The 57,671-nt window shown below is 47.0% G+C and carries 43 protein-coding genes (2 of these 43 cut by a window edge); 10 read left to right on the forward strand and 33 right to left on the reverse strand.

Going from position 1 to position 57,671, the window contains the following annotated elements; genetic code table 11:
• The 13 genes from acsB to VST71_11105 all read right to left on the reverse strand — a co-directional run.
• Positions 1-269: the 5' portion of an acetyl-CoA decarbonylase/synthase complex subunit alpha/beta gene (acsB, locus tag VST71_11045; GenBank protein ID MEC4686255.1), read on the reverse strand. 1,930 nt of this gene lie to the left of the window's left edge; the window shows 269 of its 2,199 coding nt (coding positions 1-269); its start codon is at positions 267-269; its stop codon lies off the left edge, out of view.
• Positions 270-388: 119 nt separating this feature from the next.
• A complete protein-coding gene (gene acsC / locus VST71_11050) occupies positions 389-1,732 on the reverse strand; it encodes an acetyl-CoA decarbonylase/synthase complex subunit gamma (protein ID MEC4686256.1) in 1,344 nt (447 codons plus the stop codon).
• A gap of 82 nt (positions 1,733-1,814) precedes the next feature.
• On the reverse strand, positions 1,815-2,753 hold the full coding sequence (locus VST71_11055; protein MEC4686257.1) for an acetyl-CoA decarbonylase/synthase complex subunit delta: 939 nt from the start codon (positions 2,751-2,753) through the stop codon (positions 1,815-1,817).
• Between the two features lie 94 nt (positions 2,754-2,847).
• A complete protein-coding gene (locus VST71_11060; protein ID MEC4686258.1) occupies positions 2,848-3,630 on the reverse strand; it encodes a dihydropteroate synthase in 783 nt (260 codons plus the stop codon).
• Between the two features lie 365 nt (positions 3,631-3,995).
• Positions 3,996-4,763: a carbon monoxide dehydrogenase gene (locus VST71_11065; protein ID MEC4686259.1), complete on the reverse strand. Its 768-nt coding sequence runs from the start codon at positions 4,761-4,763 to the stop codon at positions 3,996-3,998.
• A gap of 29 nt (positions 4,764-4,792) precedes the next feature.
• On the reverse strand, positions 4,793-7,789 hold the full coding sequence (locus VST71_11070; protein ID MEC4686260.1) for a ChaN family lipoprotein: 2,997 nt from the start codon (positions 7,787-7,789) through the stop codon (positions 4,793-4,795).
• A 161-nt stretch (positions 7,790-7,950) separates the two neighbouring features.
• Positions 7,951-8,967 carry a Holliday junction branch migration DNA helicase RuvB gene (ruvB, locus tag VST71_11075; protein ID MEC4686261.1) on the reverse strand — a complete coding sequence of 339 codons (1,017 nt, stop codon included), beginning with the start codon at positions 8,965-8,967 and terminating at the stop codon, positions 7,951-7,953.
• Between the two features lie 123 nt (positions 8,968-9,090).
• On the reverse strand, positions 9,091-9,657 hold the full coding sequence (gene ruvA / locus VST71_11080; GenBank protein MEC4686262.1) for a Holliday junction branch migration protein RuvA: 567 nt from the start codon (positions 9,655-9,657) through the stop codon (positions 9,091-9,093).
• 225 nt (positions 9,658-9,882) lie between these two features.
• The gene (locus tag VST71_11085) at positions 9,883-12,492 is read right to left on the reverse strand and encodes a M6 family metalloprotease domain-containing protein (protein ID MEC4686263.1); all 2,610 of its coding nucleotides are present in this window, start codon (positions 12,490-12,492) and stop codon (positions 9,883-9,885) included.
• A 100-nt stretch (positions 12,493-12,592) separates the two neighbouring features.
• A complete protein-coding gene (locus tag VST71_11090; protein MEC4686264.1) occupies positions 12,593-15,370 on the reverse strand; it encodes a choice-of-anchor D domain-containing protein in 2,778 nt (925 codons plus the stop codon).
• A 276-nt stretch (positions 15,371-15,646) separates the two neighbouring features.
• Positions 15,647-18,409 (reverse strand): choice-of-anchor D domain-containing protein, encoded by a 2,763-nt coding sequence (locus VST71_11095; protein MEC4686265.1) that lies wholly within the window; start codon positions 18,407-18,409, stop codon positions 15,647-15,649.
• A gap of 519 nt (positions 18,410-18,928) precedes the next feature.
• A complete protein-coding gene (locus VST71_11100) occupies positions 18,929-21,700 on the reverse strand; it encodes a choice-of-anchor D domain-containing protein (GenBank protein MEC4686266.1) in 2,772 nt (923 codons plus the stop codon).
• A 523-nt stretch (positions 21,701-22,223) separates the two neighbouring features.
• Entirely contained in the window at positions 22,224-22,727 is a 504-nt protein-coding gene (locus VST71_11105; GenBank protein MEC4686267.1) for an NUDIX domain-containing protein, read from the reverse strand.
• A 111-nt stretch (positions 22,728-22,838) separates the two neighbouring features.
• Here VST71_11105 and VST71_11110 point away from each other — a divergent pair, with 111 nt between their 5' ends.
• Positions 22,839-24,533 carry a proline--tRNA ligase gene (locus VST71_11110; GenBank protein ID MEC4686268.1) on the forward strand — a complete coding sequence of 565 codons (1,695 nt, stop codon included), beginning with the start codon at positions 22,839-22,841 and terminating at the stop codon, positions 24,531-24,533.
• Between the two features lie 609 nt (positions 24,534-25,142).
• Here the strand turns inward: VST71_11110 and VST71_11115 are convergent.
• The 3 genes from VST71_11115 to VST71_11125 form a co-directional block, all read right to left on the reverse strand.
• Positions 25,143-25,688 (reverse strand): DUF4416 family protein, encoded by a 546-nt coding sequence (locus VST71_11115; GenBank protein MEC4686269.1) that lies wholly within the window; start codon positions 25,686-25,688, stop codon positions 25,143-25,145.
• A gap of 64 nt (positions 25,689-25,752) precedes the next feature.
• The gene (locus VST71_11120; GenBank protein ID MEC4686270.1) at positions 25,753-26,244 is read right to left on the reverse strand and encodes a TlpA disulfide reductase family protein; all 492 of its coding nucleotides are present in this window, start codon (positions 26,242-26,244) and stop codon (positions 25,753-25,755) included.
• A 9-nt stretch (positions 26,245-26,253) separates the two neighbouring features.
• Complete coding sequence (locus tag VST71_11125; protein ID MEC4686271.1) at positions 26,254-28,698, reverse strand: ATP-dependent Clp protease ATP-binding subunit; 2,445 nt, start codon at positions 28,696-28,698, stop codon at positions 26,254-26,256.
• Positions 28,699-29,129: 431 nt separating this feature from the next.
• Between VST71_11125 and guaB the strand changes: the two genes are divergently transcribed.
• The 8 genes from guaB to speE all read left to right on the forward strand — a co-directional run bounded on the left by guaB (position 29,130) and on the right by speE (position 38,605).
• A complete protein-coding gene (gene guaB / locus VST71_11130; GenBank protein ID MEC4686272.1) occupies positions 29,130-30,590 on the forward strand; it encodes an IMP dehydrogenase in 1,461 nt (486 codons plus the stop codon).
• Between the two features lie 17 nt (positions 30,591-30,607).
• A complete protein-coding gene (gene guaA / locus VST71_11135) occupies positions 30,608-32,149 on the forward strand; it encodes a glutamine-hydrolyzing GMP synthase (protein MEC4686273.1) in 1,542 nt (513 codons plus the stop codon).
• 47 nt (positions 32,150-32,196) lie between these two features.
• Complete coding sequence (locus tag VST71_11140) at positions 32,197-33,075, forward strand: farnesyl diphosphate synthase (protein MEC4686274.1); 879 nt, start codon at positions 32,197-32,199, stop codon at positions 33,073-33,075.
• Between the two features lies 1 nt (position 33,076).
• Complete coding sequence (dxs, locus tag VST71_11145) at positions 33,077-34,963, forward strand: 1-deoxy-D-xylulose-5-phosphate synthase (protein ID MEC4686275.1); 1,887 nt, start codon at positions 33,077-33,079, stop codon at positions 34,961-34,963.
• Positions 34,960-35,715, forward strand: coding sequence for a TlyA family RNA methyltransferase (locus VST71_11150; protein ID MEC4686276.1), 756 nt, complete (start codon positions 34,960-34,962; stop codon positions 35,713-35,715). The genes dxs and VST71_11150 overlap by 4 nt, the downstream gene beginning before the upstream one ends.
• 47 nt (positions 35,716-35,762) lie before the next feature.
• Positions 35,763-36,446 (forward strand): hypothetical protein, encoded by a 684-nt coding sequence (locus VST71_11155; protein ID MEC4686277.1) that lies wholly within the window; start codon positions 35,763-35,765, stop codon positions 36,444-36,446.
• 35 nt (positions 36,447-36,481) lie between these two features.
• Complete coding sequence (locus tag VST71_11160; protein MEC4686278.1) at positions 36,482-37,615, forward strand: type III PLP-dependent enzyme; 1,134 nt, start codon at positions 36,482-36,484, stop codon at positions 37,613-37,615.
• Positions 37,616-37,768: 153 nt separating this feature from the next.
• Positions 37,769-38,605 carry a polyamine aminopropyltransferase gene (speE, locus tag VST71_11165; protein MEC4686279.1) on the forward strand — a complete coding sequence of 279 codons (837 nt, stop codon included), beginning with the start codon at positions 37,769-37,771 and terminating at the stop codon, positions 38,603-38,605.
• A 14-nt stretch (positions 38,606-38,619) separates the two neighbouring features.
• Here speE and VST71_11170 read toward each other — a convergent pair whose 3' ends face one another.
• The 10 genes from VST71_11170 to VST71_11215 all read right to left on the reverse strand — a co-directional run bounded on the left by VST71_11170 (position 38,620) and on the right by VST71_11215 (position 47,869).
• The gene (locus VST71_11170) at positions 38,620-39,372 is read right to left on the reverse strand and encodes a uracil-DNA glycosylase (protein ID MEC4686280.1); all 753 of its coding nucleotides are present in this window, start codon (positions 39,370-39,372) and stop codon (positions 38,620-38,622) included.
• Positions 39,357-40,208 carry an NAD(+)/NADH kinase gene (locus VST71_11175; protein ID MEC4686281.1) on the reverse strand — a complete coding sequence of 284 codons (852 nt, stop codon included), beginning with the start codon at positions 40,206-40,208 and terminating at the stop codon, positions 39,357-39,359. The genes VST71_11170 and VST71_11175 overlap by 16 nt, the downstream gene beginning before the upstream one ends.
• Before the next feature lie 33 nt (positions 40,209-40,241).
• Positions 40,242-40,718, reverse strand: a complete 477-nt coding sequence (tsaE, locus tag VST71_11180) for a tRNA (adenosine(37)-N6)-threonylcarbamoyltransferase complex ATPase subunit type 1 TsaE (GenBank protein ID MEC4686282.1) — start codon at positions 40,716-40,718, stop codon at positions 40,242-40,244.
• Between the two features lie 332 nt (positions 40,719-41,050).
• The gene (locus tag VST71_11185; GenBank protein ID MEC4686283.1) at positions 41,051-41,527 is read right to left on the reverse strand and encodes a CBS domain-containing protein; all 477 of its coding nucleotides are present in this window, start codon (positions 41,525-41,527) and stop codon (positions 41,051-41,053) included.
• An 86-nt stretch (positions 41,528-41,613) separates the two neighbouring features.
• Positions 41,614-42,309: a peptidoglycan editing factor PgeF gene (gene pgeF, locus VST71_11190; GenBank protein ID MEC4686284.1), complete on the reverse strand. Its 696-nt coding sequence runs from the start codon at positions 42,307-42,309 to the stop codon at positions 41,614-41,616.
• A gap of 35 nt (positions 42,310-42,344) precedes the next feature.
• Positions 42,345-43,907 (reverse strand): NAD(P)H-hydrate dehydratase, encoded by a 1,563-nt coding sequence (locus tag VST71_11195; protein MEC4686285.1) that lies wholly within the window; start codon positions 43,905-43,907, stop codon positions 42,345-42,347.
• 286 nt (positions 43,908-44,193) lie between these two features.
• Positions 44,194-44,577: a holo-ACP synthase gene (acpS, locus tag VST71_11200; protein ID MEC4686286.1), complete on the reverse strand. Its 384-nt coding sequence runs from the start codon at positions 44,575-44,577 to the stop codon at positions 44,194-44,196.
• Between the two features lie 11 nt (positions 44,578-44,588).
• Positions 44,589-45,302, reverse strand: a complete 714-nt coding sequence (locus VST71_11205) for a pyridoxine 5'-phosphate synthase (GenBank protein ID MEC4686287.1) — start codon at positions 45,300-45,302, stop codon at positions 44,589-44,591.
• A gap of 28 nt (positions 45,303-45,330) precedes the next feature.
• Entirely contained in the window at positions 45,331-47,055 is a 1,725-nt protein-coding gene (locus VST71_11210) for an adenosylcobalamin-dependent ribonucleoside-diphosphate reductase (protein ID MEC4686288.1), read from the reverse strand.
• A 100-nt stretch (positions 47,056-47,155) separates the two neighbouring features.
• Positions 47,156-47,869: a RodZ domain-containing protein gene (locus VST71_11215; GenBank protein ID MEC4686289.1), complete on the reverse strand. Its 714-nt coding sequence runs from the start codon at positions 47,867-47,869 to the stop codon at positions 47,156-47,158.
• A gap of 575 nt (positions 47,870-48,444) precedes the next feature.
• Here VST71_11215 and VST71_11220 point away from each other — a divergent pair.
• Positions 48,445-50,781, forward strand: a complete 2,337-nt coding sequence (locus tag VST71_11220; GenBank protein ID MEC4686290.1) for a GAF domain-containing protein — start codon at positions 48,445-48,447, stop codon at positions 50,779-50,781.
• On the opposite strand, the gene prsR is transcribed toward VST71_11220, so the two are convergent.
• From prsR to VST71_11255, 7 genes are all read right to left on the reverse strand, one after another.
• A complete protein-coding gene (gene prsR, locus VST71_11225) occupies positions 50,766-52,136 on the reverse strand; it encodes a PEP-CTERM-box response regulator transcription factor (GenBank protein MEC4686291.1) in 1,371 nt (456 codons plus the stop codon). The genes VST71_11220 and prsR overlap by 16 nt on opposite strands.
• Positions 52,137-52,170: 34 nt before the next feature.
• The gene (locus VST71_11230) at positions 52,171-53,502 is read right to left on the reverse strand and encodes an alkaline phosphatase family protein (GenBank protein MEC4686292.1); all 1,332 of its coding nucleotides are present in this window, start codon (positions 53,500-53,502) and stop codon (positions 52,171-52,173) included.
• Positions 53,503-53,558: 56 nt separating this feature from the next.
• Complete coding sequence (locus VST71_11235) at positions 53,559-54,233, reverse strand: sulfotransferase domain-containing protein (protein MEC4686293.1); 675 nt, start codon at positions 54,231-54,233, stop codon at positions 53,559-53,561.
• 399 nt (positions 54,234-54,632) lie between these two features.
• A complete protein-coding gene (locus VST71_11240) occupies positions 54,633-55,268 on the reverse strand; it encodes a PEP-CTERM sorting domain-containing protein (protein ID MEC4686294.1) in 636 nt (211 codons plus the stop codon).
• Between the two features lie 192 nt (positions 55,269-55,460).
• Positions 55,461-56,105 (reverse strand): EpsI family protein, encoded by a 645-nt coding sequence (locus VST71_11245; protein MEC4686295.1) that lies wholly within the window; start codon positions 56,103-56,105, stop codon positions 55,461-55,463.
• Positions 56,078-56,929 carry an exosortase/archaeosortase family protein gene (locus VST71_11250; protein ID MEC4686296.1) on the reverse strand — a complete coding sequence of 284 codons (852 nt, stop codon included), beginning with the start codon at positions 56,927-56,929 and terminating at the stop codon, positions 56,078-56,080. The genes VST71_11245 and VST71_11250 overlap by 28 nt, the downstream gene beginning before the upstream one ends.
• Before the next feature lie 31 nt (positions 56,930-56,960).
• Positions 56,961-57,671 carry the 3' portion of a GNAT family N-acetyltransferase gene (locus tag VST71_11255; protein ID MEC4686297.1) on the reverse strand. It continues 342 nt past the right edge of the window, so only the last 711 of its 1,053 coding nucleotides appear in the window; its start codon lies beyond the right edge, outside the window — the gene reads right to left on this strand; the stop codon is at positions 56,961-56,963.

A 57,671-nucleotide genomic window follows, 5' to 3' on the forward strand; every position in this document is an offset into this window, starting at 1 on the left:
GCCTCTCCCAGATAAGGCGTCCATATCTTCTCCTCAGGCTCATCATGAAGAAGATCCTGGGTCATCCTCAGTGCGGTCTTCATGTCCTTAATCGTCTTTACCTCAAAACCCGTAATACCATAAATCAACGGCAGGGCATAGGCAGTGTCTGGAAACTCGAAATGGTAATCCTCACCCTTTTCAGCAATAACCTTCTGTAGTAAATCCTCAGCCTGCCTGAAGACTTTATGTGACCCTCTTATAGCAGCCGAGGCTATTATCTTTGACATCCCTTACCTCCTTAAATTCGTTATACGTTATACGTTAGCTGACAAGCCTGCAAGCTGACAAGCCTTTTGTTCGTATATTTACCTGAAAACAACCTTTTTCTGTTGCCATCCGCCACTCTTTACGCTGCAGCAGAGCGAAGAAAAGTGGGAAGGGCATTCGCCTCCCTTGGTCCGACCGTGACCTTCCAGCCCTCAAGCTTGTCCTCAATAGCACCGCTGAGGATCGCCACATAACCCGGAATTATTAATTCCCGGTGATTAACCTCGTTCTCGATCCCGCTCTCCTTTATGAAATTTGCTATTTTTGAACCTGTGAATTTACCGGCTGCCCAGGCAGTAAGCACTGACAGGCCCTCACAATCCATAATGGCAAGATGTGCAGGAACCTTTGAATTCTCCACCTCACCCGATACTATAAAGTAGGTAAGCGAGAAATTAGTGGTGATAAGAAGGGGTGAGTCAGGGGTTGCTTCTCCGATCTTGTATATCTTCTGCTCAACCTGCATAGGCACCTGCGGGTCTGTGTAAACATTCTGCCTCAGAGTAAAGAGTGCGAGATTCTTCCATTTCTCCGCAGAACTGATAACTATTGTGGATGCATACTTTGCAATACCAAGCCCTGCAATTAGGGATTCAAAGAGTGCGTCGCTGCGCTGTGCAAAGTTTATTACAGGATATCCAAGGGGCTTGAAGTTCTTTTTTATAGCCGCCCTCCTGATAAAAGTGTTGTACTCAAGCATCTCTTTTGCAGAGCCTGCTCCGGGGTCTATTAACATATCCTCAACCCCTAAGGACTTTATCTTCTCCGTAAGAGATGAAAGGGCTTCAAGGCCGTCTGCCTTCACACCCAATGCAGCCTTGGCAGACCTGGCAATCTCTGCCATTTTTTCGGCATTTGCCTCTGTAGCCCCATAGAGAACCGCATTCTTTCCATTAAAGGGTTTTATGGCGGCGGCAGCAGCATCTGTATTTTCCGTACCAACAATTACTGCTACATCCGGGGCCTTTTGAGCAACCTTTTCCGCCAGGGTCCCGAGCCTTCCTGCATCTCCGGAGTCATTACTCAAATATACGGCATCTATCCTCAGAAGCTGCCCTACCCTGTTGATCTCGGAGCCAAGGACATCCTGGATCTTTGCCTCAACCACATCATCGCTGTCCGTGTCCTTAATCTCAAGTGCAAGGGCCGGAGGATTGACAAACTTCTTTTCGTGCCTGAAAAGCACAGTCTCCTCTCCCATCTTTACAGCCCTCTCACCAGCGCCAAGTGTTACCGGCCTTACAGGTGGAGCCGAGGCCTCACCAAGTGTTGCCTTTGCCTCATCAGAGACATCAGGACAGGCATCCAGAGAGACTTGTCTCTGGGCAAGCTTCATTGCAAAGGCAAGGCATGTGGGAAAACCGCACTTCTTGCAATTTGTCTTTGGTAGTAATTTAAATATCTGAACCCCGGTTAATGCCATCTCTTACCTCCGTTATGTCTAATTCATTCGTTATGTCTAATTCATTTATATCAAACTGATTAAACCTGACTCATTTACCTCATTACATAAGTTCATCCATAAGCTGCTCCACTGCCTCTACTGCCTTCGGATGACGCATTATCAACAACTCCGAGCCTGCCATCAGAAGTGATGAAGCTGTCATGGCCTCCCAGGCAATGCCCCTCTCCTCAAGACTGCCCCACTCGGGAAGCACGTCCTCCGGGGCCTGTGTCTCCTTTATCTTCCATACATACATCCCCACATCTGCAAGCATCGGCGGCTGCATGACCGCATCATTCTGCGCCAATGCGGCAAGCCTTATCCGCTCCATAACTGAATATGTATACTCAAGCCCGTAACCAAGTGCGGAACACATCGGGTCTGTAATAAGCTTTTCCTTGTCAAAGCCCATCTGCGTAAGCAGGATGTTGAGCTGTTTTGACAGGTTAATGTCCAGTTCACTCATGGCAATAAGTTTATGCCCGTTTGCCATTGCCGCTGCTGCAATGGTCTTGTAGTTTGCCTCCTGGGCCTTGCCGATTATACAGTTATGCCCTTTTGCCGCCTCAGCCGCCTTCACCAGAACCTCCGAGTCCTTCTCCACATGATTGCTGCCGAGGACAATAAGGGGAACCTTTATTGCCCCAAGGACGTCACTCACGGTCCTGGCGGCATCCTCTGCTGTCAGATTCTTGCTGTCGGGATGTGTCCCAACAAGCCTAATGACAATGGCCTTTGCCTTCAGGTCCTCCTCGCAGTATTTTGCCCAGGTTACAGGATCCCCGCTTACACCGTCAAAAACCTTCCTTACAGTCTCGGGCCAGTCTTCAGGAGAAACATCCTGTATCTCATATGCAATCAGGGGCCTGTTCGGAATCTCTCCTTCAAAGGAGTGAAAGGGTAGGGTATTCTCACCTCCAAAGGTCTGTTGAACCCCGGTTCCTATTGTCACAGGAAAGACCCTGCCTGCAAAGCTTTCCTTTGGTGGTACAAATGCCATTTTATTCCTCCTTAATTCTTGATTAAGTATATCTCTTTATTGCTCACAGTTTTAATTTTTCGTCTTTCCCGTAAAAATCTGAAAGCTTCTTCAGTTACATCTCCAGATAAGAGTGGGCATACAGTGTCCTGTTCATAATAACGTCTATTGTCTTGACGGTCTCGATAACCTCCGCAGGGTCTGCAATAGCTGCAGTAAGCCCCTCATAAATAAGAAGTGCGAGATAGTATTTATTGAGGATATGCCTGACGTTTTTGGGACAACCATTGGATATATTGCTCAGGCCGACAACAGTCTTTATGGGGGGATCATTCAGTTCCTGAAACATCTTTATAGTCCTGATCACCTTTACCGCCTGCTCCTGTGTGGTGGCAATCTGAAGGACAAGAGGGTCCAGATAAAGGTTTTCAAGGGACAGGCCATACTCCATTGCCCTTGCCATAATCTCTGCTGCAATAGCAGACCTCTCTTCCTCGTCCGCAGGCAGCCCGCCCTTGCCTACAGTCAATCCTATAATCAGACTATCGTATTTGGCTGCAAGTTCAAGCATCGGAAAACGCTCAGGGTCATTGGAAGTAGAGTTAATCATGGGTCTGCCGTAGTCGTTGTTGTGAACCTTGAGGCCGGCCTCAATCGCTGCATAATTCGTGGTATCAAGACATACAGGAAGTGATACAGCCTCCTGAATGGTGGTAACCATCCATTCCATAAGCTCTTCACCACCATCCTCTGCAGGGCCGATATTGGCATCAATCATCCCTGCACCGGAGTTCTTCTGCGCAAGGGCAATCTCCTGAATGGGTCCCTTGTCCCGCTTCATCATGGCTTCTCTAACGCGTTTTGCAATTATACTAAGTTTCTCTCCAATAATAAGCATATCAAGCACTCCTTCCTGGAATTTTTTATTTGTTATTTTTCATCTTTCATTTTTCATTTATTAAAAAAGAGAACTCTACCACAGAGACACAGGAGATAAAACAAGAAAACTTTGTAAAACAGTCTTTAATCTCTGTGTCTCAGTGCCTCAGTGTTTTATATTCCCCTGACATAAAAAATCTTAGTTTTTACCACAGAGGCACAGAGAAAAAACCCGGATCCAAAAACCATGTTTTAAGCCTGTTCCTTAAAGTTACCCGAATACAGGAATAAAGCAAGGGTTGAAAAGGATAACATAAAATATAGCGTATGGTAAAGCATTGCACTATTTAAAATTATTATAATTTTATAGAGAATAAGGGAGGTTTAGGGGATATTGAGACCGTCAAGTATGGTGAAAACAGAGCGGAGCGCAGGGGAGTTATCAGGCAGCTCAATCAGAGGTCTCCCCTGAAGGTCATATTCAAATATTTTTCCATCCTGGGGAACAAGCCCTGCACAATGAAGGCCCAGCCCATCGGCAAGTTTCGTGAGGGTCTCACCCTCCTCACCGGAGACCCTGTTTATAATCAGGACACTCCTTTCGATATCAAGTTTCAGCTCATCCACAAGATCCCTGATCCTCCCGGCCGTCTGTATTCCCTTTACAGTCGGGTCACTCACTATCAGCAAAAGATCCACCTTGTGTGTGGTCCTCCTGCTGAGATGCTCCATACCCGCCTCATTGTCAATCACCACATAGGGATAGCGCTCTGCAAGTATGTCCGTATATTTTCTGATAATATTATTGGCCGCGCAGTAACAGCCCGGCCCTTCGGGCCTGCCCATCACCAGCAGATCAAAACCCTTTGCCTCTATCAGGGCCTGATTAATCTGATATTCAAAGAGCTCGTCCATACTCATGCCCCCCGGCCTTTCACTGCCGGAACGTATGGTCTCAAGTGAGGACTCCCTCAGTTGTCCCACAGAGGCATGAACCTTTACGCCAAGCGCTTCATTCAGGCATGCGTTACTGTCAGCATCAACTGCAAGTACAGGCCCCCGCCTCTTCTCAACAAGATACCTCACTGTCAGCCCAGCTATACTCGTCTTTCCTGTACCGCCTTTACCTGCAAGAGCAATCAAAAACGACATACCATCTCTCCTCCCTGTATTTTTAAAGATTAAAACACCACATCAAAAACCATCTCCTTCATACCAAAAAGAAACCGCTTCCGCTTCACCTTTATCTTTACTTTATCTCCGGGCCTCCTGTCAAGAAGCGCAATCTTTACGTCAGGGATATCCCCGACAATCTTATCATCAATTGCAATGATTATATCACCCTCTTTAAGCCCTGCCTTGTCGGCAACTCCACCCTTCATGACCTTCTCGATAACAACCCCTTTCTTCTGATCCTTGAGAAAGACCATCAGCCGTGCACTCTCCGGGGGCTCAATCCGCTTTGGAAAGAGGACAAAATCTGCAATTCCGCGGTCAAAACCCTCACCCCCGTAATTAAGAATAACCGTGGGGCGCTCATTGGTCAGCCGTTTTACCCTGTCCGGTATTCCCCATGAATGCTGGACATGCCCGTTTCCGGCAAGAACCACCATCTGTGTATCAGGATATTTCTTCAGTGTATCTGCAATACTGTGAGCCATTGTCTCATCCCACAGGATCTGCGACTGAACGAAATTCTCAAAATTACTTTTATTGTCATGCTGGGAGAAAACATTCCTGAGGTATTCCCTGTACTGCTGATTCGTCATATCCATATCCTGGGGTATTTCGGCGTACTCATCCTCTGTAAGCGAGTCAATTCCATCCTTTGAGACCTTCTTGAGAATCTCCTTCCTGATATTCAGCGCTATTACCGGAATGCGGTTTGCACGTGCGTACTGGAGGATATCCCTGTACAGGTTGTAATCAAAAACCCATCTTTTAAAATACTCCGTCTTCCTGAGGAACTCTGCCTCGTTTATATCACCCTGGATGTACTGGTCAAGATACTTTTGAAAGGGCCGCTGGAACATCTCCATGCCGACAACCAGTTTCCCGCTGTCACTGTACAGCCTCCTGATAATTTCATACTGTACTACGTGGTGCTCGTATGCAGTATGCATCTCCCCTACAAAGACCACCCTGCTGTCCTTAATCTTCCGTATCACAGCATCAAGCCCAATGGTATCCGCAGTCTCTACAGCATCAAGCCGGAGTGTCAGGTCCACAGAAATCCCTTTATCGGAGTCAGCGGTCTTTTTCAGAATGTTCCTGCCATTTTCAAAGACAAGGAGGGAATAATTTCCGTATCTGAATATCTTTCCAAATGCCCTGTCTGCCTCCTGCCGGTCTTTTGCATTAAAGACCACGGCAACCCTCTCTGAATTCAGTGGGTTTTTATAAACCTTTACAACAAATCCTCCCTCAGTGAGGGGTCTGTCTGCAAAAAGACGCCTGTAAATCCTGTTTTTGACCGACATTATCAGGATGGAATTTTCCTCTATCTCCTTATCTCTAACCTCTTTCTCTCCCCTTACAGTATAGCCCTGCTCTTTAAAAAAAGCGGCCGCATCCCTATAAACATCTTTTTCATCCTCAGGCACAATAACAACACTGCCCTTTCTCCCGGTAAAGGCAGATATCACCGGCGGCACTTCGCTCTCTGCAAGTCTTCTCATGGTGTCATAATTCTCATCCAGGAATATCCTGAGGGGCCTTGCTGAAAAGGCCCTCTCATATTGCAGGTCTGCCTTATCGACTCTGATAATAAACTCCTCCTCCCCTGCTGCTGTTACAACCCTTGCAGGAAGGTCAAAGACAAAGGGGTCATTATCCTGAACAATGTTGAGCCTCAACAGGTATTTGCCGTCTCTGAAGACAACCAGTCCATCCTTTACATCAAGTGAGGGCACACCTTTTTTGTCAATCCACTGTCTAAAAAACTCCTTTAATTGAAGCCCGCTTGAGGATGCAAGGGAATCCCTGATATCATCCCATGTGGCTTCCCTGTATTTACTGGATTCAATAAACTCCCTGAGTCCCCTGAAAAAGGCATCGTCTCCGAGTCTCTTTCTCAGCATATGAAAGACCATTGCCGACTTGCCATAGCCTATAGTCCTCGTTGAAAAACCCTCACGGCTGATAAAGTCCTTCAGGGCAATCTCATTATCAGCAGACACGTAATTCATGTAATCAAGCATGATCCTCTTCCTGTACTCCGCCCCTTCACCCTTGAGCTCCTTATACCATTGGTCGGACAGATATGTTGTAAACCCCTCCGACCAGTTGCCTGATTTGTAATCAACATATACATAATTGCCGAACCACTGGTGGAGTATCTCATGACCAAGAGAGGTCCTGACGATAAAGGGCAGCCTTATAACCTTTGAGCCAAGCAGTGTATATGTGGGAAAGGAGTAGCCTGTCTGATACCTGTTCTCTACAATGGAGAAATTTTTATAGGGAAAAGCCCCAAGCATGGATTTATAGAGCTTTAAATATCTCTTTGTGTTTTCAATATAGGTGGCTGCAAGCCCCTCATCCTCTGAAAACAGATATGTCCTTATCAAAACCCCCTCAAACTGCTCCTCCTGTACCCGGTATTCTCCGGCAACAAGGGTTATCGTGGCAAGTGGATGGGGGAAATCAAAGTTGATGGTCTTTATATCATTGTCAACAGAAACAGTGGCAGCCTCGGATTCTGATATGGCATCAAAATCCTTTGGGACCTCCACGGTCAGCCTGTAAATAAAGTCTCCCTTAAATTCAGGGTACCACTGTTGTAGCAGCATTATACCCGTGGTATCCACTACATTGCTGCCCGAAACACCGGGATTGACGGCGGACTCCTCCTCTGCCTTGGGTTTAAATAAAGCACTGTATTCAATCTCGACAACCCTCTCCCCTTCTCCTGCCTCAAGGGCCTTAAGTGCCTCTTCTCCAAACTCATATTCCCTGCCGTTTATTCTGAATGACTTTATGTTGAGTCCATCCGTCCGGAGGTATGCCTTCCGTTTATCCGGCAAAATAACCTTCGCCCTCCCCTCAACAGAGCTGCTCTCCGGCAAAACCCTGACCTTAAGCTCATACAGGGGGAGCTCAGAGGCAGCAATGTTATTGCAGGACGTAATTATGGCAATAAAGAATAACGCCGTAACAAATCGCACATATGTCATCATTATCAAAAATCTCCTGTACACTTGAAATAACTTGCCACAACTGTAAAGATTATTCAGCCGCAGATTTTCGCAGATAAACGCAGATTATCAAGACTTTAGAGAAATTTTGCTTTACTATCTGCGTGAATCTGCTAAAATCTGCGGCTGAAATCCGTTGACACTCAGAACAGCCGGTTGGGAACATTTATCTTCAGGTGTTCATAAGCGCCGCGTGTGGCAAGCCTGCCCCTTGGTGTCCGTTCTATAAACCCCTCCTGAAGGAGAAAGGGTTCATAAACATCCTCAATCGTCTCCTTATCCTCCCTCACAGAGGCTGCAAGGGTGTCCACACCTACGGGGCCGCCGGCATATTTTTCAATAATTGTAAGCAGGAGCTTCCTGTCCATATCGTCAAGCCCCCTGTCATCCACATCCATGGCCTCAAGGGCGTACCGGGCTATCTCTATCCCGATCGTACCGTCACCCTTCACCTGGGCAAAATCCCTCACCCTCCTCAGGAGCCTGTTTGCAATCCTCGGTGTACCTCTTGAACGGCGGGCAACCTCAAAGGCGGCATCTTCGGTTATATGGACATCAAGGATGGTTGAGGAACGTTTGACCACCCTTATAAGCTCTTCAGGCCTGTAGTATTCGAGCCTCACAATCACACCAAAACGGTCCCTGAGGGGAAATGTCAGCAGCCCTGTGCGGGTGGTGGCACCAACGAGTGTGAAGTGCGGCAGGTTTACCTTGAGTGAACGGGCATTTGGGCCCTGTCCAATAATAATATCAAGGTGAAAATCCTCCATGGCAGGATACAGGACCTCTTCGACGATCCTGGGCATCCGGTGTATCTCGTCAATAAAGAGGATATCCTGATCCGAGAGGTTTGTAAGTATTGCGGCAAGGTCTCCCTGCCTCTCGAGCACCGGACCTGATGTGGTCTTCAGGCTTACGCCAAGCTCATTGGAGATAATATGTGCAAGCGTGGTCTTTCCAAGCCCTGGCGGGCCGTAGAAGAGAACATGGTCAAGTGCCTCTCCACGGTGTCTTGCCGCCTGAATATAAACATGGAGGTTATCCTTTAACCGCTCCTGCCCTATAAACTCTTCAAAACTCCTGGGCCTCAGGGTTACATCCAGGAGCAGATCATCCTGAGATACCTCTGGCTCAACCCCACTTTCATCCGTCTCTTTCAGACTAACCTCCCGCTTTTTTATTAACTATTGACTATTAACTATTTGCGATTGAATATTGAATTTTGAATATTAAACAGATAAGAATTAAACAGAATTGTTTAATTCGTCAATCGTCAATCGCTCTCACCTGTTCAAATATTTTAACGACTCTTTAAGGAGATTCTCAATCTCCCTGATTCCCTTCTGATAGGCCCGCTCCAGGGCCTCCTGGGCATGGGCTCTTTTATATCCGAGGTTAACCAGCGCTGAAAGGGTATCCTCGTAAACCCTCTCTTTTTTCTCTCCTGTCTTCGGAAGCTTTTCCCTGAGCTCGAGTATAATCCTCTGTGCTGTCTTCTTCCCCACACCGGGAATCCTTGTCAATAACCCAACATCCTCTGTCTCTACTGCCCTTAAAAAATCCTCGACCGTTGAGCCGGACAGGATATTCAGTGCAAGCCTTGGTCCCACCCCTGAAATGCCGAGCAGGGATTTAAAAACCCTCTTGCCGTTCTCATCCAGAAAACCGTAGAGGTCTATGGCATCATCCTTCACATTTGTATAAATAAAGAGAAAGACCTCCCTGCCCTCCTCCGGCAGCTCTGAAAGCACACTCAGGGGGACACTCACCTCATAGCCAACTCCGCCTGTCTCAACCACTATGCACTCAGGCCGTTTTAGAGTGAGCCTGCCTCTCAAAGTCCCTATCATCTCAGGGGTTGCCCTCCTTTTTTAAAAAAACCGGATATGTTTCATCGATAATTCAGGTGTATTATACAATAAAGAAAGGTTTTTACAGAAAGGACAGCGGGGGATTAAAAGAAATCAAGAGTAAATTTGGCCGCAGATTTTGCAGATAAACGCAGATTGTCAAGACTTTAGAAAAATTCTGCTTTAATATCTGCGTGAATCTGCGAAAATCTGCGGCAGAGAGTCTTAATTCACGGTTGTAAAGCTTCTGACATAGCTTAGACTCGCTGCACCTTTGTCATCACTTGCAACGACCTGCCAGGAGTATGTGGTGTCCGGATTAAGTCCTTCAACCGTATAGCTCAAAATGGCTGTATCCGTCTCCCCGGAAACCGAGTTGTCCACATCGGTAACCGTACCCTTGCCGCATGAAACCAGCAACATTGCCGTTAATATTATAATCCCTGCCAACAGGACTATCTTCCTCCGCCTTCCATCACCTGCAACGACCATTCCGAAGAGCAGCAGTCCGGCTCCAGCTCCAAGCCCTGCATAAATTGTCCTGCCGGGACTGCCAGTAAGGGTTGACTCTTCCACTTTTGCGGCAATGCAATTCTCCGGAGTGCCTTCGTTGTCTTCACAGTATCTGATTTCATAGGTCACGGGGTCACCCTCCGGGTCTGTGACTCCCTCCCATTGAAACGTTACCGTTGTCTCCAGCCCTGTTTCACCGTCTTCCGGAGAGACAGGTGCCGGCCTGGCCGGTGTATGGTTACCCTCTTCAGGCAGGCATGAGCCCGTGACTTTCTCATACGCCTCTGCATCCACCCTTTCAGGAACAGTCAGGTAAACAGTCCAGGGCCATGGTTCACCGGGCGATGTACCACACATAGCTACCACAACCTCACTCTCATCCGGGTCGTCAGACGGAATACGGACTACCTTGCCCCACGAGCCTGTATCAGGCGAGGGGTCGGTAAACAGGATTGTGAGTGTGCAGGTAGCTGATGGTGCAAGGGTCTGGTTTGAACAGTTGTCTGTTATACTGAATGGCCAGAACAGCCCCGGCTGGTCGGACACATAGGGTATCTGGCTTATGTTAAGGTCTGCATCGCCGAGATTGGTTACCGTTACAGTATGTGACGTGTTCGGAATATCACCAAACGGCACTTCAAGGTCATTATCCGTACCTGACGAATCAGTGACACTGATGTCAGGTTCAGGTACCGCTATAAAGGTTGCCGTCATTGTCGGGGCTGAGGCGCTGATAGAAGTCACCTTTACATAACTTGCAGTTCCGTTATACAGATCACTGTCCGGAATGCTGCTGCCAGTAAATGATGTATTGTTCGTAGAGCCCGGATAAAGGTCACCGCTGTCTCCCCTGTTATTATTCTTCTCAAGGTCCAAATTGCCGTCAGCCTGCTCCAGTGAAACCCAGTAGTGGGTTGCCGAGCAGTCAGAGGGGGGATAACACTCGTTGGCATTACTTGTCCGGCTTTCCTCTATATGCCATATGGCAAGGCCGGCTGCGGGCAGTCCCTCATCAAAAGTACCTGTAACACGCTGCCTGTTTTCTACCAGGAAATATTCCCCGCCGGTTGACGGGCTGCCGGAGAGGAGCTGATACACATCCGCCGCTGTGGCTGCCGCATCAATGGACTCATCAGTCAGTCTGTATGTAACCTGAGTTGGAGTAACCCAGCCAAGGCGGTATTTGCTCCATGCCGACATATGGGCAGGGGTATCCCCCTGTCTTGTCACATAGTTCCACGTCCCTCCACTCATCAAACCCCAGTTACCTATCCCCTCCGAGCTCCCGTCAGTGTCGTAGAGGTCAGGCAGGCCCAGGGCATGGCCGTACTCATGGGCAAAAACACCTATTGTCGACTGGATTGGCGGAGGCCCTGTACGGTAAAGCTCGGGCATGATAATGTAATCGTTCACTTTATAGCCTCCGGGGCAGGAAGCATCTGAATCGCCCGTGGTATAGATACCATAGTTGCTGTATCCGGAGTTCCGGGCACTGGAGAGATTCCAGCGATGGGACCATATATCTGTCGAGGCCTCACCGACCTCCTCGCCGGTACCCTGATGGACTATTCCCACTACATCTACATAGCAGTCCCCGTCGGAATCATATGCAGAAAAATCAACCGTGGCATCTGCTGCCGCAACAGCCTCATAAACGAGGTCACCGGGCCACGTATCTTGTCCCTGGGCATTATTGGTACCGTAATAATCATGGTTATTTGCTGTTGTGTACCATCCCACAACACCAGCCGGTCCGGGAGATACGCTGAAGGCACCGTATGAGACCTCTTCATAATAGTCCTTCATACTCTTGTTTCCCGTACCAAAAAGGAGGGTATCAAAATCCGGGGTATTGTATGTCGTTGTTGTATTATTAAAGTTTATGAGGATGACAGGGATATTCGCAGCCCCTGACGGAGGCACAACCTTCTGAGGTAAATCAGGAGGTTGTATTGCCTTTCGCTGAAGGACTTCCACCAGAACGTCTCCAGCCGGCCTGATGTGTTTTTGTAAAACCTCTGTGGGCCGGGTCTTGCCAACTACCCATGAAGAGGCTGTAAGCCTTCCGCTGCCGTCTGTTACTGCATATGTCCAGTTCTGCAACGACTCATTAAAGGCAATGGAATAACCGTCTTCAGTCTCCCATCCATGCAACCTTTCATCACCCCAAAGTCGGGCAGTAAACGCGCTCCCATCAGCCTGTATGAGGGTACGCACAACCGGTGCCGCTACAACTGCTTCAGCCTCTTCCACCCCCAACAAACCGGTAATAAAACAGACCACAACTGCACAAAAAATAACTCCGGTTATTCCTGTCTTCATCTACCCCCCTTCAATCCTAATAATTAAAAGTGGACAGGCCACTCTCTTCCCTGATTTTAAAAAAGGGAAAAAGCAGCCTGTCCTTATACACTACATATCCCTATCTTCGGTTACCGGTTGTAAAGCTCCATACTTCACTTGAAGCCTCACCACCCCGGCCATCACTTGCAATGACCTTCCAGGTGTATGATTCACCGGGGACGAGCGTAGCGGGATAGGTCTTAATACCTGGAACAGATGTATCAGTTGTGCTTTTACCGCATGAGACGAGGAACATGGCTGTTATTGCCATCAGACCGATCAACAGGGCCAGCTTCCTGCGCCTTGCACTGCCTGCAAGCATCATCCCGAAGAGCAACAGTCCAGCTACGGAACCAAGTCCGGCATAAAGGGTACTGCTGCTTCCCTTTACAACATCACCTTCTACGGGCACGGCTTTGCAGGTGCTGCTGTCAAGTTCGGTCCCTTCAGGAGCATAGCATATCTGATAGGACACAGTGTCTCCATCTGCATCAGTGGACTCTTTCCAGACAAAAGTTACATTTGTCGGCACATTTGCGTCTCCGTCAGATGGGTAGTAGAGTTCAGGTGCATCAGGGGCAGTATTATCAGCAATTGCAGCAGGCACCGCGCAATCACTCAGGAGGCTCAGGAGGTCGGAGTCCGACAAGTCAGAAGTATCGGTTGCAGCACTGTATGTCCAGCGTGGCGCCGTACCTCCGCCAGTCCCGCACATGGCTACTGCAACCTGAGGAACACCTGTGTCACTGGAATTTATGCGGAGTACCCTGCCGAAAGACCCTGCGGTAGCTGGTGAGAAATCAACATCGATTGTACAGTTTGCTGATGCACCAAGAGTTGATGAGCAGTTGTCTGTTATGCTGAATGGCAGGAAAGCGTCTGCACCATATGTTGCAAGGGATGTTGAAATACCGGTAAGGTCTGTAGTACCGTTATTGGTTACTGTTATGGTCTGGGTTGTTGCTGAACCACCCACCGGAACATCACCAAAACCAATCTCAAGATCTGTATTCCCTGTACCATAGGTTACCATGATCTTCTCTGCAACACCCAATGACCTGTCACCAGGGCCGGCTGCATATGCATGGAGATTCCACATTGTAAACTCCGTAGGATTAGCAGCCGGACAGTCATATGGAGTAACACTACCCCAGCCGCCCTGTGCCCTTACGTTCCATGTGTGGGAGCCGGCAGCAGGTGTGTTGGTAAATGTATATTCCGTCCAGAGGGTACCTTCCACGGTATCAACATTGCTTGTAGCTGCGGGGGTTGTTGTGAGATCATCAACATACAGACTGACATCACTCACACAGGGATGGCCCCTGCCGTCAGCCCTGGTAACCTCGAGTATCCCAACCTTGAACGGCACGGCTCCGTTTGCGTATTCATCAGACGGGGTTACAGCATATATCTGAGGTCCGTGGAATTCGGGATTGGTGGCAAGACCGGCAATTGTATACCACTCCGGCATGCCCCCATCAGCATAAGTGTCAACACTGTCAATGGAGTAAACGTTTCTGAATCCCAGTTTCTGCATGTATGCACCTGCCCAGTAGCCGCGATAGCCGCTGGCGCTGATGAGGTATATCCTTGTATTGAAATTAATGACCCCTGCCTGTTTCAGGTATCCCAGGATGGATTCAAACTCAAGCGTGTCCTCCGGGAATGCGCCTGCATAGCTGCTGATCCAGAAGGGCACATTTGGGGGCAGAACCGTTACACCGGTAGCAGTGTCGGTCCACAGAGGGGAGCGGGCGTTCGAAGATGTACTGCCGCAGTCGTAAGTAAAAGGTGCCTGTCCTGTCACAGCGCATCCATTATGCTCTTCCCAGGTGCGAACGTCAATTATTATACCGGTACGTGCAGAGGCAGAAGCTTCAGCCTCTATCGCTGATATATCAGACACTCCAAGGGCATGGTTGTTAAGCCCCCTTCCGGCATTATTGGCTGCAAGCGCCCTCCAGGTATAGGTTCCGGCGGGAATGTCGAATGGAGCGGTAGTGGAAGCGGCATCAAATGTATAGTCGGTCCAGAGGGCACCGGAGGTATCGTCCGGACTGAAGGCAACCTCATTCCCTCTGTATCCTGCACTGTCGAATATCTGAAGCGAGACCCTGGTTACCGGTGGAGGGTTAAAGTAACCGCTTGGGGTAGGCTCCAGAATGCTGACGGTAAAGGTCGTGCTGCCGTCAAATGTTGCAAAAACCTGTGGTGGCACAGTGGTAAAACTGAAAAACTCCCCCATGCCCATATATTTAGGCAATGTGCCGGTGTTCCACTCGGACATGCCTCCCTCGGCAGCGCCGGTACCGTCACCATCAATATTGTACAGATTGGCAAAGGTGCCGCTCCCTGTTTTAGTGCTGGTAAATGTCCTGCCGTCCATCCATGTAGCCATATAACGGCTTCTCACTCCGGTACGGCAGAGGAAGTAAAGCCTTGTGTTAAAGTCAATTACTCCCCTCTCAAGCAGACCCTCTATAATATTCGTCACCTCTGTAGAATCATCCGGGGCCAATGTGGGGAATGTGGTATTTTCGTTGACCCACCAGGGGATGTTTATCGGCAGATATGTTTTACCGTTTAGCCTCCACTTCGGAGTGCCGTTGTATGCAGTGTTAGTATCCGTTGCCCCTGCTATTGCACAACCGGTAGGACCCCAGGGGGGGCATTTACCGTTATTCTCATCAACTGAGCGCACATCTATTATGACCGCATCCGTACCGGTATTTTTCACTTCATTGTAAGCGGCAGTTGCCGATACTTCAGTAAAAACGGCCCATGCCGACTGCGCTGCAAACAGAAAAAACCCTGCGAGCGCCAGAAAAAATACTGAGTATAGTCTTCCTCTCCTCATAACAACCTCCTTGACCTCAATGTAGTACCGTCAAAACTTAACCACAGAGGACACAGAGATTATTTTAAAGAAAGAGCTTAAGACCTTAAAAAAATTCTTATAATCTTCAAGTGTTTCTCTGTGGTGAAATTCTTTCTTCTCTCTATTTTATGGATATCTTATAGATATTTAATTTAATAACTACCAAAAATATAATCTGAGGGAATTAAAAAGCCCGGGCCACCTGCGGGTGGCCCGGGCCGGAGTTACTTCTCAAATTCTGCTAATACACACCTCTTAACGCCTTCCTCTTCTTTTCTTACCGCTTTCGGTCTTGAAGCTCCACTCATCACTTAGAGTCTGGTCCTGTCCGTCACTTGCAGTGACCTGCCAGTAATAAGTAGTGTTAGCATCAAGTCCGCTGATAACGGTACCCGTTGTATTTTCGGGTGTAACGTCATCACCGCAAGATACGAGGAACATGGCTGTCAATATCATCATACCTATCAACAGTACCATCTTTCTCCGCCTTGTACTGCCTGCAAGAACAAATCCGAACAGGAGCAGTCCTGCTCCAGCACCAAGCCCTGCAAACATCGGGCTGTCGGTACCTTTGGCGGATGCCGTAGTGTCATCCACAGACACGGTAACACAGCCATCTGTGAGGTTCTCGTCCTTACAATATGTAACCTCATAGGTCACAGGATCATTGTCAGGATCAGTGGCTTTCTTCCACACAAGAGGCAGATCGCTGGTTGGTACATCAGTAGCTCCGTTTTCAGGGTAAAGAAGTTCAGGCTTAGTAGGCGGCTGATTAGCTCCTACCTCTACACCTTCTCCACTTACACTGACTGTTACAGAGGCCTCATCAGGGTCATCTGATGTGATGACAAGGCTGTCAGTGAAGGTCCCCACTGCTGATGGGGCAAAGCTTACTGTAATAGCACAGCTTTCTGATGGTGCAAGTGTGCCTGTGCATCCATCATCCGTGATGCTGAACGGATCGCTGAGTGAAGATACTGAAGCAATGGTAAGGTCTGCTGTACCGTCATTTGTAACGGTTACAACCTGACTGTCGGAATCTCCAACAGTTACACTGTCGAAGTCCACAGATGTCGTGGATACCGTAATATCAGGCTGAGCAGCAACACCTGTACCGCTCAGAGCCACATCCACAACCGCTGTGTCAGGGTCGTCCGACGGTATGGAAAGCGTTCCTGTATTTACACCCTCTGCTGATGGTGTAAATATCACATCTACCGTACAGTTGTCTCCAACTGCCACGGCACTGTTTGAACAGAGATCATTTGCAGTGCTGTAGTCGCCTGTTACAGCAAGTGCTCCTACATTGAGGGTTGCACTGCCTGCATTTGTAACTGTAACGGTCTGAGCTGACGTATTTCCGATTATCACACTGCCAAAGTCCACCGTGGTCGGAGATACTGAAATATCAGGCTCAGGAGTCGCTATGCCTGTGCCGCTTAATGCCACATTCACAACCGCTGAGTCAGGATCGTCCGACTCAATGAAAAGGGTGCCGGTCAAATCACCCAATCCTGCTGGTTGAAAGACTACATCCGCCGTACAGCTCACGCCCGGTGCCAGTATCCCGTCCAAAGGACAGTTACTGCCTGTCGCTGTGAAATCACCGATTATTGCAACGTTTGTAACCGTAAGATCAGCAGTGCCTGTATTTGCAATCGTAACGGTCTGCGCCGCTGATGTATCTCCGACAACAACATTGCCGAAAGCAAGGCTTGCCGGTGTAACGGAAATATTTGGCTCAGGAGTAGTGGCAGCAACACCTGTACCGCTTAATGCCACATCGAGAACCGCTGTGTCAGGGTCATCCGACGGGATGGAGAGGGTGCCGGTCAGAAAACCTTCCGTTGCAGGTTCAAAAACCACTGACACCGTACAGTTACTTCCCGCCGTCACGGTAGCGCTGGAACAGCTATCAGCGGTAATAGTAAAGTCACCGGTTTTAGTTACCGCATAGATATTAAGGTCTGCAGTACCTGTATTTGAGACCGTAAAGGTCTGTGCTGATGATGTGCCTCCAACCGTCACAGAGCCAAAGTCTTTTGCACCTGGAGAGACGGAAATATTAGGCTCGGAAACAATCGTTGAAACAGTCAATGTCCTGTCACCAGGACCGGCATCAAGTGCATAGGCACTCCAGCTCACGTCTGTGCTGGCAGTCCAGGAAGCAGACGTTGCTTTTACATTCCATGTATGGGAACCGTTCGACAGTGTCTGGGTGAAACTGTACACCGTCCAGAGGGTACCGGCTACAGTATCGGTAGTGTCAGAGGCAACCTGAGCACCGGCTACATACAGATCAACCGAATTTATAGCTCTAAAACCTTGCCATCCTCGTCCTAATTTGACATTGCCCCATGTGGGCTCCAGAATTCCAACGGAAAATGTGACTGTATCAGTACTGGTTTCTGTAAAACCGTCGACAGGTGTTATAGAGTATATCTGTGGCGGCTTCCAGGTCTCGTTCTTTGGCAGGCCCTGTTTAGTCCACTCCAACATACCTCCGTCTGTACCACCAAGGCCGTCACTGTCAAGGGTATAGACATTAGTAAAGCCCATATTGTTCTGCACCCATACTGCGCCATAGTAGCTGCGATAACCGCTCCTGCAGATGAAATACAAAGGGGTGCTCTTTGTAATATACCCGGAATCCAGGAGAGCCTGAAAAGCATTCCTGTACTCCGTAGTGTCCTCCGGGTTTTTGTCACTGGCAGTACTGCTGATCCAGAAGGGTATATTGGGCGGCAAAACCGTTACGCCGGTTGCATCATCAACCCACTGTGGAGAGCCGTTGTTACCCGCCTCCGGATTGGGACATGTCTCCCCAGCCCACGGGGGCTGACATTTGTTGTGCTCTTCCACAGAACGTACATCAATTATCACTCCATTGCGTGCTTTTGCGTTGTTGTAAGCATCAAGTGGTGAAATACTGCCAACAGCTGCCCATGCCGGCTGCACCGTAAAGAGAAACAACGATGCAAGCGCCAGCAATACTGAGTATATTTTTACCCTACTCATATAAGCTACCTCCCTTAAATTCAATGTACTGAAGATGTACGGATTTCAGCTCTTCTAAATTATAGTACTCTCGTTAACCTTTCTGTCCCGAAATCATCGGGATTACTCTTTAAGAATTTCCGGGTTTTTCTATGGCCTTATCACCTCCCTTTATTTGGGGTGTATCCAGTGTTTCCCTTGCGTCATACGCAGACTATCCAAGTGTTATCAGAGGTAATATTTAATGTGAATCTGTTGAGTGGTTTCCTGAAATTCAGCGCTGTGAATCTCATTCTGTCTACTTGATTGTAAAAAAATCAAGCAACTTGCAATCTTTGCAATGAAAAACCGGAGAAAAATAAGGCCCTGACCATACTGTGAGTATGGTCAGGGCCCAAAGCTTATATCAGGATAAGCGAGTCAGCCACGGTAAGACATGACCACGTTTCATCAGGTCTCATAACAGATATCAAAAACTGTCTCATGACTGTCATCAACGTCTTATCCTCCCTTACTTTTTTCAAATCTTCCCGGCAGAGATTAATCTCCGGTTGTAAAGCTTGCTTCTTTGCTATCCGTGTTATCAGTACCATCACTTGCAATGACCTTCCAGGTGTAATCAGTGCCTGGCTGGAGAGTTGCAGAATAGGTCTGTATACCGGGCGCTCCAAAGTTATCGATACCGTCATTACTTGATGTATCGGTTGTGCTCTTTCCGCATGAGACAAGGAACATGGCTGTTATTGCCATCAGGCCGATCAAGAGCGCCAGCTTCCTGCGCCTTGCACTGCCTGCAAGCATCATCCCGAAGAGTAACAGTCCTGCTCCGGAACCAAGTCCGGCATAGAGGGTACTGCTGCTCTTCTTGGTAACAAGGTCTCCACTCACTGCATCGTAGCAGTTGCTATCAACAGTAGCTGGATCCGAAGAATAGCAGACCTGATAGGAAACAGCGTCGCCATCTTCATCAGTGGACTCTGTCCAGGCAAAAGTTACATCTGCAGACGCAGTTACGTCTCCATCAGACGGGTAGAGGAGTTCAGGTGCGTCTGGAGCTGAATTATCAGCAGCCACTGCAGCTGGCACCGCACAGTCACTCAGGAGGCTCAGGAGGTCTGAGTCCGACAGGTCTGAAGTATCGGTTGTAGCACTGTATGTCCAGCGTGGCGCCGTACCTCCGCTGGTACCGCACATGGCTACTGCAACCTCTGGGACACCGGTGTCATCGGAATTTATGCGGAGAATCTTTCCGAAAGAACCCGCGGCAGTCGGGGTAAAACCGATGTCAATCGTGCAATTTCCTCCTGCGGCAAGAGAGGAACCACAGTTATTTGTAACGGTGAACGGCAGAAATGCACCTGCACCATATGTAGTATCACGGGATGTTGACAGGTTGGTGAGTGTTGATGCGCTGTTATTGGCCACTGTTATGACCTGTGTTGGTGAATTGCCGATACTCACGTCGCCAAAGTTCATCTCAAGATCGTTAACAGGCAGCACATCGTCGGTTACCGCAATCTGCGCTGAGACCCCAAGAGACCTGTCACCGGGACCGTCTGCATCTGCATGGTCATTCCAGCTTGTATATGTTGGCGTAGCACCTGTACAAGTTGTATAGGGTGCAACTGAACCCCACCCGCTCTGTGCCCTTACATTCCAGGTGTGGGAACCGGCTGCAGGTGTATTTGTGAATAGATATTCTGTCCAGAGGACACCATCACCGGGATCAACGTTGCTTGTAAGTACAGGAGTTGTGAAAACATCTACATATAAATCAACGTTAGTTACACAAGGTTGGTACTTACCCTGAGCACGGGGTACCTGCAGAATCCCGACCTTAAACTGACCGGTGGCTGCATTTGCATAACTGTCTGCAGGGCTTATGGCGTATACCTGGGGTCCGTGGAAGTCGGTATTAGTGGCAAGGGGGATATCGGCATACCACTCCTTCATGCCTCCATTGTTATAAGTGTCGGCGTAGTCTATGTTGTAGACGTTTCTGAAGCCGAGTTTCTGCAGATAAACACCCGCCCAGTAGCTGCGGTAGCCGCTCTTGCACATAACGTAGAGCGGAGTATTGTAGTCAATAACACCTGCATCCTTCAGGTAGGCGAAACTGTCGGTAAAGCTGGTTGCGTTATCAGGAAGCCAACCTTCAGTACCATTGCCGTCTGAGATCCAGAAGGGCACATTAATAGCCTCCCTCACTATACCGGTTGCAGTGTCGGTCCACTGAGGGGAACGGGCATTTGCTGCTGTGCTGGAACAGTTATAAGTAAAAGGAGTCCAGCCTGTATCTTCGCATCCCTGATGTTCTTCCCATGTACGGACATCGACTACTACGCCGTTACGTGCTGCTGCATAGGCACTTGCATCTGCAGGTGAGATATCGGTTACTCCAAGGGCGTTGTTGTTAAGTCCCCTTCCGGGGTTGTTGGCCGCATATGCCCTCCATGTCCAGGGGTTAACCGGAATGTCGAACGGATATGTGGATGCTTTGAATGTATATTCTGTCCAGAGACCGGAGGCATCGGTCGTGCTAAAGGCAACCTCACTCCCTTTGTTTCCGTTGTCGAATATCTGCAGCGAAACCCTGTTTACCGTCGGCCAGCCAAAACCACTGCTCGGGGTTGGCTCAAGGACGCTGACGGTAAAGGTCTCAGTGCCGTCAAACTCTGCAAAGACCATTGGTGGTGTATAGGTATAGCCGGACCAGTATGTCCCCATGTACTTGGGCAGGTTGTTGGCATTCCACTCCTGCATACCGCCATTACCGCCGGTCGGGGTACCATCATTATCAATATCGTAGAGGTTGGTAAAGGTAGCCGTTGTGGCGGTCTTGGCATTAAAGAAGGTGTTTGCCTCCATCCACAGGCCCATGTAGTGGCTCCTGTAAGCAGTTTTGCAGAGGAGGTATATGGGTGTGTTAAAGTCTATCACTCCCCTGGCAAGCAGTCCCTCTATAATATTACGCACCTCAATCGGGTCCTGTGGCTGTGTATCACTGGCTGAGCTGTTAATCCATAAGGGCACACTTATAGGAAGCTTTGTCTTGCCTCCCGCCCTCCACTTCGGGGTGCCGTTGTATGCAGTGTCGGAGTCTATAGTCCCCGGCGTTCCAGCCCACGGCGGGATAAGGCCGTTGTACTCATCCACTGACCGTGTGTCAAAAATAACCGCTGTTGAGTCTGCCTGCAGGGAATTGTATGCAGTGGTTGCCGCCACATCTGTCAGTGCGTACACTGACGGCACTGCAAAGAGGAACAGCCCTGCAATGGCCAAAAATACTGTGAATAATTTTTTACTCCTCATAAAATACCTCCATTATAATTTAATGAGATGGAAAGAAATCTTGAATTGATTAGGTTTCTGATATCTTCGTTCTTACCCCGACCCCCCTGCCCTGTTGAATAGGCAGGTCACTATGTTTTATCTAAGGTTTATCACCTCCCTGTTTCATTGGGATATTCAGTGAACTTTATTTCTGGAGATGCTGTTTATTTTATGTTCTTGTGAGAATTCACCAACATAGCTTGTGCGTCTTCTGCCGGCTGCCGGGGATAGCCTTAAATTTCTGTAGCAAGTAGTGGATTGGTTTTTATTGTCCCATGACATGAAGTGTCTTTACTTAAACAATAAACTCTTACCATCCCCCACTCCTATTATGTATGTATATAATAATATTAAATTATATCATTGTCAAGCCCTAAATCAGCAGGTTGTGTCTTTTAAATGAGCACTCAAAAGACACAACCTGTTGAAAAATAAGGCAAAACATGATTACAGAAGTGGTCAAAACTCTTTTTAAAAAAAATATAAAAATAACGCAGCCGGCTCAGGGGGAGAGGGTTTTCAGGTATCTCGGGAACTCTTCCTCGAAATTATCGCTTAAAACACCCCTGCCAAGACTCTCTCTAATCTCGTGCAAAGGCCAGAACCTGACCTCATCTATCTCTTCCTTACTGAAATCAAAAGGTCCCTCATGGAGACACTCGTATGAAGAGACAAGTTCCGACTCATAGGGATTTGAATGTATATATGAGTACAGGAATTTTATATCCATACCTGTAATCCCAAGCTCTTCCTCCATCTCTCTCCTGAGTGCACCCTCTACAGTCTCCCCTGCATCCACGTGTCCTCCGACGGATGTATCCCACCTGCCGGGGGCAACATCCTTGTTCATCGACCTTCGCTGAAGCAGGATATCCCCGGAGGAGTTTACAACAATCACATGCACCACCCTGTGAAGGAGGCTGTTATTGCCATGTATCACAGTCCTTGATGCACGGCCGATGACCTCACCGGCCTTATCGACTATCTCCAGTATCTCTTCACCCATGCTTTAAGATAACAGACTTCCCAACCATCTTTCAACAGCAAATCACGGCAATACCTTATAGTCTTCCCGATATGATATAATTAGTGTTTTCAAAACCCAATGGGAGGCTATATGAGATTTTCAAGAACCTGTGTTCCAACCCTGAGAGAGACACCATCAGAGGCAGAGGCTGTAAGCCACAAGTTATTACTCCGGGCAGGTTACATAAGACAGCTTGCCGCCGGTCTTTATATATTCATGCCCCTTGGCTGGAGGGTAATGGGAAAGATAAATGCCATTATAAAGGAAGAGATGGCTCGGATAGACGCCCAGGAGCTTCTGCTGCCCGTGCTGCATCCTGCCGATATATGGCAGAAGACAGGCAGGTGGTCCGAGATTGGGGATGAGATGTTCCGGCTCAAGGACAGGACCGGCAGGGATATGTGTCTTGGCATGACGCATGAGGAGATAATGACATGGCTGGCATCGCGGGAGATACGTTCCTACAAGGTCCTTCCCCAGATATGGTACCAGATACAGACAAAACTGAGGGACGAGGCAAGGCCAAAGAGCGGCATCCTGAGGACAAGAGAGTTTATCATGAAGGACTCATACAGTTTTGACCGTGACGAAAACGGCCTCAGCCAGAGCTACCGCCTTCATGAAGAGGCGTATCACAGGATTTTTGAAAGGTGCGGACTTAAATTCTACCAGGTAGAATCAGACCCCGGCATGATGGGTGGTGCAACCGCACATGAGTTCATGGCGCCAAGTCCGGCAGGGGAAGACGATGTTGCCATTTGCGACTCCTGCGGCTATGCCGCAAATGTTGAACTGGCAATCAGCGTCTCACCGGAAACAAAATTTGAGGACCGGCCATTTGAAGAGGTTCATACCCCTCAAAAACGGACCGTCCGTGAGGTATCGGAATTTCTCGGTGCATCCCCGGCTTATTTTATAAAAAGTCTTCTCTTCATGGCAGATACAGGGCCTGTACTCGTGCTTCTCAGGGGTGACCAGGAGCTTCAGGAGAAAAAACTTCAGAGGCTCATCGGACCATGCAGGCCTGCCCGTAAAGAGGAAGTCCTTGAAACACTCGAAGTGGAGCCCGGATTCATTGGCCCAATGGGGCATAAAATCAGGATTATTGCTGACGAGGCACTGAAAGAAGGCGTTTACATAAGCGGTGCAAACAGGGCGGATTATCACGTAAGGGGGGTAAGGCCGGGAGAAGACTTTGATGCCGAATGGACGGACCTGCACATGGTGAAGGGGGGAGACAGGTGCTGTAAATGCAGGGCCTCTCTAAGGATCGAAAAGGTGATCGAGATTGGGAACATCTTTAAGCTCGGCACCAAATACTCGGAGCCATTAAAGGCGTATTATCTTGATGAAAAGGGTAAGGAGCACCCCCTTGTCATGGGGAGCTACGGAATCGGGCCTGCAAGGATTGCTGCGGCTGCAGTGGAACAGAGCAATGATGAAAACGGCATCATATGGCCTGAAAGCATTGCACCCTTTGATGTCATGATATTACCGCTCAAGATGAATAATACAGAAATAGTGCGGGTCTCCGAGGATATCTATCAGGAACTTACCCGGAAGGGTCTTGATGTCTTCATGGACGACCGCAACGAAAGGGCAGGAGTAAAGTTCAAAGACGCTGACCTTATCGGAATCCCCCTTCAGGTGGTTATTGGTGAAAAAAATCTGAAGGAAGGTTTTATTGAGATAAAGATACGCAGGACAGGGGAGAAAAAGCTTGTCAGAACAGATGAGGCGGTTGAGGGGATTGCAGGGATAGTCTCATCAAATAAGGCAGAATGAGAGGGTGCCTCAGCGTGGATTGACTTGCGGTCTGTGCCTGCCCCTGAATAACCTTCAAAACCAAAAAACCAAATTCCAGTGATATTAACCTGGCAAATAAATACAGAGTTCTTTTGCTGGCTGAGTGGTTAGCTTTGCTGACAAATATGTCTCCCTGAATAGTTGCCAGGTTAATAAGTAAGGTTGTTGGAAGCGATATGATAGAGTCTTCACTCATTCTCGTCCCGAAATACTTCGGGGCTCCGAGGAAACCGTTCAGACTCAATCATATCGCTTCCTTCTCTTGAGCAAACCTTTTTGTTACTGGACCCTGCAATCTATATGAGAGAGACATATTCGTCAAAATCAACCACTTAAGAACTTGTTGAGAAAACCCTTGATTTGTCACCCTGAACTTGATTCAGATACTCATCGGTCACGAGCTCAGCGCCACATTGAGGGAGAAAACCATTGAGTTGTCACCCTGAACTTGATTCAGGGTCTATACTACAACGTTACATGTTGATTCTTAGAGATTCTGAAATAAATTCAGAATGACATATACTTTGTTTTTTTCTGTTTGTGCTACAAAACTTTAACCATCTAAAAACTCTGTATTTATTTGCAGGCTTAATAATGCTGTACCGGATGGGACAAAGGCACGGTATCTCTAAGCAGCTCCCGCATTTTGTGGAAGATGCCGAGATACTCCGGGGTACCATAGTCCAGATAGGTAAATTGATGGGACCGGTATTTTCCTTTTGAGTAAAACAGTGTTACCTCTGCAAAGATGCCACTACCGAGATATATCCTGTGGGGATAGTTCTTTGTTGTGGCAAGCACCACCTTTGCCTCTGTGATATAGCCGGGATCAAGATTCACTTTCCTTCTGTCATCAACCGAAAACATTTCTTCAAGTTCATTGGTGACGAGCTTTACCTCTCTTATTGTCCCGGTATTAAATCTCTTCTTAAACGCGAGAAACCGTCTGGTTATGGGCCAGCCCAGCTCATATCTGTAATATTCTGAATGAACCCATGGAAGGCACTCACTTTCAAACAACAATTCACCAAAACTATTTATCAGGTGCTCCTTTGCCTTCAAGTAAAACTCTTCGTCAGAATACAGGGTGGCCATGAAAAGGAGGGCTCTCTCCGGAGTGTGCGTTTTTCTCATATTTTATAAAATTATGGTTCTTCCGACTTTTCAATCGTCAATAATCAATAGTCAATCGTCAATACTAATACCCACTCCAATCCCCTGCTCCTATAACCCTTTTTCGCAGTATCCCGTCCGCTCCTATTATGAACGTTTCAGGCACACCCGTGACACCGTATGTCCGCGCTGCCTTTTCACCGGGATCGGTATACAAGGGGATGTCATAATTATTTGTTTTCAGATATTTCATGCTCTTTGCAGGGTTTTCACGGTATACAATGCTCAGGAAGACAAAGTCCGGGTCTGATTTTCTCCTGTTATAGAGGGCCTGGATAGAAGGGAGTTCCTCCCTGCAGTTTGGACACCACGAGGCCCAGAAGTGCAGAAAGACTGTTTTTCCCTTGAATTGGGAAAGTTTGACAGGAGCACCGTCACCGTCAAGAATGACAAACGCGGGGGCCTCAAGACCTATGATTGCCCTGCGTGCCTGCGGAGTTCTGTCTTTCTGGGTTAAAATTACGAGGAATACACCTATGACAAGGATAACTCCAAGGATAATTCCGCGTGAACTCAAGGTTTAGCCTCAATTGACACTTGCTGTCAGCAATTCTTCCTTATGTGCTACCTTGAACACAGGCTTCCCATCCTCAAGAGCCACTACCACCTTGTTGGCTCCCTCAAACCTGCCCTTCAACATCTCTTCAGAGAGATAGTCTTCTATCTCTTTCTGCACGGCCCTTCTCATGGGCCTGGCACCATAGACAGGCTGATAATATTTGTCAACAAGCCATTCCTTTACCTCGTCCGTAACCTCAAGGACTATCTCCTGCTCAACAAGCTGTTTGTTGGTCTCATCTATCAGCAGGTCAATAATGGAGAAGAGATGTATCTTGTCAAGGGGATGGAAGACCACTATTTCGTCAACCCTGTTCAGAAACTCAGGATTAAAGGTCTTCTTCAGCTCGTTCAGCACGTTGTCCTTGATCTTCGTGTAGATGTCATCGGCACTGTTACGCTGAAATCCTAAAGGCGTGGCCTTCTCTATAATCCTGGCTCCAAGATTCGAGGTCATAATGATAACCGTATTCTTGAAATCTATCTTTCTTCCAATACTGTCGGTAAGCACTCCTTCATCAAGGATCTGAAGCAGGACATTAAAGACATCAGGGTGGGCCTTCTCTATCTCATCAAAGAGCACCACCGAATATGGTTTCTTCCTCACCCGCTCGGTAAGCTGTCCGCCCTCTTCATAACCTATATAGCCCGGAGGTGCACCGGTGAGCTTTGAGACATTGAATCTCTCCATGTACTCTGACATATCAATCTTGATGAGAGAGTTCTCATCGTCAAACAGAAACTCTGCGAGTGCCTTCGCAAGCTCGGTCTTGCCCACACCTGTTGGACCAAGGAAGAAGAAAGAACCAATGGGCTTCTTTCTGCTTTTAAGTCCTGCCCTGGAACGTCTTATGGCTCTGCAGACTGCCCGGGTAGCCTCATCCTGGGCAATAATCCTCTTATGCAGTTCCTGCTCCATAAGGAGCAGTTTTTCCGTCTCTTCCCGTTCAAGTTTAATAAGGGGTATTCCCGTCATCTTTGAGACTGTATAAGCAATATCCTCTGCCTTGATAACAGGGATATCCTTGGTGAGGTTATCACGCCACTGCTTGTGAAGCTGCTCATGTATCCTCTTGAGTTTCTCTTCCTCCCCTCTTACGGATGCCGCCTTTTCAACATCCTGAAGCTTGATATAAAGATTCTTCTCTTTGGATAGCCTTTCAAGGTCATGTTCAATATCCTTCAATTCAAGGGGCGGAGTATATCTTTTGAGCTTGATTCTCGAACCCGTCTCATCTATTACATCAATGGCCTTATCCGGCAGATTCCTGTCCGCTACATATCTGTCGGACATCTTTGCTGCGGTTACAACGGCATCCTCACTGTACTTAACCCTGTGATGCGCCTCATACTTGCTCTTTAAACCTATAAGGATATCTATGGTCTCCTCCATATTCGGGGGGTCAACATAGATTGGCTGGAACCTCCTCTCGAGGGCACCATCCCTTTCAATATATTTCCTGAACTCATCGGCAGTGGTAGCGCCGATGCACTGTATTTCACCCCTGGAAAGGGCGGGTTTTAACATACTGGAGGCATCCACCGACCCTTCGGCAGCGCCCGCACCGATAAGCGTATGGAGTTCATCAATAAAGAGTATGATGTTGTCGGATTGCATTATCTCCTTCATTACAACCTTTAATCTCTCCTCAAACTGTCCCCTGTATTTGGTTCCCGCAATCAGGGCACCGAGGTCAAGGGAGATGATTCTCTTGCCGAGCAACTGGTCGGGAACATCGCCGGTAACAATCTTCTGGGCAAGCCCTTCCACAATTGCAGTTTTGCCGACACCGGGCTCACCAATAATTGCCGGATTATTTTTGACCCTCCGGCCGAGTATCTGAAGGACACGCTCTATCTCTTTTTCCCTGCCGATAACTGGGTCAAGTTTTCCTTTCTTGGCAAGAGTCGTCAGGTCTTTTCCAAACTCATCAAGCGCGGGAGTGGCTGTCTTCTTTTCCCGTATATGGGGCTGTGTCCTCATTGACAGATTTATGGAGAGTTGCCTTGCCCCGAGCAGATTGGCTCCAAGGTTTCTGAGAATTTTCCCGCCGATTCCTTCATCCTCCCTCACCAGGCCGAGCAGGAGGTGTTCGCTGCCGATATAGTTATGTCCAAGGAGCCTTGCTTCCTCGACTGCAAGTTCAAGCACCTTTTTGGCCCTTGGTGTAAACGGTATATCTCCAAATGTAAGGAGATTGGTACCAACAGGAAGATTCCTTTCGACCTCTATGCGAATCTCTTCTATGGAAAGCCCCATCTTTTTAAGAACGACTACCGGCAGGCCATCCTGTTCCCTGATCAATCCCAGAAGCAGGTGTTCGGTGCCCAGATAATCATTCTGCCGTCTTTCCGCCTCTTCCTTGGCATATATAATTACCTTTCTTCCTCTTTCAGTAAACTTTTCAAACATATATGCTCCTTGTGCACGGGGCGAATTTTATTGAATGTATCTCTTTTACAGAGTCAATTTTCATCTTGTCCCCTTAAAAACATAATACTTATTTTATAAGGGGGTTGTCAACTTTTGGATTTACCGGCAGCTCTTGGGGATAGCCGTAATTCACGGTAAAAACAGTCAGGGCTCGGCAACCTCGCCCCTGCCGGCATTTTACGGTAAAAAAAGTGCAGGGTTAAAAAGCACCTGAAGCACCGTTGAAGCCTGTATGGGGAATATCTAATTCCTTGCTGATACTGCTGATAAATGTGCAATTTATCTGGGAAATTTGATTTCTGAAAAATTATCGTGTTAGAATTAAAAATCCCGTTTGGAGTTGAGGAGTTGAGGAGTTGAGGAGTTTATATCTGCTGTGATCTTTCAATCAAATAAATTATGAGGTGTATATGATAGAGGAAAACGTTTTCACGGGCCTTACCTTTGATGATGTCCTTCTCATTCCGGCAAAATCCGATGTGATTCCAAAAGAGGTTGACGTCACAACATACCTCACACGCAATATCAGCCTAAACACACCCATTGTCACTTCAGCAATGGATACAGTCACTGAAGCCTCCATGGCCATTGCCATGGCAAGAGAAGGGGGCATTGGGTTCATACACAGGGCAATGTCTCCCGACAAGCAGGGCCTTGAGGTTGACAAGGTTAAAAAGTCTGAAAGCGGTATGATTATCGACCCGATAACCGTATCGCCGGATGCCCCTATCAGTGACGCCTTTGCCTTAATGACGAGGTACAAGATATCAGGGGTTCCCGTAACGGTAAAGGGCAAATTGATAGGTATCCTCACAAACAGGGACCTCAGGTTTGAGACACGTATGGACAGAAAGGTCAAGGAAGTAATGACAAAAGAAAGACTCATTACAGCCACTGAGAATATCACACTTGATGAGGCAAAAGAGACACTGCATAAATACAAGATTGAGAAGCTTCCCATTGTTGACAGTGAAAACAATCTGAAGGGGTTAATAACCATAAAGGATATAGAGAAGAGGAGGAAGTACCCACATGCCTGCAAGGACTCTGTAGGTCGTCTGCGTGTTGGTGGGGCTGTTGGAGTTGGCAGTGAGGCGATAGAGAGGGCAGCGATTCTTGTAAGCGCCGGTGTTGACGTTCTGGTTATAGATACGGCCCATGGACACAGTAATGCTGTTATCAAGACACTGAAGGAGCTGAAAAAGAAGTTCGAGGTTGATGTTATAGCCGGGAATGTTGCCACCAGAGAGGGCGCCGGAGACCTTGTCGAGGCAGGAGCAGATGCAATAAAGGTGGGAATAGGTCCCGGCTCTATCTGTACAACAAGGGTAATAGCCGGTGCAGGGGTTCCACAGATTACCGCCATCAAGGAATGTTATTCTGTTGCAAAAGAACATGGTGTTCCGGTTATTGCTGATGGAGGTATAAAATACTCCGGAGATATTACCAAGGCCATTGCATCAGGGGCGCACTCCGTTATGATAGGCAGCCTTTTTGCCGGTACAGCTGAATCTCCAGGAGAGATAATCCTGTATCAGGGTAGAAGTTACAAGGTTTACAGGGGCATGGGTTCATTAGGCGCCATGGCTCAGGGGGCAAAGGACAGATATGGACAGGAAGGAGTGGATACGCCCAAACTCGTTCCTGAGGGAGTAGAAGGGAGGGTTCCCTATAAAGGCCCCCTTTCACAGAGCATTCTCCAGCTTATAGGTGGTTTAAGGTCGGGAATGGGATATTGCGGTTGCAGGACACTGAATGAACTGAGGGAAAAGGCAAGGTTTATAAGGATTACCAATGCAGGACTCAGGGAGAGTCATGTCCATGACGTGATAATCACCAAGGAATCCCCTAATTACAGAACAGAATGGTAAAAAGGTAAATATAACTTATGATAGAAAGAGAAAAGATACTTGTTCTTGATTTTGGCTCTCAATATACCCAGCTTATCGCCAGGAGGGTGAGGGAGTGCAGGGTATATTCCGAAATCTTCCCCTTTAATGCGTCTATTGAGAAGATCAGGGAGTTTAATCCACAGGGGATAATCCTTTCAGGCAGCCCTTCAAGTGTTTACGATGAGGGAACTCCGATCCCTGACAAGGAGATATTCAACCTTGGGGTTCCGGTGCTTGGCATATGTTACGGCATGCAGTTGATGGCATTTCTCCTTGGAGGTGAAGTCAAAAAGGCCCTGAGAAGAGAGTATGGACGGGCTGAACTGATAATAGATGATGACAGGGACCTCCTGTGGGGAATAATAGACCACTCCGTAGTCTGGATGAGTCATGCAGACAGGATAGAGAAATGTCCAAGGGGTTTTGTCCCCATTGCGCATACAGATAATTCGCCCATTGCTGCTATGGCAGACCATGAAAGGATGCTGTATGCGCTTCAGTTCCACCCGGAAGTCGTGCATACAACAGAAGGCAAGAGGATTTTACAGAACTTTGTGCTCAATATATGCAAATGCAGGCCTGTATGGCAAATGTCGTCTTTTATTGACTGGGCTGTAGATGATATAAAGAAGACCGTTGGTAACAACAGGGTAATATGTGCCCTGAGCGGTGGAGTTGACTCCTCGGTTGTTGCGGTTCTCGTGCACAGGGCTGTCGGAGAAAACCTTACCTGTATATTTGTAGACAACGGGCTTCTCAGAAAGGGAGAAGTAGAGAAGGTACAGGACACTTTTGAGAGACATTTTCATATAAAGCTGATAACAGTCGACGCAAAAGAAAGGTTTCTGAGATTATTGAATGGGGTTACAGACCCTGAAAAAAAGAGGAAGATAATAGGGAACGAGTTCATCAGCGTCTTTGAGGAAGAAGCCGGAAAGATAACCGACGCCATGTTTCTTGCCCAGGGCACGCTATATCCTGATGTGATAGAGAGTGTTTCCTTCAAGGGCCCCTCTGCAATAATAAAGTCTCATCATAATGTCGGCGGTCTGCCGGAGGTGATGAAGTTAAAGCTCATTGAGCCCCTGCGCGAACTCTTCAAGGATGAGGTGAGAGAACTTGGTGAGGAACTGGGACTCCCTGAAGAGATCTGCTGGAGACATCCCTTTCCCGGACCGGGCCTTGCAATCAGGTGCATTGGAGAAATCACCGGAAAAAGACTCGAGATACTTAGAGAGGCAGATGCCATAGTGCTTGAGGAGATAAAGAAAGCAGGGCTGTACAGGGAAATCTGGCAGGCATTTGCAGTCCTCCTGCCGATCAGGAGCGTTGGCGTTATGGGAGATGAACGGACTTACGAACACGTTCTTGCAGTGAGGGCGGTAACAAGTATGGATGGAATGACGGCAGACTGGGCAAAAATACCTGATGATATACTCGGAAAGATGTCAAACCGCATCATAAATGAAGTCAAGGGAATTAACCGCGTGGTTTATGACATAAGCTCCAAACCACCGGGCACCATAGAGTGGGAATGAGACTTCAGGTTATTGGTCAGCATGAATAACAGACAACGAGTAACGGAATGGTCCTGAAAGATTACATTAAAAAGAGACAGGAACTTGTTGACTCTTATTTAAAGAAATATTTTGCCGGCGAATTCCTCCCCGAGAGGTTATACGAATCAGTAACATACTCCCTTTTCGCAGGTGGAAAGAGGATAAGACCTGTACTTGCAATAGCATCATTTGAGGCCTGTGGAGGAAAGGCAGAGGATATTCTTCCCCAGGCTTCCGCCATAGAACTAATTCATACGTACTCTCTTATTCACGATGACCTTCCGGCAATGGATGACGATGCGATAAGGCGAGGGAAACCCACAAACCACAAGGTCTTTGGTGAGGCAATTGCCATACTGGCCGGCGATGCGCTCTTAACAGAGGCATTCGTCATGTTTACCGAGGGCGAAAGGTTTTCTCCACATGCCGTGAAAGAGGCAATAAGGATACTGGCCGACGCTGCCGGCCCCAGGGGAATGGTCGGAGGACAGGCCGAAGATATACTTTCTGAAAGAAAGGAACCTGACCCCAGGACAGTGCATTTTATTCATACTCACAAGACCGGGGCTTTGATATGTGCTTCTGTCAGGATTGCACCCGTACTTGCAGAGGCTTCACATGAGATTATTGAAAGCCTCGGCATGTATGGTGAAAAAGTGGGCCTTGCCTTCCAGATTGTTGATGACATTCTTGATGTTACAGGTGACTCGGATTCACTCGGGAAAAAGACAGGAGCTGACAGTGAAAAGGGCAAAATGACATATCCAGCCATCTACGGAATTGAGAGGTCAAAGGCGGCAGCAAACGAACTTGTTGAAGAAGCCATTTCAGTCATTGATTTTATGGGAGACGGGGCTGACTCCTTAAGGAGCATTGCAAAGTATCTCGTGCAGAGGACAAGATGAAATGCCGGACATGCTGAAAGACATAAAAGACCCGGACGATATCAAGAAACTTGATTTTCCCGCACTGATCGAGCTAACAGGAGAGATCAGGGAGCGGATTATAGAAACTGTATCCTGCACAGGCGGACATCTTGCTTCAAGCCTCGGTGTTATTGAACTGACTATCGCCCTTCACTATGTGTTTGACTCCCCCACGGACAAGATAATCTGGGATGTTGGACATCAGTCCTATGCACATAAACTGATTACCGGCAGGGAAGAGAGGTTCTCAACACTGAGACAGTACAGGGGAATCTCGGGTTTTCCGAAAAGAACAGAAAGTCCTCATGACCACTTTGGCACAGGACACAGCTCCACATCCATCTCCGCAGCCCTTGGGATGGCTGAGGCCAGGGAGCTTAAAGAAGAGGACTTCAGTGTGGTGGCTGTAATAGGTGACGGAGCGATGACATCAGGCCTCGCTTTTGAGGGGCTGAACAATGCAGGCCATCTCGGCATACCCCTTATCGTGGTGCTCAATGATAATGAGATGTCCATATCCAGAAATGTAGGTGCACTCTCCAGTTATTTTAACAGAATACTCACAGGTGAGCTATACCAAAGGTTTAAAAAAGACACCAAGGCCTTTCTTGAAGGGATTCCAAAGGTTGGGGACCGGATGTATCGCCTGGCTCATAAGCTTGAAGAGACTGTGAAGAGTTTATTACTTCCGGGGCATATATTTGAAGAGCTTGGATTTAACTATATCGGACCAATTGACGGCCACGATATCGAAACCATGATAGAGACTTTCAAAAGGATCAGGCGTGCTGACGGGCCCGTACTGGTCCATGTGATTACCACAAAAGGGAAAGGGTATGAGTTTTCAGAAAAGAACCCCTCATGGTTTCACGGTGTGGGGCCCTTTGAGCTCGCTACAGGTTCACCAAAGGGATCAGGTGGGATTGCATCTTACAGTGATGTCTTTGGCAATACCCTCACAGAAATTGCAAAAAAAGACGAGAGGGTTGTTGCCGTAGTTGCAGCAATGACAGAGGGGACAGGTCTGGGCGACTTTGCCCGAACCTTTCCTGACAGATTCTTTGATGTTGGAATTGCAGAACCTCATGCAGTCACCTTTGCCGCAGGTCTTGCAGCCAATGGGTTCATACCCGTGGTGGCAGTATACTCAACATTTCTGCAGAGGTCTTATGATGAGATTCTTCACGATGTCTGCCTCCAGAACCTGCCCGTGGTCTTTGCCATTGACAGGGCCGGCATAGTCGGGGATGACGGCCCGACACACCACGGAGCCTTTGATATAAGTTACCTCAGGCACATACCAAATCTTGTGGTTATGGCCCCAAAGGACAAGGGAGAATTTACTGAAATGCTTGATTTTGCCATCTCTTTGAAGAGACCTGTTGCCATAAGATACCCAAGGGGAAACTGCACTGAGCAGTTCGACCATACCCAGCAAACTCTGAGACTCGGAGAGGGAGAAATCTTGACGGATGGCAATGATCTGGCCCTCCTTGCAATCGGCAGCATGGTTTACCCTGCTTATAAAGCCGCTCAACGATTGAGGGCAGAGGGTGTCAGCACAATGGTGGTAAATGCGCGCTTTGCAAAACCCCTTGACAATGATATACTTCTCAGAATATCCGACAGCGTAAGAAACCTTGTTACAATAGAGGAGAATTCCGTGGCCGGTGGTTTTGGATCCTCAGTTCTTGAGACACTCAGCAGCATGGGGATACATGACATGAATGTGAGGGTTATGGGCATCCCGGATATATTTGTGGAACAGGGCCCACAAAGCGTTTTAAAAAGACTGCTGGGCCTGGATGAGGATGGCATCTTTGTAACAGCTTCCTCCCTTATAAAACATACAAAGTCAAGACATTGAAGGAAAGACTTGACAAACTCCTGATAAAAAAGGGCCTTGTATCTTCCAGGGAAAGGGCAAAAGCCTTGATTCTGGAGGGGAGGGTTCTTGTAAACAGGGCACCTGTTGACAAGGCAGGTACCCTGATTGATGAAAATGCCGAGATTGTACTGAGGGGAGAAGACCTTCCTTATGTAAGCCGGGGAGGGCTGAAGCTGGAGGCCGCACTTGAGCATTTCCATATTCAGCTTGATGGCCGGGTTGTGATGGATGTGGGGGCCTCTACCGGCGGGTTCACTGATTGCATGCTCCAGAAGGGTGCAAGGAAGGTATACGCAGTTGATGTGGGGTATGGACAGCTCTCCTGGAAGCTGAGGAAAGACCCGAGGGTTGTGGTTCTTGAGAGAACTAACATCAGGTATCTGACAGAGGAGATGGTTCCCGAAAAAGTTGATTTTGTTACAATAGATGTCTCTTTTATTTCACTTTTAAAGGTTGTCCCGAAAATACTTGAGTTTCTCAGGAATGGGGGCGGGATACTTGCACTCATAAAACCACAGTTTGAAGTCGGCAAGGGAGAGGTGGACAAGGGGGGAGTGATAAAAAGCATTGAAAAGAGAATGAACGTTGTCAGGAGTATCACCGAGGGTTTTGAGTCCCTGGGTCTTGTGGTGCAAGGTGTATTTGAATCCCCTGTCAAGGGGCAAAAAGGCAATATTGAATATTTTATTTATATGATAAACCCGGATTCCGCCAGGACACCGATACGTTGAAACAGTGGCCCGCGTCTCAGGTCCCCTTGCATAATTTAAAATAAAAAATGGCTGAAGAAAAACTTATAGGCATTGACCTTTCCGTAGCATCTGAAGAGGTGATCAGGCTACTCCTGGATGACCCCTCGGATGCCGCTATATTCAGTGAACTAATGGATGCCAATGCACAGCGGCCTGAGATATTGCGTCTCCTTTATGACCATCCGCAGACCCCGGCGGAGATTGCAGCAGAGGCGGCCTCACTGCTGAGCCTTCCTGCAAAAATAACAACCGGGGCAGTTGATCTTGTCACTGAAAAAGAAGAGGTCGGGCCTCAGAAGAAAGAGAGCATACTCCAAAGGATTCAGAGATTAAGCGTGGGGCAGAGAATACAGCTTGCGCTGAGAGGCGGAAAGGATATCAGGAGCGTCCTTATAAGAGACCCTAACAGGGAAGTGGTTATCAAGGTGCTTGAGAATCCGAAGATAACCGAGAATGAAGTGGAGATGATAGCAAGGAATCCCTCATCTCCTGATGATGCCCTGCGATATATTTTCAAGAAAAAGGACTGGATAAGAAAATATAATGTTGTGATTTCCCTTGCGTCTAATCCGAAAACACCCATTGGAATCTCCATGCCTTTGATAACACGTTTGAGGATGCATGATCTTATTATCCTTGAAAAAAACAAAAACATCCCCGAGTCTGTCAGAAATGCCATAAAAAGGTATATTAAGCTGCGGAAAAAATAGACCGCAGCAATCACAAACGATTATAAGGGGGAGAAGTGCAGGCAATACCGGAGTTTGTCAGGTCATCCACCTGGGAAAAAGTCCTGAACTTTATAGCAACAAGTGATGAGGCCGCCCCTTATCTGCTGATGGACAAGGACGTGGTCAGGGAAAAAGCGTCCGTTATCGGCAAAGGAATCCGTAATTGCCGTGTATACTATGCTGTAAAGGCAAACCCTCATATCGAGATTGCAGGATTGCTCGACAGGCCGGGCATGAATTATGAGATTGCATCTGAAGGCGAGCTGAAGATACTCTCCGCACTCGGGGTAAAACCCGGAAGGATCATATCCAGCAATCCGGTAAAAAGTCCTGCTTTTATCAGGTATGCCGTAGATTATGGCGTAAATTATTTTGCCTTTGACTCTGTGGCAGAGGTTGATAAACTTGCAGCTTATGCCCCGGAATGCAATGTTTATATAAGACTGACAGTGCCCAATGAGGGCAGTGAATGGCCCCTGAGTAAAAAATTCGGTATTGAGCCTGATACGGCAGTCGAACTACTCCTGTATGCAAGGGAAAGGGGGCTCAATCCTGTGGGCATTACATTCCACGTAGGGTCTCAATGTACGAATATATATAACTGGAGTATGGCCCTTGACAAGGTAAGCGCAGTCTGGAGCAGTGCCGGGAGTGCGGGAATAAGTCTTAAAGTCCTGAATATCGGCGGTGGTTACCCGATCAGGTACACGAAAGAGGTTATTGACATACAGAATATTGAGGAGATGATTGATACCCTCATTTCCCGGAAATTCCCTGAAGATGTTCAGGTGCAGTTGGAACCGGGCCGTGCAGTAGTTGGAGACGCCGGTGTATTTGTCACCTCAGTCATCGGAAAGGCCAGGAGGGGGAATGTTAACTGGTTATATATCGATGTTGGTGTGTTTAACGGCCTTATGGAGAGCATTGGCGGGATAAAGTATCAATATATAGTAGGCAGCCGGGCTGAGACGAAGATGTGGACAATTGCAGGACCGAGCTGCGACAGTTTTGATGTTATAGCCCATGACGTTGAACTGCCGGAACCGATGATTGGAGACCACCTGCTGATTCTTTCCTCAGGAGCCTATACAATATCCTATGCGTCTGAATTTAACGGTTTTCCTGTACCGAAGACTATCCTGATATGAAGACTGCTTCTCGCAAAGGCGCCAAGCTCGCAAAAAAACATAATTAGAGTTTGTCCATTTTTCTGTCGATCCTGTCGTTCTTCGCTGTCTTTGCGAGCTTGGCGCCTTTGCGAGAAATTATATTAAAAGAATAAATTAAAGGAGGTTTTTTATATGATCAGATTTTTTGAGAAAGACCCCTACTCACCGATTCAATATGTTTATGATGTGGAAAAGATACTTTATAAGGGCAAAAGCCCGTTTCAGGAGATAGAGGTAATCGAAAACCCTTTTTTCGGCAGGATGCTGATCCTTGACGGGGTCGTCCAGTTAACTGAAAGGGACGAATTCTTCTACCATGAAATGCTGGTGCATGTGGTCATGCATGCCCACCCTGAACCAAAGCGGGTTGTAGTAATCGGAGGCGGAGATGGCGGGGCCGTAAGAGAAGTACTCAGGCATGAGACTGTGGAAAAGTTATTCTTTGTGGAGATAGATGAAGAGATCATAAATGTATCAAAAAAATACTTCCCCACTGTTTCCTGTGAACTGGAAAACAGCAAGGTAGATATAAAATGCATGGACGGGTCTGAATTTATCAAAAGCAGGAAGGGAGACATTGATGTAGTGATTGTTGACTCAACCGATATAATTGGCTTTGCAAAGAGTCTCTTCACCGTTGAATTCTTTAAATCCGTTAAAGAGAGCCTCAGTGACAACGGAATGCTTGTAACACTCTCTGAATCATTGCACTTTCACAGGGACATGGTGCTTGGGGTACAGGAGACCATGAGACTGGTGTTTCCTGTTGTAGACCTTTACACTGCCCCCATTGCCACCTATGCAGGTAACTGGTGGACATTCTCTGCTGCCTCAAAGTCTCTCAGCCTGAGGGAGATGAGAAGGCCCGGCATCCCGGGGCTCAGGTATTACAGCGACGAGATACACCGGCAGGCATTTCTTCCACCAAAGATGTATGAGAAATTATTAAAGAAAAGCCTGAACTGGTGATGCAAACGGATAAACTATGATGACTCAAGCAATTTCAACACAACCTGTGCATCATTCCAGGTAAGCCATTTACTCTTCACGTTTCTCAGCAGATAGGAGGGGTGGAAGGTCGGAACAACAGGGATCCCCTTATACCTGTAAGTCTTTCCCCTCACCTTTGAGATGCTCCCTATGTCGCCAAGCAGGGCCTTTGTCGCTACTGAGCCAAGGGTCATGATAACCGCCGGCTCTATAATCTCAATCTGTTTCTCAAGAAAGGGCATACAGGTCTTTATCTCATCCTCCTGGGGATTGCGGTTATCGGGAGGCCGGCACTTGACGGTGTTGGCTATATATACTTCCTCTCTACTAAAACCCATCTTCTCTATAAGGCGTGTGAGCAGCTCACCAGCCCTTCCGACAAAAGGCCTCCCCTGCCTGTCCTCCTGCTCTCCGGGGGCCTCACCAACAAACATAAGCCCTGCATCCGGATTGCCTTCACCGAATACGAGGTTGGTCCTTCCCTCGGAAAGGCGGCACCTCCTGCAATCACCTATCTCAGCCCTCAGCCTCTTTAGCCCTTCCTGCTTATGCAGAGACTCTTCGGTCTTCGGCCTATTCGCTTCAATATCCCTCTTTAGCCCTTCTTCCTTATGCTGGTAATCACCGCCATTAGATACGGTCTTCTCCGGTATATCAACTGCAAGCCTGTCAAACCCGAGTGCCTCGTAAAACCGGAAGAGCATCCCGAGTTGAGAAATATCTATATCCCTCACCGTTCCCCCCATTTTAGTTTCTCCCTCAGGACCTGAAAATAATCCCTCTCGCAGGGAATAAAGAGGCGGGTCTTATGGGGTGATTTTTTGACCTCAACCACGTCTCCCTTTTCAAGTGAAACCCCTATCTGTCCATCAAGTGTAAGAAACACATCCTCACTTTCAGACTTGAGTCCCACTTCTATAAATGAGTTCCCTGAGAGCACAATGGGCCTGTTTGTCAGCGTATGGGGACATATGGGTGTAAGCACGATACAATCAAGGACAGGATGGACAATAGGTCCACCGGCAGAGAGATTATATGCAGTTGAGCCTGTTGGTGTAGACATTATCAGGCCGTCTGACTTAAAGGTAGTGACATATGAGTGATCAATATAGGTCTCAAGGTCGATTATCCTTGCAAGGGCGCCTTTTGTAATGACCACATCGTTTAAGACCGTATAGGTTGTTATGGCCTCACCGTTACGCACGATATCGGCCTGAATCATTATCCTCTCCTCAACAGAGCACTCACCCTTAAGCATCGTCTCAATAGCTGTAAAAATATCCGACTGGTTGACCTCGGTTATAAACCCGAGACCTCCCAAATTCACCCCAAGGATAGGAATGCCTTTTTCAGCCACCAGCCTGGCTGCACCAAGCATGGTCCCGTCACCCCCGAGCACAACCACAACATCCACCAGTCCGGGTATCTCTGAACGTGAATACCCCTTTATACCCAGCACCTCTGATGTCTCCCGGTCAATAAAGACATTAAATCCCTTTCCTGTGAGCCAGGGGATAAGCTCTTTCAGTATCTCGGGAGGTTCCGGTTTGCCGGGTTTTGATATTATGCCTATATTTTTCATCTTACTTAGCGTTCTTTGCGCCTCTGCGAGAAATTATAGTTCTTCTTTAAAACCTGAAAATCCGCACTCCAAAGCCTCTATCCTTTCCCGACTCCCGCTTATTGTTATCTCTCTCCTCACATCATCCAGGAACTTAATATCCACCCTGAATGAACAGTCCCAGCCCGTCAACCGCTCCGCCCACTCCACCACAGCGACTCCCTCCCCGTCAAGATACTCCTCAAGCCCAAGGTCCTGAACATCATCTCCACCTGAAACCCTGTAGAGGTCTATGTGGTAGAGAGGGATCCGCCCGTAATGCTCTGCAATTATAACAAAACTTGCGCTTGTTATCTCCCGCTCCTCGATGCCAAGGCCCCGGGCAATACCCTTGACAAAAGTAGTCTTGCCGGCTCCAAGGTCTCCATACAGACAGACGATATCTCCTTTCCCGAGAATCCTGCCAAGCCTCTCGCCTGTGTTAATGGTCTCCCTCTCATTGGAGGTCTCTACTGTAAACTTTGTATTCATGTACAGAATAACTCCGGGAATTCTATCCGCAGATTACTCAGATTTCGCTGATTTCAAGAAAAAAATAAAAAAACTGTAATACTTCAACATCTTAGACTGGATTACAGGATAATCAATAACTTCTCTTTCTTCTCTACGGCTTACGGATAAAAAACGAAACTACTTTTTTAGACAGGATTTACAGGATTTTCTTCTTTCTTTTAAAAAAACAAGAAAAAACTATCCTCTTCTTCATTTTTATCCTGTTAATCCTGTTAATCCTGTCAGGCTTGATTCTATTCTTTTGTTTTTATCCTGTCAGATCTGCGCAATCTGTGTAATCTGCGGATTGTTTATGTCCTGGCCTCTCCGGCAATAGCCCTTATTACATCCTTTTTCCCGATTATCCCCACCAGCTTTCCTTCCTTTAGTACAGGGAGGAGATGTATCTTCTTCCCGGTCATGATAGTGGCAATGTCATTAATAGTCGCATCTTCATCCACTGTTATAACCTCTCTTGTGCATATATCCCCAACGGTTGTGGCAGCCATCTTTTTTATCTCTCTCTCAACTGCTGCATCACTCTGAAGGGGGATAATGGCGTCGAATATTCTGATTATAGTGGGGATGTGAAAACGCTTCTCCTTACTGATCAGGTCATTCTCTGTAACAATACCATAGAGGTTCCCATTTTCATCAATTACTGGTGCACCTGAAATATTCTTCTCAATGAAGAGCCTGCCGAGCTCCTCCACAGAGGTATCAGGCCTTACGGTTATAACCTTCCTGTTCATAATATCTCTTGCCCTCTTCACATCTTCTGTTTCCATTTATATCCTCCTTAGATTATCGCAAAACGTCTGTCGGTAACGTCAGAAAATACAAACTACGTAACCTCCAAACAAAACGGGCTTCGTCACCGGTTTACGTTTCCGTAATAGTCAATAGTCAATCCAATAAACCCTCCCTGCCTCTTCCCTGTCCTTGAATACCTGTATGAGAAAAACCTCTCGGGAAGGCAGTACGTACACTCCCCTGACATCCAGAGATTCCCCTCAGGAACCCCCATTGAAAGGGCCTGGAATCTGTTTGCAAACGCAAGATCCATATAACCCTTATTCCCTTTTCTCAGGATATAATCACCCTCTCCTGTGGCAGCTTCAACTGCAGAGAGGACACCTTCGCTAACTTCATAGCAGCATCCCCTGATAGACGGGCCAAAGGCAATTAATATATCATCAACCCTCGAAGAAAATCTATCCGCCATTACCTTGATGGTCTTTCCGAGTATCCCCTTAGCAGTCCCCCGCCAGCCGGCATGAACAACACCGGCAATCTCCTTTTCCCTGTCATACACAAGGATGGGAACACAATCAGCCACTCTTACGCCTATGAGGATTCCTCTAACTGCCGTCACAACGGCATCAGCCGTCTCAGGACGACAAAACTCCTCAAGCACTAACACGAGGTCCGTATGTTGCTGAACGGGCATATACAGGGCTTCCTCCGGAATACCGGATAAGTGAGATAAAAGGCCCGTCCCTATCCCTGCATTACGATCTGTAAAGAAAGCCGACAGTCCGGAGATTTTAAGGTTTTCAGGTATTATCATCTCGGTTCATGGAGCAGCATCCTTACTATTTTATACTATTTGTACGGTTGCAAATCAGATAAAAGCGATTGGAACCCCCTAAAAAGACCATTTATGAGGTCATTGGCTGTAAAGGCATACCCTGTTGTACCCTTTACAACAATATCACCTGTCAGTCCATGGAGATACACCCCTGTCAGCGCCGCTTCTGCGGGTTGCAGACCCTGCCCTGTAAATGAGGCTATGATACCTGTAAGGACATCTCCGGTTCCGGCAGTAGCCATTCCGGGATTCCCGGTTGTATTGATAAAGCACTGCCCTTCCGGGGTCGCTATCAGTGTGGGGACTCCTTTTAAGACAAGGCAGCACCCTGTATCGCGGGAAAATCTCATTGCCACCCCGATTAAATCATCCGCTATATCAGAGATGCTCATCCTGACAAGCCTGGACATCTCTCCTGCGTGGGGTGTAAGGACAGCGGGTGCACGCACTTTATTCAAAAACACTACAATATCTTTATACTCAAGTGTTGAGAGCGCATTCAGGCCATCGGCATCAACCACCATGGGCACAGGTGAGTTGCTGATGGTCTCAAGGACAAACTCCACGGTCTCCCTATCCGTAGAGAGTCCGGGACCGATTGCAAGTACATCAGCCCTCTCATGCAGGAAATCCAGCACAGTCCGGGCTGCTTCCCTGGATACAGTGCCTGACGCAGTCGAGGGCAATGGCAGGGTCATCTCCTCAAGCACGGAGGCCATCAGTGAATCCACAATCCTTTCAGGGGTCCCGATGCTAACAAGTCCTGCCCCGCTTCTCAGTGCTGCCCTTGCAGAGAGGAGAGGCGCCCCTGTCTTTCCCACAGACCCGCCAATAACGAGCACATGTCCGTAATCACCTTTATGGGAGTTTTTCAACCTTTCAGGCAACAGCAATGCGACATGTTTCTTCTCAATCAGCTCCAGTGGAATGGATTCAGAGTTCAGGAGTGCCGGAGGAAACCCGATATCCTCAACAAAGAGTCTCCCTGTATATTCCGCCCCTGGATAGATGACATGTCCCACCTTTGGAAGACCGAAAGTAACGGTAAAAGCCGCCCTTACGGCAGTCCCCATGATTTTTCCGGTATCAGAGGATACACCCGTGGCAATATCAACGGCCACCACATCGGCCTGTGCCCTGTTAACCCTGTCAGCGAGAATGGATATCTCCCCCCTGAGGGGTTTGTTCAATCCTGTCCCTAATATTGCATCAATCACAAGTGAGTCACGGAGGTCTTTTGAGTCTGGAAGTTTTTCCGTAAAAATCCTGACTCCCATCTTTTTGGCCGTCTCATACTGCCTGAGACAATCAGGGGAAAGTTTCTCCGGGGATGAAATCAGGAAGACCCTGACATCCCATCCCTCATTATGAAGGAGCCGTGCCACTACAAGACCATCCCCACCATTATTGCCGCCTCCGGCAAGGACGAGAACCCTCACTGACCTGTCAAAGAACTGCTTGATCCTGTTTACAACAGACAGCCCTGCCCTCTCCATCAAAACAGCAGACGCAATACCATAGTCCTCAATAGTCTGCCTGTCAATCTCCCTCATCTGTTGAGCATCAACAACCTTCATACAACACCTGATCTCCTTTTTTAACCACGTTTATATAACTCAAAATACACACTTTGTCGAAACATGTAAGTAATAGCTACTACCCAGGATTACATAAAGAAAACCTGTCAACTCTTGGAAAAGGACACGGACATAGCGTTTGAACGGTTTTAATTATCACTTTTGCCTCACCCGGATGATGAGGCGTGATAATTACCTCGGAGTCCCGGCTGGACGCCGGGACGAGAATGAGTGAAAACGCTGTGTTCGTATCCTTTTCCATATCCTTGTTAACAGGACATTATCTTCACAAATCACTCACCTCTATAACCACAGATGCAATACTGCACCCCCTGTCATGACTGAGACTGAGATGAATCCTTCCATTACGAAACAGTTCGGCAAACAGTACACCGGCATTACCATAAAGCCTGATCTCAGGCTGACCCGAGCCTCTGTTTATCACACCTATCTCTTTAAGAGGAATGGGCACACTGGATTTCAGTGCCTTTATAAATGCCTCTTTTGCTGCAAAACGGGCTGCATAGGAATTATAGGGGTTTGCCTTTCCTGAACAGTAAGTAATCTCCTCAGGCGTAAAAACCCGTTCAACAAACCTCTCTCCCCATCTCCTGATAGCCTGCTCAAGCCTCTGCACATCCACTATATCAATGCCTGTTCCGTGTATCATTTGATTATTGACTACTGTCGATCCACAATCGCCTTCATCTCCCTTACAGCCCTCTCCATCCCAACAAGGACTGCCCTTGATATAATGCTGTGCCCTATATAAAGTCCCCTGAGACCTTCAATGGATGCAACCGGCCTGATGTTGTAATATGTAAGGCCGTGCCCTGCATTTGCATAAAGACCATTAAGCCGTGCCCTCTCGATTGAAGCTATTACCTTCTTCAACTCTTCACGCTGCTCCTCACCCCTCGAGTTTGCATAATGCCCTGTATGGACCTCAACCATGGCAGCCCCTATCTCCTTTGCAACATCCACATCAACTATGGAAGGGGCTATGAAAAAACTCACGGGGATATCTTCTTTTCCTAAACGTTGAACAGCATCACGAAGCTTATTCCCCGGTACATGCAGGTCAAGACCTCCCTCGGTTGTCAGTTCCTCGCGTTTTTCAGGCACGATAGTGACAAGGTCAGGTTTGATCTGTATCGCAGTCTCTATCATCTCATCTGTGGCAGCCATCTCAAGGTTCAACTCCACAGGCACCATATCCCTGAGCAGCCTCAGATCCCTGTCCTGAATATGCCTGCGGTCCTCCCTGAGGTGAACGGTTATTCCATCAGCTCCACCCAGTATGGCAAGTGTGGCAGCCATAACAGGGTCCGGCTCAAAGGTCCTGCGGGCCTGTCTCAATGTAGCAATATGGTCAACATTAACTCCAAGAATCATCTTAAAAACCTCCTCAATCTCCAAATCTCTACTCCCTCAATCTCATGAGCGTACCGGCTTTCCGGGCACCATACCTGAAGACCGTTACCCCCTTGCATCCCTTCTCATATGCCAGCAGAAAAGCCTTCTCCACATCCACCCTCTTTGCGCTCTTTGGAAGATTAACCGTCTTTGAGACCGCATTATCAGTATACTCCTGAAAGGCTGCCTGCATCTCTATATGGTCTTTCGGCGGGATCTCGTGCGCGGTCTTAAACAGCCTCTTTATCTTAGCCGGCACCTCCTTTATTCCCCTCAGCCTGCCCTTCATCAGCACCTTCTTCTCAAGCTCCCGAGAATAGAAACCGAGCTTCCCGGCAAGAGCAAAAAAGTACTTGTTGACTTCTATCAACTCTGTATCGAGGATGAGCCTCCTGTAGGCAAGGGCAAAGATGGGTTCTATACCGCCTGAGCAGTCTGCAATTATGGAGATAGTGCCTGTGGGTGCAATTGTTGTGGTCGTTGCATTCCTCACCTTTGGCATATCAGGGGCATCATAAATCGACCCCTTAAAGTTAGGGAAAACACCCCGCTTCCCTGCAAGCTCAGCCGAAGCCTCCTTTGACCTTGTCTGTATAAATCTCATCACCTCTCTGGCAAGCCTGAAGCCCTGCTCTGAATTATACTGGATACCAAGGAGTATGAGCATGTCCGCCCAGCCCATCACTCCAAGACCTATCTTCCTGTTACCCTTGTGCATCCTTTCAATCTCGGGCAGTGGATACCTGTTAGTATCGATGCAGTCGTCAAGAAACCTGACAGCAACCCTTATATCCTCTCCTAGACTTTCATAATCAATGACAGGGGTACCTTCAGGGTTATCAACTATTGAATTACGCACATATTTTGAGAGGTTCATTGAGCCGAGCACACAGGCCTCATATGGCAGAAGCGGCTGCTCACCGCAAGGGTTGGTACTCTCTATCTCACCAAGGTGGGGGGTGGGATTGAATCTATTTATCCGGTCTATAAAGACAAGCCCCGGATCCCCTGTCTCATGGGCACTCCTGACAATAGCATCAAAGACCTTACGGGCACGGAGCCTGCCAACCGGCCTGCCTGTTCTTGGATTAACAAGTTCATACTCCGTGTCTTTTTTGAGCGCCGCCATAAAGGCATCGGTAACGGCCACGGATATATTGAAATTAGTCAGTTCCCCCTGGCTCCTCTTGGCCTCTATAAAATCGAGTATGTCAGGGTGATCAATCCTCAAGATACCCATATTGGCGCCCCTCCTGGCACCACCCTGTTTTATCACCTCAGTGGCGGTGTTATATATCTTCATGAAGGAGACCGGGCCGCTGGCAATCCCTCCGGTAGTCCTGACGATATCAGACCTGGGCCTGAGTCTGGAGAAGGAGAAACCTGTTCCACCCCCGCTTTGAAGGATGAGGGCAGTGTTTTTCAGTGTATCAAAGATACTCTTCATCGAGTCATCAACCGGTAGGACAAAACAGGCAGCAAGCTGTCCAATCTCCTTACCGGCATTCATCAGAGTCGGTGAGTTTGGCAGGAATTTTAGATCACTCATCAAGGTGAAGAACCTCTCTTCCCAAGCCCGGGGCTCCTCTCCGTAAAAATCTTCTGCACGTGCTACATGGGAGGCAACACGGCGGAACATTCCTTCCGGCGACTCTATGATCTCTCCCTTTTCGTTCTTAAGCAGATATCGGGCCCGCAGCACACGGAGCGCATTCTCGGTAAGGTTAAGCATGGGATAAATTATAGCAGAAAAAGGAGAAAAACTTAAGTTTAAGCCGCGGATCGAATTGCACCGAAAAACAGAGCTGAATCTGTGGCTAAATTAAAAATCCCTATTCTTTGATTTCTTTGATATCCTGAGGAAGGGTTAATTTTACAACATGGCCCCTCTTTCCGGGAGCCCCTATTTCCTTGCCATCAAAAGTCAGCCTTATGCCGCCTGCATTGCCTACCTTGAGAAAGAACTGCCGGTCTCCTGTCCATATCCTCTTCTGGCCCGGTTCCAGGATCATCGAGTAACTCAGATTATCGTCAATCTTAAGGTATATCCATGTATCTTCTACAGCCGTGATCTCAAGGACATGCTCATTTGTGTAATCAGCCTCTGCAGGGGCAACAGGATTTGGTATCATGGTCACAACCCTGTCTATTCTACTCTCTTTTTTTACTTTCCCATTTAAATCCTCAGGGCTTTTATTATGAGGATACAGCATAATCAACGGGACAACAATTAACAGAACGACTAACGGATATAGAAAAACCTGCGGGGGCAACTTTTTTTTGCGCGGGGGTGGTAAAGGCTCCTGAGCTGCTAAGTTCGCCTTCATTTGTTCTTCATAAAGCCTGATGGCCTCTGAGGGCTCAATTGAAATGGCCTTCAGAAACTCTTTTATATATCCCTTAACAAAGAACTCACCCGGTATCTTCCCGAACTCCTCGTTTTCAAGCGCCTTCAGATACTCACAGCGTATTCTTGTTATCAAGGATATCTCTTTCAGGGTATGATTAGCTTCTTCACGGTGTTTTTTGAGATACTCTCCTAACAAAACTCCACCTTGATTACAGGGATCTTTTATGACTTACTTAAAGTATATATAAACTTCTGGGAAAAATCAAGGATTTTTTTATTAATTTTCGGGAGGTTAACAAAAATTAATAAAAGGTGGGTCAAAAATGCTGCTCCGGCTACACGGTCAAGATAGAGGAGTACACTCCTCTATCTTGATTTAAACTCCGCCCCCTAAAACTTTTTCTGTAGAATATCAGATAGGATTAATACATAATAATGTTACTCTTTATGAGAATAACAAAGAAAAAAACTTTTGTCTACACCTAATCGTTAAAAAATGGTTCGATTTTGTAAAAACATCTTGTTTGATATAAAAAAGAGCAGGTTCAACCTTTTTGTTTATGTAAAGATTTCCAACACTATATCCATTCTGAACTTTCTCACAGATCAAAACCCTTTGAAAAGCTTAACAAAAACTCTAATCCTGGATGTCGGCACAGATATTGCAAACTAATACGTGTACAGTCATGAATAAAAAACATCCATGATGACAAGCCGGAACAAAGTGAAGTGAAAATCTATAATCCATCTTCAGTAACGGGGAGGTTGAGGATGAAACAAACACAAACCGCTGACCCAGAAAAACCGGACTCCCTAATTATGGCTAAAATGGTTTATAATAATCATCTGATGGAAAATCCGGAGCTTTTTGAAAAAAAGTTCTCAATCCTTCAGGAAATATCCAGCGCTATAGTCATCACAGACGACATCACTGCTATAGCAAACCTCATGCTTGACCTTGCAATCAACTACACAAACGCCGAAAAAGGCTCCCTGATGTTAACAAACGACCGGGGGGAACTGTATATCCTTGCCGCAAGGGGTATAGATATTCAACTCATCAAGACTTACAGAATAAAGATAGGAGAAGGAATAGCAGGTACTGTGGCAAAGACCCTCATTCCCGTACTTGTTGAAGATATAGAGAACGATACAAGGTTTAATGAAAAGAAGAGGGACCGTTATAAAACACTGTCTTTTATTTCATGTCCAATCGTAAGCAAAAACAAGCTGCATGGTGTCCTCAACATAAACGACAAAAGGGACGGGACACCTTTTACAGAAGACGAGTTCGACCTTATCACAATTATTGCGAACCAGGCAGCCATTGCCCTTGAAAATGCCTTCCTGATGAAGCAACTGAAGTTAAAGGCTACTGAACTTGAGAATATTAACAGGAAGCTTATAGAGACGGATGTAGCAAAGACTGAATTCATTGCCAATATCTCCCATGAACTGCGCACACCCCTTAATTCAATCAAGGGAGCCATATACTATCTACAGCAATCCGTAAAAATGGCAGAGGACGAACAAAAGGAGTTTCATAATATTATTTCAAATGAGACCGGCAAGCTTATCTCCATTGTTGAAAACCTGCTTGATTTTCTCAGACTTGAAGACGAGGTGCGGGTAGTAAAAAAAAGTATTATAAATCTTGCAGACATCCTGGATGAGATATTAAACTCAAAGTCTCTGAAGGTTATACTCGCACGAAAAAATCTGCAACTGAAGATAGACATAAAAGATGGCATATCGGACATTGTTGGAGACAAGATACGGGTTGTCCAATTCTTCATTAATCTGATAGAAGGATTAAGTTACTACCTTGAAAGGGGTGAGTCCATAAGAATTACGGCAGAGGAGGATGATTTTGTAAGGGTAAAAATGACCCTTTCCAGGAGGCTGCCACAGGCAATACTGCCTTATCTCATTAACTCAAGGCACCTCTTCCATATGGACCAGCCTGAAGAAAAGTTAAAGCTTTACCTTGCAAAAAGGGTCGCTGAGTTTCATAAATGGAACCTTGCAGCAGAAAATACCGAGGATGCTTTCCTTGTATCCATTACCATTCCCAAGAGTAAAAGAGAACATGTTGAGGCTGTTGTTGATACCACTATGGAGTTGTTTATAGAGTTTATATCAGAGTTGTTAGGCCTTAATACATGTTCAATAATGCTTAGCAATGAATTAACGGGTGAACTCAGGATAAAGAGCGCAAGGGGACTGGATGAGGACGTTATAAAGCGGACAAGGATAAAGCTCGGAGACAGGGTTGCCGGCTGGGTCGCCCTCGAAGGAAAACCACTATTAATTGAGGACATAGAAAGCGACCCACGCTTTGAAAAAAGGAACATTCTGCAGTATAATACAAAATCCCTCCTCTCTCTACCTCTAAAGACAGATAATAAAGTAATAGGGGTGTTAAACCTTAACAATAAGAAAACAGCGGAACCCTTCACAAAACAGGACCTTTACATTGCGTCGTTATTGTGCGAAAGGATAACCCACTTCATTGAAAGACTCTACAGCAACGATTACAATGAGGATGACTTTAAGCAATTCATCAGCTCATTCGACAGTCTTATAAATGCTGAGAAGAGGTACCACAAGAAGAACAGCTTCATTCAGGAACTGATGTCCAGGATAATGTATAAACTGGGGGTAAGCGAGGAAGACAGGAGGGCAGCGATATACATATCCATGATATACGACCTCGGTCTTATGCTTATTGATGACAGCATACTGAAAAAGAAAGAACTTTCACCATTAGAGCATCGCATACTAAAAGTCCACTCTTATACCACAGTGGGCCTGCTCAATAGTTTCGAATTCTCCGAGTATGTTAAGGCGGCAATCCTGCACCATCATGAGAGATACGACGGCAGCGGATATCCGGATGGATTAAAAGGCGATGACATACCCTTAATCTCAAGGAGCCTTTCCGTAGTGGACGCCTTCTGTGCAATGATCACAGAGAGGCCATATAAAGAAGCCCTCACAAGGGATCAGGCACTGGAGGAAATCAGGAAAGGCTCAGTCACCATCTATGACCCCAAGGTAGTTGCGGCGCTTGAAATGGTACTGCAGGAGCTTCAGGACGCACTATAAAGACCATGCTTTTTCATAAGGTCATAGAGGGTTGGCCTGCTAATACCAAGCTCTCCGGCAGCCCTAGCAATGTTTCCCTTGTGCTTCTCAATCGCAGTAAGTATCACATCTTTTTCGACTCTGTCCCTTGCCTCTCTAAGGGTCATGCCTGCAAATGTGGAGACACTTTGGCCTGAACGTGTTTTAAACCCAAGGTCTTCAGGTTCTACAACTGAATCCTCAGACATGACAACGGCCCTCTGTATCCTGTTTTCGAGTTCTCTCACATTACCAGGCCACTCATAAGACTGCAGCAGATCCATCGAGGAAGCACTAAAACCCTTCAACTTTTTTCTGAAATCCTCGCTGAATCTCATCAGAAAGAGATTGGCAAGGAGCATTATATCCCCCCCCCGTTCCCTCAAGGGCGGGAGCTTAATCATTAGAACACCTATCCTGTAATAGAGGTCTTCTCTGAATTGTCCCTTTTCTATAGCCTCTGATATATCAACATTTGTGGCAGCAATTATCCTTGTGTCCACATGAATATCTACCCTCCCACCTACACGCTGAAGGGTCTTCTCTTGCAGAAACCGCAGTAGTTTTACCTGAAGATTGGCGGGCAGCTCACCTATCTCATCAAGAAAAAGAGTCCCCTCCCGGGCATATTCAACTTTTCCCAGCACCTGAGTATTGGCCCCTGTAAAAGCCCCCTTTTCATGTCCGAAGAGTTCTGACTCAAGGAGGTTCTCCGGGATAGCACCGCAGTTTATCGGGACAAAGGGGCCGTCCTTTCTCAGACTCAAGGAATGTATAGCCCTTGCAACCAGTTCCTTGCCTGTCCCGCTTTCACCCTGGATCAGCACCGAAACATCAGATGGGGCCACCTTCCTGATAGTTGAAAATACCTCTGAGATCGCAGAGCACTGCCCCACCATGCCACCCATTTTAATTGCCTTCTTATCAAGGGCATGCCGCAAACTGCGATTTTCTTGTTCAATGTTATATAGGTGAAAAGCCCTGCTTACACTAACCCCCAAATCTTTAAGGTCTATCGGTTTTTGATAATAGTCATACGCCCCTACGTGAATAGCCCTGAGGGCATTTTCTCTATCGTCATTTCCTGTTATTACTATAACCTTGGTAAAGGGATGGATATTGAGTATCCCCTCAAGAGACCTGAACCCCTCCTCTGTTCCGTCCCTGTGAGGCGGCAGACCGAGATCAAGGGTTACCACTTTTGGTTGATGCTTCTTAAAGAGAGAGAGGGCGCTATTGCAATCTTCTGCAAGAAGGAGGGAATACTCTTTTTTAAAGCCCCATTTAAGCTGCTCCCTTATCTCTTCGCTGTCTTCAACTATTAATAGCTTTTCCATTTGTAACCAATTTCAGCGGCCAAATTTTAGTTTTTTACACCAGTGGTTTCCCATCAAGTCCGTCTGTATTGATGTCAAGCAATTTTAATACAGTAACCCCTGCATCGATTATATCAGGTGCATCACAACCTGCAGGCCTGTTTATATAAAAGGTGGCATTCCCCCGTGTATGTCCTCCGGTAAATGCCCCCCCCTTGCCGACCAGCTCATTCTTCCTTATCGATCCTTTCAGGTCATACCCCTCAGTGGACAGCACAATCAGGTCGGGGGCCTCAGGCATACATTCCCCGCTATATAACTCCTCTTTGAAAAAGACATCCTTTATAACACTCTCTCCATCTATTTTCAACAATAGCAGGTCCTCTCTAATTGCATTTCTGAGGTCTTCGTAACTGTTTTTTTCAACACAGCCACGAGCAAACTTATCTTTCAGGTGTATATACACCCTTGACGGATCAAGGACAAACGCCTTTGATTCACTGTCGAGGGCCCCAAAAGATTCCGGCTCTTTCTTGTTGAAACTCAGATAACCCTTCTCTTTCAAGTAAACGTTCAGATAGACCTCTTCTTTTATGGCCGTGAATCCGTGATCAGATAACATAATAAAGGGTATCTCAGAATCAAGCTTTTCATGAAAAGCGCCTATAAACCTGTCAAGCTCCCGATAAAAACTTATAAAAAACTCATGTTGCGAATGGGATGTGTCATCCAGTGCAGCCCAGAGATAATGGTGCAGCCGGTCGGTCTCTGTAATTGCGGCAATAAAGAGGTCCCAATCCTCTGAATCATAAAGGTAGTTTATAGCTTCAATCCTTTTTCTGAAGGTCAGGATAATATCATCAGTGAATTCATCCATGGACTTTACCGCCTTTCCGGCATCCACGTCAAGCCGGTATCCGGTACTGCTCAGATACCGGTACATTGTATCAGGATAGGATGCATTCCTGAGGTCAAGTGCTACAAAGCCTGAGACAAGCATTCCGTTCAATGGTCTTGCCGGATAGGTCGACGGGATATTTACTACAATGCTCCTTTTGCCGTTATCCCCGGCTATCTCCCATATCGTCCTGCTTTTGAGATCATTGAAGTTGGGAAATCTCCACGAATAAGTATTCTTATCAACCTCCGTAAACCCGTATATACCGTGTCTCCCCGGATTCACTCCAGTCATAAAAGTGCTCCAGGACGTTGATGATACCTCCGGGATTGAGGCATTCATGCTGCAGAGAGTCCCCTCCTGCCGCAGTCTTGCTATATTAGGCATGATGCCTTCATCAGCAAACCTGTTCAGCAAAGAACAGGGAACGCCGTCAAGCCCCAGGACAACAACTTTCTTAGTTTTCTTTTTAAAGAGACTTCCTAACATGACACCTGTTTCTCCTCTGGCTCATACGTAAAAATTACACCTACCTGAATTGATCATCACATATAACCCAGCTCACTGAGACGTGCCTTGATCTTTTCATCATCCTTTACACTTTCAATTACATCTCCAGGCTCCTCTTCCTGTGCTGTAATGCCACCGGTCTTCCTGTTTCTGTATAGTGAGTCGTCAACTACCTTAATCATTCGATCCGTATCGAGAATATTATTTAAAAATTCGTTCAGGATCCGGATATTTTCCTGAGGTTTCCTGAGCATATCATTATAGTCCACATAAAGGACTTCTATATTCTGCTGTCCTGAAAACCATTTCTCTATTTCTTCAAGGTGTTTACTGAACAATCTCCGCATCTCTTCATCCTCAATATTATCCTCAGTCCCCATCCTATCAAGCATCTTCCTCTGCGACAGTAAAATCTCCTCCAGATTCCTCTTCATAAAAATCAATCTATATTTTTTATCTGAAGGCAGATCATACAATAATGTAGAAGCCATTTTAACAACTTTGCCCTCAACATCATCCAACCAGGAAGTATCCTCTTTGATCTTTTTCACTTTCTCGAGTTCATAGTAGCCCTCAGGATTATCCTCATCTGCCTTTCTGATATTATCTGTCACAATTTCCATGCCTCCGGATTGCAACATCTTCATCATCATTGAGGTACCTGAGCGTGGTAAACCGGTTACAATTGTTAACTCGGGCATTTGCATCATTAAGCTCCTCCTATTTAAATTATGTCTACAATCCGCGAAGAATTTTGAAGTAATTGAGAAGCTGAGAAAAGACCGGAAATCCTCACGATGGCTTCACGATAATCTTAAATACTTCCTGTATGTTATTTTAACCGGATTTGAGCGATTTTATCTCCCCGCTCATTTAAGGCTTCTGTTGAAATAATGCAGGTATAATAAGCGGGGTTCTTTTCTGTCAACGCAGTACTCTGATGGCAAGGTATGGCAGGTACGGGCTTAAAAACTCTAAAACGTTAAGGAGACGTGGTTTTAAACCACGTCTCCTCTTCAAAATCAACAGATATAGATTCTTCAATAAAAATCTTCCAATTCTTAAACCCCGAAACTTCTCCTAATAAATCCACTTTAGGCGAACCGATGTTACCGTCTTCCGGTCCTGCGAATCTTCCGCCCCATGAGTCCAACGCCTACTAATGCTGAGCCAAGAAGCAACATGGACCCTGGTTCAGGCACCGCAGTGGAACCACCATCTCCACCGCCAAGGGTGTCACCCGCCATCCAGGACTGAGACCATATCTGCCCCTCGCCCCAGTCGTGCAAGATACCTGACGAGTCATACCAACTGACGCTTGTCAGGGCCTCAGTGTAGAGGGTCAGGTTGAGCATGCCCCTGATCGACTCCCCTTCTCCTATCGTAGTACCTCCAGATGCCAGGACATAGTAGCTATCCGGTATCTCATCAATTATTGCCGTCCAGTCACTGGGATCGACCCAGGCAGAACTGCCGTCAGAGAGGGTAAAGCTGTAACCAACAAAGATATCCTTTTCAAACTCCACTGAAAGGAAATTCATCTCAGCACCGCCAGCGCTGTACGCGACATCAAAGAGGTACATCACATCAAGGGAAGATGTCCCGTCCCCGTTGTCGAACAACGTAGAATAATCAGGCAAAACGTACCCCTCGACTTCAATGAAAGGATATGCCTCTGATACAGAAAACGAAGCAAACAGCATTATCACAATCCCTACCACCAAAATGGACAATCTCTTCTTCATTAGTATATTCCTCCTTTTAATTCTGAACTCACACCAGAATACTTAAAATTATGCAATTGTTGTACCATGAATACAAGTCTCTGTTTTTAAAAAGAATTTGCTGAAACATCACGTCTACAGCAAACCTTTTTGTAAATAATTCCGACACTATCATTATGAAAAACCTTACAATCGGCTCCACCGCAATGACTTTTACTTCCCAAAGCTAAGGAAATCTGCCAGCCTGGGAAAAACTTCTCCAGCAAACTCCATCTGGATAGCGAACGGACTTCTTCCGCTGCCGGACCTGAAGGGCCCCGAGAATACCTTTACCAGAACCACATTTGTCCTGCGGTTAAGTATGGCGTCAATCCCGTAAAGCAGGCGTCCCCTGAACCTTTTTGTAGTAACTCCACGGGGGGTCTGATACCAGTAAAGGAGTGAGATGTTATAGTCGCCTTTTGCAAAAAGCACTTCTCTTACGGGGAAACGCTCACCCTTTATCTCTATAACCCTCTCTCCCTCTTTAACAGAATCCCACATATATCCAGGATCCAGGTAGTCTCCGGAAAAAACGTCTGAACCCTGGCGAAATTTCCCCCAGTAGCCGATATAGAGAGACAGGGGCATTCCTTTTTCACTTGTATATTTCCTGTAGAGTGATTGGCCTGTGTCAGAAGGCAGTCCTGCAACCTGTTCTGATATCTTCTGACCTGTCCACTTGCCTATATTGACAGGAAAGAGGGAAAGGTCCTGTTTAAGCGGAACGGGATCACCATAGGGAACCTGGTTAACAAACAGACAGGTTAACCCCACAATAACAATGACTATTATGTATCTCTGCGCTCTTCGTACCATCTGAGGATATAACCTATCAGGAAAATTGTTATCACTCCCGCAGGGGTAACAAGCCCCCATGCATATTTGTGGAAATCCATGGCAATCGTGTTGTCGTAGATGTAAGAAAGGAGCCCTATTCCAAAGATTCTAAAGACATTTACGAATATACCCACAATCACTGCTGCAGCAATGATTGCAATCCAGCTACGGTAAGACTTCAGAAACAGATAGGCAAAAGCAGTGGAAATAGCAAGGAGGGAAATAACCGTCCGCAACCCGCTGCATGTCTCATGGACTAACAGGGATATGGAAGTAAGGTGTATAACGTTTCCCTCCAGAAAGACAGGTATATTCACGAATGAAAGAAGAGTTGCCGCCATGTAAGCGATAAAATATTTTAGCGGACCAGCCACAGCAAAGTATATCGGATAGGGAATAGGCAACATGAACAACAGGAAGAGAATGGGAACAAGTGTGATTTTGAACAGATCCTTTCCATAAATAACGAGAACGGCAGCTGCGATAATAACAACGAATGCAATGGCCTCGGCAAACAGGACATACGTATATCTTCCTATAATAAATAAACCAAGGCCGCAAACTAACAGGACAAGACCTTCCTTTGAAAAAAAAGGCTCATCCCGGTTGAATTGCAATTCTCTCAACTTCTTCCTCTGAACCCATAGGAAATAGACGGAGAAGAGGGGAATCAGAAAAACATAGGAAGACTCCCGTTCGTGCTCCCAGTAGGCATTCAGTTCTGAAAAGAAGGGATAAAACAGCAGGACTGATATTCCTGCCAAAATCGAAAATAAAATAAATGATTGCAATTTATCTTTCATAAAGTCTTCAAATGAACCGGTTCTTACAGATTTATATATCGAGATCTCCTTCTAAAAAATACCAGTTGTCCCCTTGAAGCAGGTAAGGGGTTAACGGAGATGTTTTGTCGCTATAAACCAACATGCTGCTGTCTTCTTCCTTGACGAGAAAAAAACCGAAATTCTTTAACTGCCTGGTCAACATGCCGCCCCCAAGGTAGCGTATGGAGATGGAACCAATTCCCTCCCGTCTCATATAAAGAATGAACTCTGCAAAGAGTGAGTCTCCAATCGACTCTGCATCAACAAATAACACGTCCGCAATATAACACGCATTGTTCTCTGTATAGTAAACAATATATCCATGGATATATTGTTCATGGTCAATGAATGCAAAAATACTGTAGTCGTGATGAGGAGATTCTTTATACCTCCAGCTCAGAGCTTCTGAATTCCGCTCTCCTGCTATTTTAAACTGACTTAAAGCCTTCTTCCATAACAGGTCAAATCTCTCATCAAAAAATACCGGCATCTCAATTGAAACATTCCGGGGTCTTCTGTATCTGCTTTCTCTGGAAAACCCCTTTAAGCCAAGGTCTATAATCCCAGAAAATATCCTTGCAACCGGCGCCGGCGGAAGGTAGTGTCTGAGTTTATACTCTGCCTTTAATATCTTTATATACCTGTTATATTTGCCAAGTTCAGAATAACCTATTCTCAGAAATATCGGCTCTGATAGTTTATTCGGAACACCATATATAAA

It is taken from the genome of Nitrospirota bacterium, from assembly GCA_035873375.1.
Lineage (GTDB): Bacteria > Nitrospirota > Thermodesulfovibrionia > Thermodesulfovibrionales > JdFR-85 > BMS3Bbin07.

Excerpts from the sequence above, each read along its gene's own strand:
- acsC (MEC4686256.1), bottom strand. The coding sequence starts at position 1,732 with ATGGCATTAACCGGGGTTCAGATATTTAAATTACTACCAAAGACAAAT.
- VST71_11055 (MEC4686257.1), bottom strand. The coding sequence starts at position 2,753 with ATGGCATTTGTACCACCAAAGGAAAGCTTTGCAGGCAGGGTCTTTCCT.
- VST71_11060 (MEC4686258.1), bottom strand. The coding sequence starts at position 3,630 with ATGCTTATTATTGGAGAGAAACTTAGTATAATTGCAAAACGCGTTAGA.
- VST71_11065 (MEC4686259.1), bottom strand. The coding sequence starts at position 4,763 with ATGTCGTTTTTGATTGCTCTTGCAGGTAAAGGCGGTACAGGAAAGACG.
- VST71_11070 (MEC4686260.1), bottom strand. The coding sequence starts at position 7,789 with ATGATGACATATGTGCGATTTGTTACGGCGTTATTCTTTATTGCCATA.
- ruvA (MEC4686262.1), bottom strand. The coding sequence starts at position 9,657 with ATGATAGGGACTTTGAGAGGCAGGCTCACTCTAAAACGGCCTGAGTGC.
- VST71_11085 (MEC4686263.1), bottom strand. The coding sequence starts at position 12,492 with ATGAAGACAGGAATAACCGGAGTTATTTTTTGTGCAGTTGTGGTCTGT.
- VST71_11090 (MEC4686264.1), bottom strand. The coding sequence starts at position 15,370 with ATGAGGAGAGGAAGACTATACTCAGTATTTTTTCTGGCGCTCGCAGGG.
- VST71_11095 (MEC4686265.1), bottom strand. The coding sequence starts at position 18,409 with ATGAGTAGGGTAAAAATATACTCAGTATTGCTGGCGCTTGCATCGTTG.
- VST71_11100 (MEC4686266.1), bottom strand. The coding sequence starts at position 21,700 with ATGAGGAGTAAAAAATTATTCACAGTATTTTTGGCCATTGCAGGGCTG.
- VST71_11105 (MEC4686267.1), bottom strand. The coding sequence starts at position 22,727 with ATGGGTGAAGAGATACTGGAGATAGTCGATAAGGCCGGTGAGGTCATC.
- VST71_11110 (MEC4686268.1), top strand. The coding sequence starts at position 22,839 with ATGAGATTTTCAAGAACCTGTGTTCCAACCCTGAGAGAGACACCATCA.
- VST71_11115 (MEC4686269.1), bottom strand. The coding sequence starts at position 25,688 with ATGAGAAAAACGCACACTCCGGAGAGAGCCCTCCTTTTCATGGCCACC.
- VST71_11125 (MEC4686271.1), bottom strand. The coding sequence starts at position 28,698 with ATGTTTGAAAAGTTTACTGAAAGAGGAAGAAAGGTAATTATATATGCC.
- guaB (MEC4686272.1), top strand. The coding sequence starts at position 29,130 with ATGATAGAGGAAAACGTTTTCACGGGCCTTACCTTTGATGATGTCCTT.
- guaA (MEC4686273.1), top strand. The coding sequence starts at position 30,608 with ATGATAGAAAGAGAAAAGATACTTGTTCTTGATTTTGGCTCTCAATAT.
- VST71_11140 (MEC4686274.1), top strand. The coding sequence starts at position 32,197 with ATGGTCCTGAAAGATTACATTAAAAAGAGACAGGAACTTGTTGACTCT.
- dxs (MEC4686275.1), top strand. The coding sequence starts at position 33,077 with ATGCCGGACATGCTGAAAGACATAAAAGACCCGGACGATATCAAGAAA.
- VST71_11155 (MEC4686277.1), top strand. The coding sequence starts at position 35,763 with ATGGCTGAAGAAAAACTTATAGGCATTGACCTTTCCGTAGCATCTGAA.
- speE (MEC4686279.1), top strand. The coding sequence starts at position 37,769 with ATGATCAGATTTTTTGAGAAAGACCCCTACTCACCGATTCAATATGTT.
- VST71_11170 (MEC4686280.1), bottom strand. The coding sequence starts at position 39,372 with ATGGGGGGAACGGTGAGGGATATAGATATTTCTCAACTCGGGATGCTC.
- VST71_11175 (MEC4686281.1), bottom strand. The coding sequence starts at position 40,208 with ATGAAAAATATAGGCATAATATCAAAACCCGGCAAACCGGAACCTCCC.
- tsaE (MEC4686282.1), bottom strand. The coding sequence starts at position 40,718 with ATGAATACAAAGTTTACAGTAGAGACCTCCAATGAGAGGGAGACCATT.
- VST71_11185 (MEC4686283.1), bottom strand. The coding sequence starts at position 41,527 with ATGGAAACAGAAGATGTGAAGAGGGCAAGAGATATTATGAACAGGAAG.
- pgeF (MEC4686284.1), bottom strand. The coding sequence starts at position 42,309 with ATGATAATACCTGAAAACCTTAAAATCTCCGGACTGTCGGCTTTCTTT.
- VST71_11195 (MEC4686285.1), bottom strand. The coding sequence starts at position 43,907 with ATGAAGGTTGTTGATGCTCAACAGATGAGGGAGATTGACAGGCAGACT.
- acpS (MEC4686286.1), bottom strand. The coding sequence starts at position 44,577 with ATGATACACGGAACAGGCATTGATATAGTGGATGTGCAGAGGCTTGAG.
- VST71_11205 (MEC4686287.1), bottom strand. The coding sequence starts at position 45,302 with ATGATTCTTGGAGTTAATGTTGACCATATTGCTACATTGAGACAGGCC.
- VST71_11210 (MEC4686288.1), bottom strand. The coding sequence starts at position 47,055 with ATGCTTAACCTTACCGAGAATGCGCTCCGTGTGCTGCGGGCCCGATAT.
- VST71_11220 (MEC4686290.1), top strand. The coding sequence starts at position 48,445 with ATGAAACAAACACAAACCGCTGACCCAGAAAAACCGGACTCCCTAATT.
- prsR (MEC4686291.1), bottom strand. The coding sequence starts at position 52,136 with ATGGAAAAGCTATTAATAGTTGAAGACAGCGAAGAGATAAGGGAGCAG.
- VST71_11230 (MEC4686292.1), bottom strand. The coding sequence starts at position 53,502 with ATGTTAGGAAGTCTCTTTAAAAAGAAAACTAAGAAAGTTGTTGTCCTG.
- VST71_11235 (MEC4686293.1), bottom strand. The coding sequence starts at position 54,233 with ATGATGCAAATGCCCGAGTTAACAATTGTAACCGGTTTACCACGCTCA.
- VST71_11240 (MEC4686294.1), bottom strand. The coding sequence starts at position 55,268 with ATGAAGAAGAGATTGTCCATTTTGGTGGTAGGGATTGTGATAATGCTG.
- VST71_11245 (MEC4686295.1), bottom strand. The coding sequence starts at position 56,105 with ATGGTACGAAGAGCGCAGAGATACATAATAGTCATTGTTATTGTGGGG.
- VST71_11250 (MEC4686296.1), bottom strand. The coding sequence starts at position 56,929 with ATGAAAGATAAATTGCAATCATTTATTTTATTTTCGATTTTGGCAGGA.